Source organism: Pseudomonas sp. SED1 (assembly GCF_034044025.1).
Classification (GTDB): domain Bacteria; phylum Pseudomonadota; class Gammaproteobacteria; order Pseudomonadales; family Pseudomonadaceae; genus Aquipseudomonas.
The window spans coordinates 1-53,955 of sequence record NZ_JAXCIS010000001.1 but is presented as its reverse complement, the minus strand read 5'-3'; the positions used below and the strand labels follow the sequence as shown (position 1 = coordinate 53,955).

Below are 53,955 nucleotides of genomic sequence, written 5' to 3'. Positions count from 1 at the left end.
AGCAGCCCCAAAAAAAGCCGGGCGCTACGCACTCCAGCGGGAGCAAGCTCCCTCGCCACGACCAACTCTGACTCTAGCCTTCGCATTTGGCGAACGCTCGTTGCCAACTGACGGTTGGATTTCTACTGCCTGCGTCCTCTAGCCTTGGCCCACATTCCAAGAACAAGAGGTACACCCCATGACGGCTCCCCTGAGCGGTATCAAGGTGATCGAGATCGGCACCCTGATTGCCGCGCCGTTCGCCGCCCGGCTGATGGCCGAGTTTGGCGCCGAGGTGATCAAGGTCGAAGCCATGGGGCAGGGCGATCCGCTTCGCAAATGGCGAAAGCTGCACGAAGGCACGTCGCTGTGGTGGTACCTGCAATCGCGTAACAAGAAGTCCCTGGCCCTGGACCTCAAGTCCGCAGAAGGCCTGGACCTGGTCAAACAATTGCTGGGCGACGCCGACGTGCTGATCGAAAACCTGCGCCCCGGCGGCCTGGAAAAACTCGGCCTGGGCTGGGACGTGCTGCACGCCCTCAATCCCAAGCTGACCTTGGTGCGCATCTCGGGCTACGGCCAGACCGGCCCTTACCGCGACCGCCCGGGCTTCGGTGCCATCGGCGAGGCCATGGGCGGGATTCGCTACACCACCGGCAACCCGGACTCGCCACCGGCGCGGGTGGGCGTGAGCCTCGGTGATTCCCTGGCGTCACTGCACGGCGTGATCGGTGCGCTGATGTCGCTGTTGCGGGTCAAGACCGGCCAGGGCGATGGCCAGATTGTCGACGTGTCCCTGGCCGAAAGTGTGTTCAACCTGATGGAAAGCCTGGTACCGGAATACGACATGCTCGGCCATGTGCGCGAGCGCAGCGGCGGCGCCTTGCCCGGCATCGCACCCTCCAACACTTACCTGACCGCCGACGGCGCCTACGTGGTGATCGCCGGCAACAGCGACCCGATCTACAAGCGCCTGATGCTCGCCATTGGCCGCGCCGACCTGGCCGAAGCGCCGGAGTTTGCCCACAACGACGGCCGCGCGGCCAAGAGCGGCCTGCTCGACGCCGCCATCACCCACTGGACCAGCAGCCTGCCCATCGACCAGGTGCTCAGCGCCCTGGAAGCCGCCGAAGTACCGGCGGGGCGCATCTATTCAGTGGCCGACATCGTCGCCGACCCGCACTACCAGGCCCGGGACATGCTGCTCAGTGCCGACCTGCCCGGCGGCCTCACGGTGAAGATGCCCGGCATCGTGCCCAAGCTGTCGGAAACCCCCGGCGCCGTGAACTGGCAGGGCCCGAGTCTGGGCCAGCACACCGATGCAATCCTCGGCGACCTGGGCTTGAGCGGGGCCGATATTCAACGCCTGAAAACCTCGGGAGTGGTGCAATGAGAAACTATTCCGATGCCTTGATCGTGCAGGAAGTCTCGCCCCGGGATGGGCTGCAAATCGAGCCGACCTGGGTCGAGACTGTCGATAAGATCGCACTGATCGACCAGCTGTCCCTGGCGGGGTTTTCCCGGATCGAAGCCGGTTCGTTTGTTTCACCCAAGGCCATTCCCGCATTGCGTGATGGCGAACAGGTGTTCCAGGGCATCACCCGCCGCCCTGGGGTTATCTACGTGGCGTTGATCCCCAATCTCAAGGGCGCCCAGCGTGCCATCGAGTCTCGGGCCGATGAGTTGAACCTGGTGATGTCCGCCAGCCAGACCCACAACCTGGCGAATATGCGCATGCGCTGCGAAGCCTCGTTGGCAGCGTTCGGTGACATCGTGAGTTTCGCTGCCGACTATCCGGTGCGCCTCAACGGCAGCATCGCCACCACCTTTGGCTGCCCGTTCGAGGGCAAGATTGATGAAGACCGCGTGCTGCAGTTGGTCGATGCCTACCGCGAGCTGGGCATCCAGGGCATCAGCCTGGCGGACACCACCGGCATGGCCAATCCGCGTCAGGTCGAGCGCCTGGTCAAACGCGTTCTGGAACGTGTTCCGGCGAGCGACCTGACCCTGCATTTCCACAACACCCGCGGCCTGGGTTTGTGCAATGTACTGGCCGCCTACGAGGCCGGAGCGCGACGGTTTGATGCCGCATTGGGCGGCCTCGGCGGCTGCCCGTTTGCTCCCGGCGCGTCGGGCAATATCTGCACCGAAGACCTGGTCAACCTGTGCGACGAAGTCGGGATTCACACCGGCATCGACCTGCCGCACCTGCTGCACATGTCGCGGCAATTGCCGGCCCTGCTCGGCCATGAACTGCCGGGCCAGGTGGCCAAGGCCGGGCGCAATTGCGACCTGCATCCGCCACCGGCCTACATCGCCACCTTGTAAGCCGCCACCAGACAACAAAAACAATCGGACGCCTGTGAGCAGTCCGCTGGAGAGAAACAATGAGCCTTAATACGTTGGAGGCCGGCGTGCGCCCGGCCGCTGAGCACGATGCCGAAAAAGCCCTGGTCAGCAAGGTCGCCTGGCGCCTGATGCCGCTGATCATGGTCTGCTACCTGTTCGCGTTTTTTGACCGCATCAACATCAGCTTCGCCAAGTTCCAGCTGCAGGCTGACCTGAGTTTGAGCGACACCGCCTACGGCCTCGGCGCCGGGCTGTTTGTGGTCGGCTATGTAATCTTCGAAGTGCCGAGCAACATGATGCTGTACAAGGTCGGCGCCCGCCGCTGGATCGCGCGCATCATGATGTCGTGGGGGCTGGCGACGGCCGCCATGGTGTTCGTCACGGCGGAGTGGCAGTTCTACGGCCTGCGCTTCATCATCGGTGCGATGGAGGCCGGGTTTGCCCCAGGCGTGTTGTATTACCTGACGTTGTGGTTCCCGCAGCACTACCGTGGGCGCATCACGTCGATGCTGTTCCTGGCGTCGGCGTTTGCCGGGCTGGTGGGCGCGCCGTTCTCCGGGCTGGTGCTGGAACACCTCGACGGCGTCCTGCAGATGCGCGGCTGGCACTGGTTGTTCCTGCTCGGTGGCTTGCCTTGCGTTGGCCTGGGTTTCCTGGTGCTCAAGCTGCTCAAGGACCGCATCGAGGATGCCCACTGGTTGACCTCGGCGGAGAAGACGTTGCTGGCCAGCCGCATTGCCGTGCATGAACCCCACAAGAGCGGCGGCTCATTGCTGGCGGCTCTCAGGATTCCCGGCTTCCTGATGCTGGGCTTTATCTACTTCCTGATCCAGGTAGCGTCCTACGGCCTGAACTTCTGGGCGCCGCAGTTGATCCGCAGCGCGGGCACCCAGAGCCCGGTGATGATCGGCCTGCTGACGGCGATTCCCTACGTCTGCGGCGCCATCAGCATGGTGGTGATCGGGCGCTTGTCCGACGCTACCGGCGAGCGCCGCAAGTTCGTCAGTGGCCTGGTGGCGCTGGGCGCGGTGGGGTTCTTCTGTGCAGGAATCTTTGCGGACCACACCACGTTCTTGATCGTCGCTCTGAGCTTGCTGGGCGCGGGCATCATTGCCTCGATTCCGACCTTCTGGACCTTGCCGCCGAAGCTGTTGGCCGGTGCCGGGGCGGGCGCGGCGGGCGGGATTGCGGTGATCAACACCCTGGGCCAGTTTGGCGGCATCGTCAGCCCGGTGATGGTCGGCCGGATCAAGGACCTGACCGGCAGCACCACGCCGGCGCTGTATGTCATCGGCGTGTGTGCGCTGCTGGCGGCGGCGCTGTTGCTGTGGGGCTTGCCGCAGAAACTGCGCACCCTCGACAAACACTGATCAGCCCGCGGTTACCAGCGATCGGGTGGGCGTGGCGCTGAACTGAATCAGTGCCACGCCGCCGATCAACATCAACGCCCCGATCAAACGGGGCGCAGTGAGTTGACGCTCCACCAGCCCAAACAGGCCGAAGTGATCCAGCATCAACGAAGCGATGATCTGCCCGGCCATCGCCAGGGCGATAAACCCCGAAGCGCCGAGCTTGGGCATCAGGATCAGTGCCAGCGAGATAAAGCACACACCGAACGCACCGCCGCTCCACATCCACAGCGGCGCCTTGGTGATAAAGCCAAGGTTGGGCAGCGGCAGGCGTAGGGCCAGGATCACCGGCAGCAGCACGATAATGCTCACCAGCAGCGAGGCGAGGGTGGCCCACAACGGATGGCCCAGGCCGCGTCCCAGGTTGGCGTTGATCGCACTTTGAAACGGCACCACCGCCCCGGCGAACGCCGCCAACAGCAATAAACCTACCCAATGCATCGTCGTCATCATCAATCTCCCAGAGGTTTTGCTGGACTCTAGGCTATTCGTCGCGCAAATTTAAATTCCAAGTTCTTATGCAGAACATGCAGCTGATGAATGATCTTCGACGCATCGACCTTAACCTGCTGGTGATCCTCGACGCCTTGCTCAGCGAGCAGCACGTCACCCGTGCCGCCGAGCGCTTGCACTTGAGCCAGCCGGCGGTAAGCCACGCCCTGGCGCGGTTGCGGGATTTGCTCGGTGATCCGTTGCTGGTACGCCAGGGCAGCTCGTTGGTGCCCACCGCGCGCGCCCTGGAACTGGCAATGCCGCTGGCGGAGGCGTTGGCCCAGGTGCAGGCGTTGCTGGCGCCCAATCGCTTTGATCCGGCCTCGGCCAAACGTACTTTTCGGGTGGCGATGTCGGACTACGGCGCGGCGATTTTCTTGCCGGAGCTGGTGCGCACTTTGCGCCGGGAAGCGCCGGGGATTGATTTGCAGATTATCCAGGCCAGCCGCGAAGGCATGCTGGATGGCGTGCTCAATGGCGACATCGACCTGGCTGCCGGGGTGTTTCCCGACATGCCTGCCGAGCTGCGCAGCACGCCGTTATTTGAAGAGCATTACGTATGCCTGGTGGACCGTGACAGCCTGCCTGACAACGGCGTGCTTGACCTGCCCACCTACCTGGCGCGGCCCCACGTGTTGCTGGAAATGCGCGGCAGCGGCACTCCGGAAATCGAACGGGCGCTGACGGCGATTCGTGAGCGCCGGCACGTGGCTATCAGCTTGCCTCATTGGGGTGTTGCGCCGCAGTTGATCCAGGGCACGGACCTGATTCTTACCGTGTCGTCTCGCGGGCTGCTCAACATTGATCACGAACGGCTACTGGCCGTGCCGCCGCCGTTTCATATCCCGTCGTTTGCGTTTGTGCTGGCATGGCATTCGCGGCGCGGTGGAGACCCGGCGTTGCATTGGTTGAATGGACAGGTGCAGGGTGTATTGTCTGAGCGCGTTTGATAAACATAGTGTTTAAGGAAGAACTCCATGCTCTTAGGTCTCAATCACCTGACTCTCTCCGTCACCGACTTGAACCGCAGCATCCGTTTCTACAATGAGCTGCTGCAACTGCGCCTCGACGCGACCTGGGACAACGGCGCCTACCTGTCGCTGCCGGGGCTCTGGTTGTGCTTGTCCTTAGAGTCACTAAGTACACCCGCTGCCGGATACACCCACTATGCGTTCACCGTTGCTGCCGAGGACTTTGCCTCAGCGGTGGCCCGCCTGCGAGCCGTCGGTGTAGCCGAATGGCGCGACAACCGCAGTGAAGGCGCTTCGTTCTATTTCCTTGATCCCGACGGTCACAAGCTTGAGGTTCACGTTGGTGACTTGGCGTCACGCCTGCAAGCCTGTCGCGATAAGCCGTATGTAGGGATGAAGTTTTATCCTTAGCAGCAGAACAGGCAGAACGCTTCCAGCCCCGTGCGTTACCGGGCCTGTTTGGCAGCAAGGCCTGACGACCGTTCGTCGCACTGACAAGTTTTTTCTAAACCTTTATCGCCCTGAAAATTCAGATTCAGGGCGGGGCTCGTTTCCCCGCACCTGTTTATTACCTGGAGGAACCCATCATGAGCCGCATGGCTATCCGGTTACGCACCGCCAGTTTCGCGATGCTGCTGGGCCTCGGCGCCAGCAATGCTTTCGCCCAGTCGCCTGCCGATTTCATCGAGCAGGCTTCGGCCAAGGGCATGGCCGATATCGAGACCAGCCGCATGGCACACGCCAAGACTTCGTCCCAAGAGATCAAGGACTACACCATCGAAGTCATCAATGAACGCACCCTGGCCAATCAGCACCTGGCGGCCATCGCCAAGAAGCTCGATTTGCCGGTGGCCCCACGGGACAAGATCGTCGACAAGGCCGAATCGCTGATGCCCGAGCTCAAGGACGGCGATTCGTTTGACGCCGCCTACACCGCCCAGCAGATCAAGGCCAATGAAGACGCGATCGCCTTGTTCAAGCAGGAAGGCGCCGAGTCGGATATTCCGGAAATAAAGGCCCTGGTGGATGAGACCCTGCCCAAGTTGGAGGAGCGCCTGGAGAAAGCCCGGGCGCTGGCGTCGACTTACGGTAAAGGTCACCAAGGCGACGGTTGATTGCCTTGAGTCGTTCATAAAAAACGGCGGTTGGATAAGCTCCAACCGCCGTTTTTTTATGCCTGATTCAGGTCGGTCTTGGGCTGTTCGCGTTCAGTCGTTAGCGTGGTGACGGTGATGGTTTCGCTGTCGCCCATGGTCTTGTATTCCTTGCGCAATTTCTCAAGCTGCTTGCGATCAAGGCCATCGAGGCTCAGCACCGCGTTTTGCGCGTCCTTGGTGGCGCGCAGCAGTTCGTCGATCTTGATATGCAAAATGTCGTTGTCGCGGTTTTGCGTGTTCTGGATCAGGAACACCATCAGGAAAGTGATGATGGTGGTGGAGGTGTTGATGATCAGCTGCCACGTGTCGTTGTAGTGGAAATAAGGTCCGCTCAAACTCCACAGGAAGATCAACGCTACCGCCGCGTAGAACGTGCGGGCACTGCCGGCCCAACGGGACAGGGACTGTGAGATTGCGGAGAATTTCATGACCGTTTTCCTTAAAGGGTGGGTGATGAAAATACTGACCGCAGGCGTGCTCTGAAATTTCTTTTAACAAATGAGTTTTGAGCAGAATTGTATGTTTTTCCGTTGGCCCTTTAGGACGGGTCCTACGCTGCCTTGAAGCGCGGAGGGGAAGACTAGGCTTTTGTCCGGACTTGCCCCATGCATTCCACCGCAACCTGCGATTTGGTTACCCTTTATCACCATACCGAAGAGCATTTCTTAACGGCGCTCTGCCCGCTGCTTCACCGCTACAGTGCCTGCGTAAATGCGTATTTTGCCGACGAGCATTCCGTCCCCTGGAACCTGCTGATTGTCCTGGTGGGCAGTTCGGCACTGGAGCACTCAATGGACGCTCCGCTGGAGCTGATTCGCCGTACCCCACTGCCGACACGTGTCTTGATTCATGACGACAAGGTGGAGGGCCTGGGCGAAGTGCTGACAGGGATGGGCTTTGTTGCAACAGAGCGGACGACAGCCATGTTCCTGGAACTATCGACGTTTATCCCGGTGTCGGGAGACAGTCATCCGAACGTCCAGCTGACTCGGCACTTGAGCGAATGGGCCGGCCCGATTGGCCGGGCGTTCGGGATGTCGCAGGGCAGTGTCGGGCACTATCAGGCACGGCATCAGAGAGCCCTGGACAGCGATCAAGCCCTTTACCACTTCACACTGTCAGTCAGCGCCGGTGTGGTGTGTTCGTTGACGTTATCGATGTGCGATGGCGTGGCCCGGCTTAATGACATCGCGACTGAGATCGCCTGGCGGGGTAAAGGCTATGCCACCCAACTGATTCACGCGGCACTGGCTCATGCCCAGGCCCTGGGCGCCCGGCGCTGCTTTCTTGAGGCAACGTCACAGGGTTTCTCGCTTTATCGCAAGCAGGGTTTCAACCCGTTGTTCGAATATCAGGTGTTCATGCGTGAGGCCGTGGTTCAAGCGGAACCGGATGGCGTTTGTGCCTGAACGCCATCCTCAAGCTCCAAGAGGTATTGCTTGGCTTCAAGCCCGCCGGCGAAACCGGTCAAGCCGCCTGAAGCACCGATCACCCGATGGCACGGTGCGACAATCGAAATCGGATTGCGCCCATTGGCTGCGCCCACCGCACGCACTGCCTTGGGGTTACCGATCTGTGCGGCGATCTGGCTGTAGCTGCGGGTCTGTCCGAACGGGATGGTCAACAGCGCCTGCCAGACTTTCTTCTGGAAGTCGGTGCCGGCAAAGTCCAGTTCCAGCTCGAAACGGTTGCGGGTACCGGCGAAGTATTCTTTCAACTGCCGCTCGGTTTCCCGCAACACCGGGCTGTTGTTGGCCTCTTGCAGGACCCCCAGCCGAACACGGTTGGGGCGCTCTTTTTCCCAGAGGATGGCGGTGAGTTTTCCGTTACGGGCGACGAGAGTCAGTTGGCCGACGGGGGAGGGCATGTATTGGTATTCATAGGACATGGTCGGGCTCCTTGAGGGTGTACGGCTCTACTGTAGGCGGGCCGGTCCAGAGTGGAACTACGTTTCTTGCGGTCGAATTCACTGCCGTAAGTAGTCGTTCAGTAGAGGTATCCATCGCGTACTCAAGTGCTGTTATCGGTCCTGTTGCAATACCTTGAGCGCAGCAGACGCAAGAAAGCCCGAACGGCTTTTTTCTTCCGGATGATGCAGGACGTATTCGTCAATGCGGTTCAGCAGATAGCCGGGCAACGTGATGTTGAGTTTCTGTGCCTTGCCCAGGTACTTGGTGACATCAATATCCACCACCGCCCAAGTGCAGCCGGCATATTGCGGGTTAGCGGCATGGAGGGTGACTTTCTGTGCTGTAGGAATGGGCGCACCGTCTTCTGCGAGGATCTCGAAGTGGCCTTCGATCGCTTCGCGGGCCATGGCCATGGCGTCGTCCAGATCATCTCCAGCTGAGAAGCAACCGGGAATGTCCGGGACTTCCACACCCCAGGCATGGTCCTCGTCACCGGTTGAAATTGCGATTGGGTACAGCATGTTTGTCGTCCTCCACGAACGTGTTAGCTGAGCAGCGCTTGTTTCAAAATGCTCTTTGCGGTCTTGTCCAGCAGGTCCTTTTTAGGATGGGGAATCGTCACCAGCCCCGGCTTTGTCGGGTGCTTGAAATGGTGATGGCTGCCTCTGATTCGCACCAGATACCAGCCATCCGCAACGATGTGACCTATCAAATATCGGCTGTCCACATCACCTCCTTGTGGTGTGTGTTGGTGGTGACTATAACCACTGAAGATAAATTATCAACACTCTACCTACCAGCGGTCGACGACCGATGTTGCTGTAGGTGGCGTATGCAGTGTATGAGCGTGTGGGGACTGCGCCCGGCGGAGGTATTGCGAGGTTTTTCGGCAGAGCAATCAGGCTTGCTGACGAGCCTGTAGCAACTCATCAATCACGCTCAAAAATGCCCTAACCATCAAGCTGCTTACATCGTTGCGCGTCAGAACAAGTAAACGAGCATAGGCATCCTCGTCCACCAACGGCCGATACGTCACGCCCTTATTCATCAAACTCTGAGTGCATTCCGGCACCAGTGCCACACCTTGGCCCGCCGCCACCAGCGCAATGATCGAGGTGATTTGCCGCCCCGAAGGCCCGGCTCGCAGTGGCAAACCCTTATGCCGATAAAGCTGCTCGATGGACTGGTTGAGGCCCGAGCCGTATTCGGCTGGAAACAGAATCAGTGGATACACGCTCAGCTGCGCCAGGCTGACCTCGGCCTGGCTCGCCAACGGGCTGTCGCTGGACACCGCAGCGACCAGCCGCTCCTCCCCCAACGACAATGCTTGCACCTCAGTTTGACCTTCCCGGGGCAGTAACCGGCTGAGGCCAATATCCAGGCGCCCATCAGCCACCTGTGCGCCCAGGCTCCCGGAGGCGCATTCCACCAGTGTCAATTGCACATCGGGAAAGCGTTGGGCGAAGGCCTGAATCGCCTGGCTGAACAAATCCGACAGGGCTATGGAACTGACATAACCCAGCGCCAGTTGCCCGGCGGCACCTGCAGCCAGTTTGCCGGCAATGACCTCGGCGAGGTCGACCTGCTCCAGCACCGCCCGTGCGTAGGGCAGAAACGAGTGCCCTTGGGCGGTGAGCGAAACCGTGCGACTGGTGCGGTCGAACAGGCGAAACCCCAGTTCAGCCTCCAGCGCGGAAATCTGCCGGGTCAACGGTGGCTGGGCCAGGTGCAGGCGCAGGGCGGCGCGGCCGAAGTGCAATTCTTCGGCGACGGTCAGAAAGTAACGCAGCTTGCGTAGGTCGAGCATCCTGGCCCCGGGGTATTGATCGGTCCGAAATCGGTATTGGTCTCGGGTGTGCGGGTCATTCTATAAAGGCCTCTGATAATAAAACGAGAGGTTTCATGAAACCGCGCCTGCATTGTGCCCGTCTTGCCCTGTTCCTGTGTGGCTGCGCGGCGTTTCTCAACCTCTACGCCACCCAGAGCATTTTGCAGACGCTTGCCGCCAACTTTGAAGTGAGCGCCAAGGCCGCCGGTTGGAGCATTACCGTCACTACGTTGGCGGTGGCGCTGACGGCGCCGTTTGTCAGCCGCCTGACCGGGCGGTTTGAGCAACGCACCGTGATCTCGGTGGCCGCGCTGTTGCTGGCGCTGCCGGCGCTGATGACCGCCTATGCCAGCAGCTTTGCCGAGTTGCTGGTGTGGCGCTTTATCGAAGGGATGCTGATTCCGGTAGTGTTTGCCACCAGCGTGGCCTACATCGGCGATCGCTGGCGCGGCGGCACCGTGACCGAAGTCACCAGCCTCTACGTGGCAGGCACCGTGCTCGGCGGTTTTGCCGGGCGCTTCGTCAGCGGGGTGATGACCGAGTATGTCGGCTGGCGTGAAGCCTTTGAACTGTTGGCGGTGTTGAGCCTGATGGTGGGCGGGTTTATCCAGTTTCTGCTGCCGGACAATCCTCCCCGTGTTGCCCAACCTGCAACTACCTGGAGCGATGTGCTCAGCACTCCGCTGTTGGCAGCCTACGCTGTAGGATTTTGCGTGCTGTTCTCCCAAGTGGCGACCTTTACCTACGCCGGACTTTACCTCAGCCAAGCCCCCTTCGACCTCGGCCCGGCGGCGCTGGGCACCCTCTACCTGGTGTTCCTGCTGGCACTGGTGGTGATCCCCATCGCCGGGCGCCTGAGCAAATCCCGCCCGCAATCCGAGCTGCTGACCGCCGCTGCGGCACTCGGCGTCTGCGGCTCGGCGCTGACCTTATTGCCGTCCCTGTGGTGCATCGTACTGGGCCTGGCCCTCAGCTCCACCGGCGTATTCCTCGCCCAGGCCGCCGCCAGCGCCTTCACTACCGCCACCGCCCGCCACAACAAGGCCGGCGCCGTGGGCCTCTACCTGACCTGCTATTACCTGGGCGGCAGCTTCGGCGCCATCGCCCCCGCGCTGATCTGGGGACGCTGGGGCTGGACGGGATGCGTAGCGCTGATCATCGGTTTCCAGCTGTTGTCACTGCTGATTGCCCTGACGGGCTGGAAGCCCCTCCAACCTGAACTGAGCAAGACCTCATGAACGACGCCGTTGCCTTGCCCGTGCCCGAGACTTCCGCCCGTCGCCGCTCGTTGATCGCAGGGTGCAGCGCCCACGCCATTCATGATGGCCTGACCGATGTGATCTACGTGCTGCTGCCGATCTGGCAAGCGCAGTTCGGCATGACCTACGCCCAGATCGGCCTGCTGCGTGGGGCGTACTCCGGGATGATGGCAGTGTTCCAACTAATGGCCAGCCGCGCTGCCAAACGTTGGGGGCGCACGCCGATGCTGGTGGGTGGCACGGCGCTTGCCGGTTTTGCCTATCTGTTGGTGGGGCAGGCGACCGGGTTGGGCATGTTGTTGCTGGCGCTGCTATTGGGTGGGCTAGGGGCGAGTACTCAACACCCGCTGGCTTCCTCGATGATCACCGACAGCTATGAGAGAGGAGGCGGGGTCAAGGAGGCGCTGTCTCAATACAACTTCTCCGGGGACATCGGCAAAACCCTGGTTCCGGGGTTGGTGGGGTTGCTGCTGACGGTCATCAACTGGCGCGCCAGCGTTACGTTTTTGGGCCTGCTGGGGCTGGCGGCAGCGGGGTTGCTGTGGTGGCTGATACCCACGCAGGCAGCTTCATCCACTTCCGGAAAAGCCGCCAAGACCTTGATCGGAAGTGGCTCGGTCAGCGGCCTGCGTGCGCTGATCGTTACGGGCACACTCGACAGTGCCGTGCGCATGGGCTTTCTCACGTTTTTGCCCTTTCTTCTGCAAGCTAAAGGCGCTGGTACTGCGGGCATTGGCCTGGCGCTGACCATGCTGTTTATCGGCGGCGCCTTCGGCAAATTGCTTTGCGGCTACCTCGGCGCACGTATCGGCATGATGAAAACCGTATGGCTGACGGAGACCAGCACAGCGCTGTTGATCGTCGCGGCGGTGTACCTGCCGTTGAGCGGGTTGATGGTGATGTTGCCGGTGTTGGGGCTGGCGCTGAATGGCACGTCGTCGGTGCTTTACGGCGCGGTCCCGGACCTGGCCCGCGCGGGGAAACGAGAACAGGCATTTGCGGTGTTCTACACCGGCACCATCGGCGGCGGCGCACTGGCGCCGGTACTGTTTGGTGGCTTGGGGGACTCGATGGGCGTGCCGGTGGCGGTGATGGTGCTGGCGGGGATGTTGTTGCTGACGTTGCCGTTGGCGTGGGTGGTGCAGCGGGGAGTGGTGCTCGAGAAATAGCCGTCTGTTCTGATGGTGAATTCAGTCCCTTGTGGGAGCTGTCGAGCCTTGGCGAGGCTGCGATGGGATCGCTGCGGTGTACCTGGCAGACCGCGCCGCCTGCATCGCGGGCAAGCCCGGCTCCCACAGGGAGTGCATTCCAAATTTGGGAGCGACACCGCTCTAATGTGGGAGTTGTCGAGCTTTGGCGAGGCTGCGATGGCCTTGCCTGAGTGCCACTAAAAATCACTGCCCATCCAGAGGAATTAGTGCTTGCCGCAGAAGGGTGTTGATCACCGTTTGATTTCCGGTCCCAGAGCTTTCAGCGCGTTTGCGGATAGCTTCAATCACTGCTTCATCCAGCATGATCGTTATCTGCTCCTTGCCCACTTTGCTGGCGATGGCACCACGTTTGCCGGTGCTGAAATCGTATGCGTCTTTCATGGTTCAAACTTGGAAATATGGAAGGTTTCTGCTTTTTTGCGAGTCTCGGTCACGTAGCTGACCGCTCTGAGAAATTCCCCATTGTCGCCGTCAGCCAAAACCTGAGAAACGTACTCGTTGATGGCTTCGTCAGTGTCCAGCAGTGTCGTCATATCAAATGCCGTAAGTGTTTGGTTCATGATCAATTCTTCGTGGCTGGTTTCTCACCCGTTGGTGCGATGAGGTTCCGGAGAATGATCTGAGTGAGGTGGCTAGTTCAAATGCTAGCGGCTGCTTTCTTGTTGCCAGAGATTGCCGGCTTATTTGGGCGAGCAAGCAGTGATGAATCTTGCGGCTTTGCCTACACAACCATCAGAATCGTCCCGGTTGTACGCCTTGGGCGACCTCTTTAAGGTTCGTCAGCCGCTGCCCATCAGCGGTCGGGTTTAGTAGCCCTGTGAAGTTTTGGCGTACGGCTGTTCTGTCGGTCAGGCATTTTATTGCCTGTGCCTAATGGTAGCTGTGCGCAGGGCGTCTTCGGGCGCGCCGGTTCTGAAACTTCCCGGTCTACTAACCTGCGTACAGCTGCCACCCTAATTTCCGTAAGACTGGGTGGTGGTCCTTCTTGAGGATCAACAGATGTGTACTGAGTCGTATAATTCACCCGTAAGAATATTCAGCGTACGTCCCGAAATCGGTACCGATGCATTGCTCGCCAACGCCTACGAAACCATTGCTGGCGCTGGCGCAATGACCAACGAATTTGCCGATAACCTGCCAGACGAGCATCGCTGTCTGGCCTTGGCGATTCAGCAAATGATTGAGTTGGGGCTTTTGCTGGTAGAAGCCGTGCAGGACCGCGTGGATTGCGTTTCTTGAATTTGTAACAGGCTTTCCCTTCCAGGCCGCACATACCAAGGGAAGGGCAGCCGATTTTGATGTGTTGGGAGTCCGCACCGATGACCTGGAACAGCGAAACCAAAATAGCCCCGTTCATCCGAGAGGCAACGCTTGAAGACGTGAGTGCAATGGTTGAACTCGACGCTTTCGCGAAATCGAATGTCAGCCGTGGCGAGCTTATTCGCGAGGCCGTTGAGAGGCGTCAATGCCTGGTTGCAGTAGAGTCAGGCAGCGTCGTCGGTTATCTCGTACTTACCCACGATTTCTTCGGGAATGGCTTTGTTTCACTGGTGGTTATCTCTCCTGCACATCAGCGCAAAGGTATCGCGCTTCTGCTGCTTGTTGCCACCGAATCCGCGTGTAAAACGGACAAGCTCTTCACCTCAACGAACCGCTCAAACGTCGCTTCACAGCAACTCATGTCCAAGGCTGGATTCTTGCGCAGTGGCGTTATTGAGAATCTGGATGAGGATGATCCGGAGCTTGTCTATTTCAAGGTTATTCGGTGATCGGCAGCCCTCTCAAATTTCGAGCATAAAAAAACCGGCCACCAAGGACCGGTTTTTTTTTACACATCCCCCGTCAAAACCATCCTGACGCTGGACCAAAATCTGAGTGGAGCGGGTAGAGGGAATCGAACCCTCATCTAAAGCTTGGGAAGCTTTCGTTCTACCACTAAACTATACCCGCTCAGAGCGGCTGACTTTGTACCAGATGTGCTCGCGGATTTGAAGTTTTTCTTCGAAAATTCTGTGTTTTACGTGCCGACGGTCGGTCGTGGGCAGGCGGATCCCCTGGAAAATCCAGCCCACCCACAACCCCACCGCTCATACGGCAAACGCATGCTGTGGCTGTGGCGCGTGATACCGCAACCGGCTCGGTTGCTGCTCCGGCCTCAGAAAACCCATCAACGCCTCTCGGCTATCCCGGCACGCGGCCTTGTGCTCCATATCCAGAAAGTGCCCGGTCGCTTGAATCGTGCCGAAGCTGCTTTTCGCAATATGTTGCCCAAACAGCTTGGCATCCTGGGCACTGGTGTACTCGTCCCATTCACCGTTCAAAAACAATACCGGTATATCAATCTGCTTCGCCGCCTTGAGGTAGCACAGCCGGTCGCTGTTGAGCACGTGGCTGATGTGAAAGTGCATCTGCCCATACTCATGCTCGGCCAGGCTGCTCACGTGTTTGTAGTTGAAGCGTTTGAACAGCGACGGCAGGTGTTTGCCGATGGTGCTGTTGACCAGGTTGCCCACGCGGTCGCGGTCGAGGCTGCCGAGGTAGTCGACGCCGCGCTCCAGGTAGTCGCGCATCGGTGCGTTGATCACCGGGGAAAACGAGCTGATCACGGCCTTTTCCACACGGCGCGGGCGGTGGGCGAGGGCGACGAGGGTCGCGGCGCCGCCCCAGGAAAAGGACAGCACGTGTTCGGCGGCGAAGTGGTCGATGAGTTCCAGAAGGATCTGGCCCTCGACTTCTTTCGTCAGCATATGCTCGTGGCGGTTGTGGATTTTTGAGCGGCCGGCGTAGGGCTGATCGTACAAAACCACGTTGAACGTCGGATGCAGGCTTTTCACGGTCTGGGCGAAAGACGCAGTGGTGGCCATTGAGCCGTTGACCAGGATGATGGTCTTGGCAGCTGCGTCCGCGCGATAGAACTCCGTGTAAACCCGATACTGACCCTGTATATCCAGCACAGCGATTTCTGGCCTCATGTCGTAAGACTCCTGGCAAGCGGGTAATGCGCGCAGATCACTCTGCACGAGCTTTGTGACAGGTAGGCATACGCCTGGAAGTGAGGGCCCATGTCGATCCGGTGCTGGCTGGCCGACGGGTGTTGTTATGGCGGGCATTTTGCCGTGAGATGCCCGCAGATCAAGCGTGCGGACGGGCAAAGTGTTTCTTGTAGGTAGGGGTGACTCGCCAGTCAGTTTGCGGCTGGCTCGGTTGATTCAAGCATCAGGGATGCCAGTTCGCCAGTCGATGGCGTGGTTTTTTGCCATCATCGGCTGAACGGTCATCAGACCTGTTGGATTTCAGCGTCCGTAAGCGCCCGGTACTGGCCTGGGGCAAGGGCTGAGTCCAATTCCAAAGGCCCCATGCGCTCGCGGTGCAGGCGGGTCACTTTGTTGTCGAAGTGCCCGAACATGCGCTTCACCTGGTGATAACGCCCTTCAATGATGCTCAGGCGCGCCGTTCTGGGGCCCAGTACCTCAAGTTCTGCTGGTTGCGTGGTGAGGTCTTCAAACGCGAAGTACAGGCCGGCGGCAAAGGTGGCTGCGTATTCCGGGCCAATGTTTTGCTCGGTCTCGACGTAGTAGACCTTCGGCAATTTGGTTTGCGGCTGGGTCAGGCGGCGCGACCACTGGCCGTCGTTGGTGATCAGCAGCAGGCCGGTGGTGTTGAAATCCAGGCGGCCGGCGATGTGCAGCTCGTGCTTGTCCGGTTCGTCCAGCAGGTCAAGCACGGTGGGGTGTTGCGGGTCGGCGGTGGCGCTCACGCAACCCTGGGGTTTGTGCAGCATGAAGTAGCGCGCGGGTTTGCCCGCTTGCAGCACTTCGCCATCCAGCAGCACACGGCTGAACTCGCTCACCGGGTGATGCGGGTCGCTGACTGTCTGGCCGTCGACGGTGATCCGCCGCTCCACCAGCAACAGGCGTACTTGCTTGCGGTTGAAACGGGGCAGGTTGCTGAGGAAACGGTCGACACGCATTACGTGGGCTCGGCGCCGCGCAGTTGCTCGTCCACCTGGGCACAGCGCGGGCACAGGCAGGCTTTATTGCGCAGTTCCGGCGGCAAGGCTTCAAGCACCGCAGGGTCGATGCTGACGCTGTAGCACCAGCAGGCTTGGTCGGCAGTGCGTGGGTCGGCCAGGGCGCAATCGTTGCGGGCGCCGCAGGCGGGGCAGAGGGTTGGCGTGGTCATCGGTCGGTTCAGGCTGTATCGGACAAGGTCCCGGTGAAACCCGGTGTGCCTTGCACGATACAGCCCCGAGGCGTTATTGCAAATCACGCTCCAGCACGACCACCCGTTGCCCGGCGCCAATGCCGCTGCCCGGTTGCACAGGGATTTCCCTGACAGTGCCGGCAAACGGTGCGAGCACCGGGATTTCCATTTTCATCGACTCCAGGATCACCAGCACATCACCCGCCGCCACGTGTTCGCCAGCGCTCACCTGTACTTGCCAGAGATTGCCGGCGATGTGGCTGTCGATGCTGTATTCGTTGGCCTGCAACGGCGTGTCTTCGCCCAAGGGTGCTGCGAGTTCTTCGCTGTCGAAATGCGCCTGGCCGCTGGCGATCCAGCGTTCGCGTTCGGCGTTGAACGCGCGCTGCTGTTGCCCGCGAAACTCGCCAATGCTCTCGGCTTCCTGCGCGAGAAAGGCCTGGTAATCCGTCAGGTTCAACTGGCTGTGTTCGATGCTCAGTTCAAACCGCCCAAGGGGGAAATCCCGGCGGATCTGCACCAACTCATCCGCACTCACTGGGTAAAAGCGGATCTGGTCGAAGAAGCGCAGCAACCACGGTTTGCCATCGAACGCCGCGACTTCGCGGTAGCGGTTCCACATCTGCAAGGTGCGCCCGACGAACTGATAGCCGCCGGGGCCTTCCATGCCGTACACGCACAGGTAGGCGCCGCCGATGCCCACGGAGTTTTCGGCGGTCCAGGTGCGTGCCGGGTTGTACTTGGTGGTGACCAGGCGGTGGCGCGGGTCCAGCGGCGTGGCCACGGGCGCGCCGAGGTAGACGTCGCCCAGGCCCATCACCAGGTAGCTCGCGTCAAACACGGTGTGGCGCACTTCGTCGAGGTTGGCCAGGTCGTTGATGCGGCGGATGAACTCCAGGTTGCTTGGGCACCACGGGGCGTCCTTGCGCACGGTGGTCATGTATTTTTCGATGGCCAATTGGCAGGCGGGGTCGTCCCAGGAGAGTGGCAGGTGGACGATGCGCGACGGCACTTGCAGGTTTTGGCTGGCACAGACGGCGTGCCATTCGGTGGTGATCAACGCCAGGAGGTCGGCGAGGGGCAGTTGTTCGGGCTGGTAGTGGATTTGCAGGGAACGGATGCCGGGTGTCAGGTCGATGACGCCGTGCAGGGCTCGGGTTTCGAAGGCTTGCATCAGGGCGTGGGCGCGAAAGCGCAGGACCAGGTCGAGCTCCGGGGCGCCGATTTCCAGGAGCAGGTGGGTGTCGCCGGCGAGGCGGGCGACCAGGCGGGTGTCGGCTTGGCCGATGTCCAGAACAACAGGCGACTCAATCAAATGTGGGAGCGGGCTTGCTCGCGAAAGCATCGCCTCGGTTTGCCTGTCGGACCGAGTTGCCTGCATCGCGAGCAAGCCCGGCTCCCACACTTGATCCCATTTCAGGGCCAGGTTTCGGGCAGTCCTGATGTCGACCGGAGTGAAGCGGATTTTGTCACCCGCCTTGAGCTGGCCCAACTGCCACAAGTCCGCCTCGATCACCGTCACCGGGCACACAAACCCACCCAGGCTCGGGCCGTCGGGGCCGAGGATCACCGGCATATCCCCGGTAAAATCCACCGCGCCAATCGCATACGGATTGTCGTGAATGTTGGACGGATGCAGTCCCGCTTCACCCCCATCCGTACGCGCCCACAATGGCTTTGGCCCGATCAACCTCACGCCGGTGCGGCTGGAGTTGAAATGCACTTCCCACTGAGTGGCGAAGAACGTCTCGATGTACTCAGGCTTGAAGTATTCCGGCGCGCCGTGAGGGCCGTAGATCACCCGCAGTGTTCGCACCTCGGCAAGCGGTTCAGGCGCTAACGTGTTGCCGCAACTGACATCTTCCAACGGCAACAAATGCAACACGTCACCCGCCCGTAACGCCCGCCCGCCATGCCCGCCAAACTGTCCAAGGGTGAAGGTACTTTTGCTGCCCAGATAATCCGGAACCTGCAGCCCGCCGCGCAGGCAAAGGTAGCTGCGCGCGCCGGCGCCGGCGATGGTGCCCAGGCTCAAGGTCGCACCCGCCGGCACCAGCAGCGCAGTGTTCATCGGCACCGCTTCATCATTCAACCGCAGCGCAATGTCCGCCCCGGTCACCGCCACCACTGCCGCGCAATTGAAGCGCAGCATTGGCCCGCTCATGGTGATTTCCAGCGCGGCAGTACCTTCGGCATTGCCCAGCAAGCGGTTACCCAGACGCAGTGCGCGACTGTCCATCGGCCCTGACGGCGGCACGCCCACGGCCCAGTAACCGAGGCGCCCCGGATAGTCCTGGACACTGGTTAGTGTCCCGGCGCTGAGTACCTCAAACGTGTCTGCGCGGTAGACCAAATCCTCAAGGCAGCGCGTCCACGGCCGGCCACTGGCGAACGGCGCGGCGAGCAGGATCTGGCGCAAGTAATCGCGATTGGTTTCCACGCCGTACAGCTGGCTGCTGGTCAGGGCTTGATGCAGATCCAGGCGCGCCTGTTCGCGGGTCGGCGCCCAGGTGATGAGCTTGGCGATCATCGGGTCGAAGTAGGGCGGGATCTCGCAACCGGCCTCCACCCAGGTGTCGACACGCAGGCCTTCAGCGACCGGAAAATCCACGCAGGTCAGAAGCCCCGGGCTCGGCTGAAAATCCCGTCCCGGATCTTCGGCGTACAGGCGCGCCTGAATCGCGTGGCCGTGAGGCTTCAATTCCAGATCCCGCAGCGGCGGCATTTCGCCGGCGGCCAGTTGCACCATCCAGCGCACCAAGTCCACGCCCCACACTTGCTCGGTGACGCCGTGTTCCACCTGCAATCGGGTGTTCACTTCCAGAAAATAGAAGCGGCCGTCGGCGCTATCAAAGATAAATTCCACGGTGCCGGCGCTGCGATAATTCACGGCCTTGGTCAGGGTGATTGCGGCGTGGCACAGCTCATCCGCCATCCCGTCGGGCAAGTTCGGCGCAGGGGTTTCCTCGAGCACTTTCTGGTTGCGCCGCTGCACCGAACAATCGCGCACACCGAGAGCAATCACCTCGCCACACCCATCACCAAACACCTGTACTTCCAAGTGCCGGGCGTGCTGGATGTATTTTTCGATAAATACACCGGCGTCGCTGAAGTTGTTCTGGCCCAGGCGTTTGACCGCTTCGAAACAGTCGCGCAATTCATCGGCGTTGTTGCATACGCGCATGCCGATCCCGCCACCGCCCGCCGTGCTTTTAAGCATGATCGGATAGCCCACGGTTTCCCCGGCCAGTAACGCAGCGTCGAGGCTATTGAGCAGTTCGGTGCCTTCCAGCAGCGGGATGTTGTGCTGCCTGGCCAACGCGCGCGCGGTGTGCTTGAGGCCGAACACTCGCAGCTGCTCTGGCGTCGGGCCGACGAAGGCGATGCCCGCTGTTTCGCAGGCTTCGGCGAAGGCGGCGTTTTCCGAAAGAAAGCCATAACCGGGATGGATCGCGGTGGCGCCACAAGCCTTGGCCGTGGCGAGGATTTTCTCGACCGACAAATAGGTGCCGGCCGCCGCGCCTTCGCCCAGGCTGTAGGCCTCGTCGGCTTGCTGGATGTGCAGGCTGGCGGCATCGGCTTCGGAATACACCGCCACGCCCTTGACCGAAAGCTCACGCAAGGTGCGCAGGATGCGGCAGGCGATGGCGCCACGGTTGGCGATCAACAGTTTTTCGAACATGGCAAAACCCCGCAGGCCGATGCATGTCCGGCCTTGTCCTGGGATGCGGGCCGTCCCGCAAATGTGGATGGCGCTACGGTCGTCCGGAGCGCATGCAGTCAGTGTGGGAGGTCGAGTGTGGGAGCGGGCTTGCTCGCGAATGCGGTGGTTCAGTCAATACATCAGTCGCCTGATACGCCGCTTTCGCGAGCAAGCCCGCTCCCACACAAGCCCGCTCCCACATTTGATCCTTAGCGCTTTTTGAGGCACTGCCCGGCTCGCGCCTGGCACAGGGCGAACAACCACTGACGCAACCGCTTCATTTTCAGTTCCATACCAGTAACTCCGCCGGGGTGGGGTTGTAGCCGTTGCACGGGTTGTTCAGTTGCGGGCAGTTGGAGATCAGTACGATCACGTCCATCTCGGCCCGCAGGTCGACGTATTTGCCGGGGGCGGAAATACCGTCTTCAAACGTCAGCCCGCCATCGGCGGTCACCGGCACATTCATGAAGAAATTGATGTTCGGCCCAATGTCGCTTTTACCCAGCCGACCATCGTGGGCGCAGGCCCTCAGGTAGTTGTCGCGGCAGCTGTGCATGTAGCGTTTTTCCAGGGCGTAGCGCACGGTGTTGCTCTCTTGGGCGCAGGCGCCGCCGAGGGTGTCGTGGCGCCCGCAGGTGTCGTCGACGATGGTCAGCATCGGCTGGCCGAGGTTGGAATACAGCACGCTGCCGGTGCTCAGGTACACGCTGTTTTGCCGGCGCAAGGTGCGCTGCACGTCGTAGCGTTCCTTGGGGTTTTTCAGGCTGTAGAACAACGTGTCGACCGCCTGGTTGCCTTCAAGGTCAAGGATGCGCAGGGTCTGGCCGGCCTTGACTTCCATCAGCCAGGGTTCGCCGGCAGGGATGGTCGCGCGGTACACGGCCGCGTCCGGTTGGTTGGCGAGTGCGATAGACATGGCAGGTCCTCAGGCGAACAGACGGTCAGTATTGATAAAGCCGCGCTCGTTTTCCGGGCGCGAGGTGCGGCAGTGTTCGGCGACGCTGGGGTCGGCGTTCATCCAGCTGAGTTTCAGCGGCTGCGGCGCGTATTCGGGATTGGGGTCCATGGGGTGTTGCAGGGCGGTGAGCACCACCAGCGTGTCCATCGGTGCGTAGAGTTCGATGTAGTCGCCGGCCTTGGAATGGCCTTCGGCGAAGTGCAGCGTGCCGACATCATCCACGGTGATTTTGCTGAACAGGTTGAGGGTCATCAGCAGGTCGGACAGCCCCAGGCCCCACTTGCCTAACTCCACCAGCAGGTTGTCGGTGCCGTTGCGGTAGAAGCCGTTGCGCAGCTCTTGATAGCGGCCCTGGCCATATTTTTCCGCGACTTCGGAGGCGCATAACACGCCACCGATGCTGTCACTCCAGCCGCAGGTGTCGGCGGTGATTGCGGCCAGTACGCGGCCCATGTCCGAGTACAGGCAATGGCCGCTGGTGAGCTTGGCGGTGTGTTGGCATTTGAGGCTGTCGGGCAGGTTCAGGCGCTCGGTTTTTTCATTGGCGTTGAGCAGGGTCAGGCTGACGTTGGCCCCGCCGCGAATGTCGGTGAGGCGCAGCAGCTGGCCGCGCTTGAGCACAAAGGAGCGGTGGCCGCCGCCGGGGAGCATTTCCTCGGCGAAGGGTGGGAACAATTGAGTCGAGTCGGTCATTTGGAAGTGGCTCCAAGTTCGGCGGCGATCGCCTTGCGGCGCTCGCTGTTCAAAGGGATGTCGTAGGTGATGCGGGCGCCGTAAGCGCCGGGGGCGTGCGGGTCGAGGCGCACCTTGTCGAACACCAGCAAGCGGGTGCCGAGGCTGAAGCCTTCGCTCAGGTCGTGGGTGACCATGAACACCGTCAGCCTGGTTTCGCGCCACAGCTCCAGCAACAGCAAGTGCATGTCTTTGCGAATGCCCGGGTCGAGGGCGCCGAAGGGTTCGTCCAGCAGCAGCACGCGGGGCTTCATGATCAGCGCCTGGGCGATGGCCAGCCGCTGTTGCATGCCGCCGGAAAGCTGTGCCGGGTACTTGTCCAGGGCATGGCCCAAACCGACTTTGTGCAGCAGGGCCGCCGCCTGTTCCCGAGCGTGTTTTTTCGCAGTGCCAAACAGGCGCCCGAGCAACGGCGAGCGCGGCAGTTCAAGGCCCAGCGCAACGTTGTTCAGCACCGTCAGATGCGGGAACACCGAGTAGCGCTGGAACACCACGCCACGGCTGGCGTCGGGTTCGGCGGCCAGAGGTTTACCGTCCAGCAGGATCTCGCCATGGCTGGCGGTTTCCTGCCCCAGCAACAGGCGCAGGAAGGTCGATTTGCCGCAACCCGAGGTGCCGACCAACGTGCAGAATTCGCCTTCGGCCACGTGCAGGTTCAGGCGCTCCAACACCACCTGGTCGCCATAGCGCTGCCACACATTGTTGACGCTGATAAAACTCATGCCCGCGCTCCTTCGTACCAGGGGAACGCACGCCGGGTCAGGGCCTTGAGGCCCCAGTCCATCAGCCAGGCGAGCAGGGTGATCCACACCACGTAGGGCAGGATCACGTCCATCGCCAGGTAGCGGCGCACCAGGAAGATCCGGTAGCCCAAACCGTCGGTGGAGGCGATGGCTTCGGCCGCGATCAGGAACAGCCACGCCGAGCCCAGCATCAAGCGCAGGGAGATCAGCAAGCGCGGCAGCAACTGCGGCAGCACCACCCGCAGCATCAGGGTCCAGGTCGAGGCGCCGAGGGTCTGCGCTTTCACCAGTAACTCGACGGGAATTTCCCGCGCCCGCTGTTCCAGGTCCCGCGCCAGGGCCGGGGTGATGCCGATCACGATCAGCATCACTTTCGACAATTCCCCCAGCCCGAACACGATGAACAGGATCGGCAGGATCGCCAGCGGCGGCACCATCGACAGCACCGTCAGTAACGGCGACAACGGTGCGCCAAACAACGGCAAGGTCCCGGCAGCGATGCCCAGGCACAGGCCGGCGAGGGCGCTGATACCGAGGCCGATCGCCAGGCGACGCAGGCTTGAGGCGCTGTCTTGCCACAGCACATATTCACCGGTGCGCGCGTCGGCACTGAAGGCCAGGCGTTTCACCGCGTCGCCCATTTGTGCGGCGCTGGGCAGCAGCTTGTCGTTGGGGTTGTCTGCCAGGCGCTCGGCCGAGCCCACGAAGTAGGCGAACAGCAACAAAGCGAAGGGCAGCAGCACCAACAGCAGGCGACTGGAGCGTTCCGGGTGACGGTTGATCAGGCGCATGGCCGGGTCCTCTTACAGCGTGCCGTCGGCGGCCATCTGTACGTAGCTGGGGTCGAAATGCAGCTTGAGGTTGGCGGTGTCGCCGCAGGTCACGCCGTTGGCGAAGCTCATGCCCACGGCGTTGGTGTCTTTGGCACCTTCACCGAGCAGGCCGTGTTTAAACGAGAACTCGGCGACCTTGCCCATGGTGGCGGGCAACTGCGCACTGGTAGCGAAGGCCAGGGCTTCCTTGGGCGTAGCGAACAGCTTGGTGGTGTCCAGTTGCGACTGGAAGCCCTTGAGGTCGGTGCCGGAAGCCTTGGCCATGTGTTCCAGGGCGTCGGTGCTGGCGGCATTTTTTGCGTTCATCAGCGCGACCACTTCAAACCAGGCGCCGGTGAGTGCTTTGCCCAGCTTGGGGTTGTCTTTGAGGGTTTGGGTGTTGACCACCATCATGTCCATGATTTCGCCGGGCACTTTGCTGGAGTCGAACACTTCAGTGACGCCGGGCTTGGCTTTTATCTCCGAGAGCATCGGGTTCCAGGTGGTGACGGCCTTGACCTGGTCGGTGTTGAAGGCGGCGGCGATGTCGGCGTCGGATGTGTTGACCACTTTCAGGTCTTTTTCGGTGAGGCCGGCTGACTCCAGGGCGCGGGCCAGCAGGTAGTGGGACACGGAGAGTTCCACCAGGTTGACGTTCATGCCCTTGAGGTCGGCAACGGTCTTGCCTTCGCCCTTGATGACCACGCCATCGTTGCCGTTGGAGAAGTCGCTGACCACCAGCGCGGTGCTGTCCACGCCACCGGCGGCGGGGATGGTCAGGGCGTCCATGTTGGTCATGGTGCAGCCGTCGAACTGGCCGGCGGTGTACTGGTTGATGGACTCGACGTAGTCGTTGAGCTGCACCATGTCGATCTTGATGCCGTACTTCTTGGCCCACTTGTCGAGGATGCCTTGGCTGCCGGCGTACTCCCACGGCATCCAGCCGGCATAAATCGTCCAGCACACGCTGAAATGGTCTTTGGGGGCGGCTTGGGCGGAAAAGCTCACCACGGCGGCGAAGGCGGCGGCGAGCAGGGCGGGTAAACGTATCGAGGGCATGGATGCTTCTCCAGTTGATCAAGGGCGAGCAGGAGCAACGCGGCACCGTAAACGGTGGCTTGTCTCCCGGGCTTTTATCCCGCCGTGTAACCTCAACTGGAGGTCGCCAACTCTCGGACCAGCCACTCGCCTTAGCGAGCCGGAACCCTAGTCAGCCATTGCAAATTGTGGTGCCGCGAACCTGTGATGACTCTTGCACGGGAGAGGTAAAGCGAGAGTCGTGCCAAGTGGCATGGGCGTAGTAGCGGCGCGGGTTGGCGAGAGGAGGAGGGCGCAGGGCGCGCTGAAGGTGCGTTGTGCTGGTGCAAGGTTGCACTGCAATGAGGCGGTGAGCAGATGTATCAATCTATGTCTGAATCGCACCAGATTCCGATTTTGATGTCAGATATTTCGTCAGGCAGTGAAAGCTGTTTGCCGCCCCCCAGCGTCGCTGGGTGTGCTCTTCCGCGGTCCAGGAGGCCGCCATGTATCGTCGACTGCTTCTTATCGCTTTGTTCGGCTTGACCCTTTCTGCGTGCGCGCCTTATTACGGTGGCGGCCAGGCGTACTACGGTTCCGAGGTCTACACGGCGCCTGCGCCGTCGTATTACTACGGCGGCGGACCCTACTACCATTACCGTCAGGGTTACTACCCGCCACCGCAACGCTATTACCCGTCGCCGCGTTATTACCAGCCGGCGCCTCGCTATTACCCCGCGGGGCCGCGAGCCGGTTACCGGCCTTACCCAAACCAGGGTTGGGGCAACGGCCACTGGGGTAATGGTGGCGGACGTGGCCAGGGTGGCGGTCACGGTGGAGGCCGTGGCGGGCATCGCTGATCGTATTAATTGGAAAAACGGCGCTCAGGCGCCGTTTTTGCTGACCGCTGGTCGGTACTGTCATATTTGACAGCTATTCTATGGGCTGAGACTGTAGTTAATTGGGAGCGGACGCTATCTGGCGTGTCGTTTCCTGCATCGACTGACGGAGCCCATACCATGCGAGTCGGCCCGCTTTACTTGTTCTGTTTTGTTCTTTCAGGCTTCAGCACGTTGGCGGCGGCGCAAGGCTGTCCTTACCCGAGTGCCGTACGGTACGTTGATGGCCATTTTCAGGGAACTGACAAAGAGTCTCCATGGATAAGCCAGGCAATGAACGGCCAGGACCTTTTGGAAACCTTTGTGGGCGCGATTTTTATTCCGAGGGAGTCGGATGAGCGCAAGCATGGCTACCTGGAAAAGTGCGTGTACAAAACGGTGAGGGGCAATACGGTCGCCTTGAGGTACGGCCCGGCCAAGGGCGGGGGGACGATGTCACTGGCAGAAACCACGCACTGGCATCCGGGCACCGATGTTTTCGGGCAACCCACCTTCCAGTGCGACGACCGTCAGCCCGATAACTGCGCCTTCACTTTCGAGGCAGCAAAGCGCTGACGGCGCTCACTCAATAGTCAGACAAGTCCGCCAGCGGATGCCGCCCTTCCCACACCTTGTGGAAGTGCGCCTGCACCACGGCCTCGGGGATCAAGTTGATGTCCGGCCAATGCCAGTGGGGCCGTTGGTCCTTGTCGATCAACCGCGCCCGCACGCCTTCGCTGAATTCCGGGTGACGGCAGCAGTTCAGGCTCAAGGTGTATTCCATCTGGAACACCTGAGCCAGGGACAGGTGCCGCGCACGATGGATCTGCTCCCACACCAGTTGCGCGGTCAGCGGGCAGCCTTCGCTCAGGGTCTTGCCAGCGCGGCTGAACAGCGGGTCGGCGTGGTCGCGCAACTGGCTCAAGGCACGCCACGCGCAGCGCACATCGCCGACGTCCAGCCACTCGTCGATCTGCGCCCGGCGCGGCAGCCATTGGGCGTCAGGCAACTGACCGGTGGCTTCCTGGGCCAGGGCCTTGAGCAGGCTATTGAGCTGCATGTCGGTCTGTTCCTGCCAGTTCAGTTGCAGCAGGCCTTCGAGCAGCTCGTCTTGTTGCTCATCCAGCAGAAAACGGTCAGCCAGGCCCAGGTCCAGGGCGTCGCGGCCATTCATGTGGGCGCCGGTCAGGCCGAGGAACAAACCCAACTTGCCGGGCAGGCGGGACAGGAACCAACTGGCGCCCACGTCCGGGTACAGGCCGATGCTGATTTCCGGCATGGCCAGGCGGCTGCTCGGGGTGACGATGCGCACCGCGGCACTTTGCAGCAAGCCCATGCCGCCGCCCAGCACATAGCCGTGACCCCAGCAGATCAGCGGTTTCGGGTAGGTGTGCAGGCGGTAGTCGAGACGGTATTCAGCGGCGAAAAATTGCGCGGCCAGCGCCGGTACTTCCCCGGGATGTTCACGGCAGGCCTGGGCCAGGCTGCGTACTTCGCCGCCGGCGCAAAACGCCTTGGGGCCATTGCCGCGCAGCAGCACGCAGACGATTTGCGGGTCTTTGGCCCAGGCATCCAGGCGCTCGCTCAGGGCCAGGATCATCGGCAACGACAGGGCGTTGAGGGTTTTTTCCGCGTCCAGGCTGGCGATGCCAATGCGGGCGCCGTCGGTGCCAATCAGCTCTTCGAAGTGCAGGTTCATCATGACCTCAATCGAGAAAGTGAAGGTTCAGTATGATCGCTTCACGGGAAAGTGCCGGTTCTGCGTCAGATCAATTGACAAGCAGGGTGGGCTTTCCTAGGGTTCGCACCATTGTTTTTTCTGGATGCAACCATGACCACCGACGACCGTATCAAACTCGAACCCAGCTGGAAACACGCCCTGCGTGACGAGTTCGACCAGCCGTACATGGCCCAGCTCCGTGAATTCCTGCGCCAGGAGCACGCGGCCGGCAAGGAGATCTACCCGCCGGGCCCGATGATCTTCAACGCGCTCAACTCAACGCCGCTGGACAAGGTCAAGGTGGTGATCCTCGGTCAGGACCCGTACCACGGCCCTGGCCAGGCCCATGGCCTGTGCTTTTCGGTGCAACCGGGCGTGCCGGCGCCGCCGTCGCTGGTCAATATCTATAAAGAACTCAAGCGCGACCTGAACATCGACATCCCCAATCACGGCTACCTGCAAAGCTGGGCTGACCAGGGCGTGCTGATGATCAACACCACCATGACCGTGGAGCGCGCGAATGCCAACGCCCATGCGGGCAAGGGCTGGCAGTTCTTTACCGACCGGATTATCGAAATTGTCAGCGCGCACCAGCCGCATCTGGTGTTCTTGCTCTGGGGCGCCCATGCGCAGGGCAAGCAGAAGCTGATCGACGCCACCAAGCACCTGGTGCTGACGTCGGTGCATCCGTCGCCGCTGTCGGCGTATCGAGGGTTTATTGGCTGCGGGCATTTCAGCCGCACCAACAAGTTTCTTGAGCAGAATGGCGAAACGCCGATCGAGTGGCGATTGCCGCCGGTGTGACATAGATCCAATGTAGGAGCTGTCGAGCTTTAGCGAGGCTGCGAGACGGCGGCACAGTCAACATTAATGTTGCCTGACCCACCGCTATCGCAGCCTCGCTAAAGCTCGACAGCTCCCACATTTGAACGGGGTTATGGCTTCAAAGCTTTTCCGGTTGCCGGTTCCAGTGCCGAAACAACGGCTCCGCCAGAAACAACACAAACAACAAGCGCATCACCTGCATCGCCGTCACCAACGGCACCGACAGTTGCAGGGTTTCCGCCGTCAGGCTCATCTCGGCGATCCCGCCGGGCATCATGCCCAGTGTCAGTGAGCGCAGATCCAGATGCGTCAAGGCACTCAAACCCACCGCCGCCAGCGTCGCGATCAACATGGTCAATGCGGTACCGATCAAGGTACGCCCCATGAACAATGGCGCGCGCCGGAAGAACTGCCGGTTGAAGTGGCAGCCCAGGCCGCTGCCGATCAGCCACTGGCCGATCTGGCTACCTCCATCGGGCAGGCCGATGTGCAGGTCCCAGGTGATACTGACGGCGGCACTGACCAGCAGCGGTCCGAACAGCCACGGGTTTGGCTGACGCAAACGCTGCCAACCCCAAGCCACCAAAGCACCGACGGGAAACAGCACCGCCAGCCAGGCCCAATCGACGGTCGCGGGATGAAACTGCGGAGCACCTTCGCCGAGCAAGTACTTGAACGCCGCCGGCACACACAGCACCACCACCAACACCCGCAAACTCTGGCCCGCCGCGACACGGCTGAGCACCGCGCCATTGCGTGCGCCAAGGTTGACCATCTCCCCCGACCCACCCGGCATGCTCGAGAAAAACGCCGTGGCGCGGTCTTCACCGCTACGCCGCATCAACCACACCCCCACAATACTGGAGAGGCTGGTGACCAGCGCGCCGAAAAAGATCAGGCCGAAGTGGCTCATCACCTGCTCCATCACCACCGGGGTGAAGTGCAGGCCGATGCCGATGCCCACCACCCATTGGCCGCATTTGCGGCCGCCGGGAATTTCTGCCAACTGCCAGGGTGTGAGGCAGCGCACGAGGATGATCGCCAGCAACGAGCCGACCATGTAAGGCAGTGGCCAGCCGACCTGGCTGGCGAGGTACCCGCCCAGCAGACCGACCAGCGGTGTCGCCCACCAGTTTTTAAACGTGGCCTCAGACATCGGCCACGGCGCGACGCTGCAAGGCACGCTTGCGCCAGATGCGCAGGAGCGGGAACAACAGCATCAACGCGGTCAGGACCCAGACGCCGAAGGTGATCGGGCTCGACCAGAGGATCTGCAACTCACCGTTGGAAATCGACAGCGCACGACGCAGGTTCTGCTCCATCAAACCGCCGAGGATAAAGCCCAGCAGTACCGGCGACAGCGGGAAGTCCAGCTTGCGTAGGATATAGCCGAAGATGCCGATGCCGACCATCAGGAACAGGTCGAAAGTGGTGGCGTGAACCGCGTACACGCCGATCGCGGTAATGATGGCGATCACCGGCACCAGCGCCCAGTTCGGCACGGCGAGGATGCGGGTGAAGATGCGGATCATCGGGATGTTGAGGATCACCAGCATGATGTTGGCGACAAACAACGAGGCGATCAGGCCCCAGACGATGTCTGGTTGCTGTTGGAACAGCAGCGGGCCGGGGGTGATGTTGTAAAGCGACAGCGCGCCGATCATCACCGCCGTGGTGCCCGAACCAGGTACGCCGAGGGTCAGCATCGGCACCAGGGCGCCGCAGGCGGAAGCACCGATCGCGGTTTCCGGCGCTGCCAGGCCGCGCATGTCACCCTGGCCGAATTTACCGCTGGCACCGGCCAGGCGTTTTTCGGTCATGTAGGCCACCGCGGAAGCCAGTGTTGCACCCGCGCCCGGCAGTACACCCATGATGAAACCCAGCAGGCCGCAGCGAATATTCACGACGAATACCGAGGAAGCTTCCTTCAGGTTGAACATCATCCGTCCGGTGGCTTTCACGGCTTCTTGGCCGCGGTGGGTTTTTTCCAGCAGCAGCAGGATTTCGCTGATGGAGAACAGGCCCAGCACCAGCACCACGAATTGAATGCCGTCGGTCAGATGGATGTTATCGCCGGTGAAGCGGTACACACCGCTGTTGGCATCGATACCCACCGCAGACAGAAACAGGCCGATCAACGCCGCGACAAAGGTCTTCAGCGGTTTGTCACCGGCCATGCCGCCCAGGCAGACGATGGCAAACACCATCAGTACGAAATATTCCGCCGGGCCGAAGGCAATCGCCCATTTGGCCAGCAGCGGGGCGAATAGCACCATGCCGCAGGTGGCGATAAACGCACCGATGAACGAACTCCATGCCGAAAGTGACAAGGCCACGCCCGCCAGGCCTTTGCGGGCCATCGGGTAGCCGTCGAGGGTGGTCATCACGGTGGAGGCTTCACCCGGGATGTTCAGCAGGATCGAGCTGATGCGCCCGCCGTATTCGCAGCCCAGGTACACGGCGGCCAGCAGGATCAATGCCGACTCAGGCGGCAGCCCGAGGGCAAAGGCGATGGGGATCAACAGCGCCACGCCGTTGATCGGCCCGAGGCCCGGCAACAGGCCAACGACGGTGCCGATCAAGGTGCCGCACAGTGCGGTGATCAGGTTGTAAGGGGTCAGTGCAACGCCGAAGCCCTGGCCCAAATAGCTGAACGTATCCATATCAGTTCTCCAGAACTTCAAGCAGGCCGAGCGGCAGCGGTACATCCATGGCTTTGTCGAACAACAGGTAAAGACCGATGCTCATCAAGGTCACGATCACCACGCTGGGCTTCCAGCGGCCGCCATACAAGCGGGCCATCGGAATGCCGATCAGCATGCTGCTGAGGATGAAACCCAGGGATTCGAAGGTGCCGGCAAACACCAGCAACAGCGCGACGCACGCGCCGATCTTGATCAGGGTTTCGCGGTCCAGTGCCGGTTCTTCTTCAGTGTGCTTGGTGGGCTGTGGGCGAAACAGCATGTAGAGCAAACCCAGGCCCATCAGCCCGAGCATCAACAGCGGGTAGGCTCGAGGCCCTACCGGCTCGTAGGAAAACGACGCCTGATACGGCCAGGCCATCAGTGCGAGGCCGGCGCAGACCAACAACATCACTGAGGCGAAAATGCGTTGTAAGAGCATGGGGAACTCCTTGGAGACTCTTGTAGGCGCGAGCTTGCTCACGAAGAACGCCAGGACGTCGCGTTTATACAGGCGGCACGCGTCATCGTTGAAGTTTTTCGCGAGCAAGCCCGCTCCCACAGAGGGGCGATTACTGGATCAGGCCGAACTCTTTGGCCAGTACTTTGTAGTCGGCTACCTGTTTCTTCACGTAGGTGTCCAGCTCCGGGCCGGTCATGGCGAACGGGAACAGCTCGCGCTGGTCACGCAGCTTGGCGAACTCGTCGGAAGCCAGCAGTTTGTCGAAGGCGTCTTTCCACCAGGCGTAGTCTTCGTCGCTGACTTTTGGCCCGAGGTAGAAGCCGCGTACCACCGGCCAGACGATGTCGTAGCCTTGTTCCTTGGCGGTCGGAATGTTCTTCATTTCCGGCTCGTCCAGGCGCTCGTCGGAGAACACTGCCAGCAGGCGCATGTCGCCGCTGAGGATGTGCGGCATGGAGTCGGAGATGTCGGTGCTGCCTACCTGGATGTGGCCGCCGAGCAACGCGGTGGCGATTTCACCGCCGCCTTCCAGTGCCACATAACGCAGGTCACGCGGGTTGATCCCGGCGGCCTTGGCGATCAGTGCGGTTTGCATCCAGTCCTGGCTGCCGACGGTGCCGCCGGAACCGATGACTACGCTGCCCGGATCTTTCTTCAGGGCCTTGACCAGATCGTCGAGGTTTTTGTAGGGCGAATCGTTTTTCACCGCGATGGCACCGTAGCTGGTGCCAACGGCGGCCAGCCAGCGCACGGCGCTTTCATCGAAACGGCCAAACTTGCCCTGGGCCAGGTTCAGCAGCGAGCCGCTGGACCACGCCACCAACGTGCCGGCGTCGCCCGGGCGCTGGGCCACGACGGCGTTATAGGCCACCGCGCCCACGCCGCCAGGCATGTAGGTCACACGCATCGGCTTGCTCAGCAGCTTCTGGTTGACCAGCGCGCTTTGCGCCAGTTTGCAGGTCAGGTCAAAACCACCGCCCGGGGACGCCGGGGCGATGCATTCCGGGCGCTTGGGTTCGGCGGCCATCAATTGGCTGGCGAACAGCATGCAGCTGGCCGTCAGGGCAAATTTACGCAGTGAAAGGGTCATGTTCATCTCCATCGTTGTTGTTATGAGGTGGCGACTACCAAAGCGCGACGCTGTAGCTCACCAGCAAACGCACTTCATCCGCATCACGGGCCGAATAGTTGGAACGGTAGGTGGCATTACGCAGGCGCACGGCCACGTCCTTTAAGGTGCCGCTTTGCACCACGTAGCGAATCTCGCTGTTGCGTTCCCACTCCTTGCCGGTCTCGCCGTTTTTGAGCTTGATGTTGTCACCCGACAGGTAACGGCTCATGAAACTCAGGCCGGGAATCCCCAGCTTGGCGAAGTCGTAGTCGTAGCGTGCCTGCCAGGAGCGTTCTTCGGCGCCGGCAAAGTCGTTGATCTGCACGAAGTTGACAAGGTAAGGATCGCTACCGTCCACGTAGGGAAAGGCGCTATCGCCGGACATGTGCTGATAGCCGGCGCTGAGCTTATGGCCATTGAGGGCATAGCTGAAGAGACCGTTGAGGGAGGTGTTGTCGATCTTGCCGCCGCGGGCTGCGCCGGTGTCATCACTGACGGCCAGGCGCAGGTCGGCGCCGAAGGTACCGGGGCCCATTGGGCGCGAGGCGACCAGACCGAGGAAATGCTGGCGGTACACGTCGTCGAGTTGGGCAAAGTGATAGCTGCCGGTGATCTTGTCGGCGAACTTGTAGTCCACGCCGCCGAAATCGAAATGCTTGCCGGTGGCGCCGCTGAGAAAGCGGCTGTTCTTGTTGTTGAGGCCGATGTCTTCGTAGTTGGTGTCGTCGCGGTCCTTGGCCTTGTTAAGGCGGCCACCGGTGAACACCAGGTTCTTGAATTCCTTGGAACTCAGCAAGCCGCCCTCGAAGGTCTGCGGCAGGATGCGCCCGTCGTTGGGCTTGAGGATCGGCAGCTCGGGGATCAGCGCGCCGATCTTCAGCTCGGTGGCGGAGATCTTCACTTTGCCGGTCAGGCCGAGTTTGGAGTATTCGTTGGCGGCGCGGCCGTCATCGTGGGTCGGCAGCAGGCCGGTGCCGGTGCGGTCGGGGCTGGAGTCGAGCTTGACCCCAAGCATGCCCAGCGCATCCACGCCAAAGCCGACGGTGCCATCGGTGTAGCCCGACTGCAGGTTGAGCATGAAGCCCTGGGCCCACTCGTCGCGCTTGGATTGTTGCGCGCTGGTGCCGTCGCGAAAGTCGCGATTGAAGTACATGTTGCGGGTTTCGAGGGTGGCGCTGCTGTCGTCGAAAAAGGCGGCTTGGCCTACGGGCGAAAAGCCGGCAAAGGCGGCGGCACTGGCAAGGGCGGTCTGGGTGAGACGAGAAGAACGAGCGGGCGGCTGAGTGCGCAGCATCGTGGGTGTACTCCGTTTTATTGTTCTTATTTTGGCGAAAACGCTTCGAGGCGTTTTTCGGGCGCTACAGGTGAAATAGCTCGGCAGGCGAAACCCACCGTGGCTGGATGCTAAAGGGCGAAGCTTTCACTAACCTTTCAGTGGCCTTTCAATGTTTTCGGGCTTCACAGCGCAGGTGGCGCCTGTAAACTCCCCGGCAAAGCGTGGCGCCGACCACCCCCGAACGAGGTAAAACCCCATGCGTGTCCTTCTGGTTGAAGACCATTTGCAGCTAGCCGAAAGTGTCGCCCAGGCGCTCAAGAGCACGGGTTTGACCGTCGACGTGTTGCACGATGGTGTGGCCGCGGACCTGGCCTTGAGCAGCGAGGAATACGCGGTGGCAATCCTCGATGTAGGCCTGCCGCGCATGGACGGCTTCGAGGTATTGGCACGGTTGCGGGCGCGTGGGAAAAATCTGCCTGTACTGATGTTGACCGCCCGCAGTGACGTGAAAGACCGGGTGCACGGCCTCAACCTGGGGGCGGATGACTACCTGGCCAAGCCATTCGAACTGACGGAACTGGAAGCCCGAGTCAAAGCCCTGCTGCGCCGTAGCGTGCTGGGCGGTGAGCGCCAGCAGGCGTGTGGCGTGCTGATTTACGACCTGGACACGCGGCGCTTCACCTTGGGCGGTGAGCTGCTGACCCTGACCTCCCGCGAGCAGGCGGTGCTTGAGGCGCTCATTGCACGTCCGGGCCGGGTGATGAGCAAGGAGCAACTGGCGTCCCAGGTGTTCGGCCTGGATGAAGAGGCCAGCCCCGACGCCATCGAAATCTACGTGCACCGCCTGCGCAAGAAACTCGATGGACAGCCGGTGGCCATCGTCACCTTCCGTGGCCTGGGGTACTTGCTGGAAGCCCGCGATGCATAAGCCCAGTAGCCTGCGCTGGCGCCTGCTGTGGAACCTCGCGCTGTTGCTGGTGGTATTGATGCTCGCCAGCGGCTTGAGCGCTTACTGGAATGGGCGCGAGGCGGCGGACACGGCTTACGACCGCACGCTTTTGGCCTCGGCGCGGACCATTGCGGCCGGCGTGTCTCATCGCGACGGGACCTTGAGTGCCGACGTGCCGTACGTGGCCCTGGATACGTTCGCCTATGACAGCGCCGGGCGAATCTACTACCAGGTCAACGATATTCACCAGAAGCTGATTTCCGGTTACGAAAACCTTCCGGGCCCTCCGCCGGGTACGCCGCGCACTGATGACTATCCGGCGCTGGCGCGCTTTTATAACGCCAAGTACCAGGGCCAGAACGTGCGGGTGGTCAGCTTGCTCAAGGCGGTGTCCGAGCCGAACATGAACGGCATGGCGGAAATCCGCGTGGCCGAAACCGACGAGGCGCGGGTCGCGATGGCCCGCAGCCTGATGGCCGATACCTTGCTGCGCTTAGGGATGCTGGCCATCGGTGCGTTGTTTTTGGTGTTCTTTGCGGTGAGTGCGGCGTTGCGGCCGCTGGAGCGTCTGCGCACGGCGGTAGAGGAGCGTCAGCCGGATGATCTGCGGCCGTTGCCCTTGGTGGAGGTGCAGCATGAGCTGGGCCCGCTGGTGCGTGCGCTCAACCATTTCACCGAACGCTTGCGCGGGCAGTTCGAGCGCCAGGCGCAGTTTATTGCCGATGCCGCCCATGAGCTGCGTACCCCGCTGGCGGCCCTCAAAGCCCGGCTGGAACTCGGCCTGCGCGCCGAAGACCCGGCCACCTGGCGCACCACCCTGGAAACCGCTGCCCAGGGCACCGATCGCCTGACTCATCTGGCCAATCAACTGCTCTCACTGGCCCGCATCGAAAACGGTGCCCGGGCGATTGCCGAAGGCGGGGCGCAGTTGCTGGACTTGAGCCAGTTGGCCCGCGAATTGGGTATGGCCATGGCACCGCTGGCCCATGCGCGTGGCGTGGCCCTGGCGCTGGAAGCGGATGAGCCGGTGTGGCTGCGAGGCGAGCCGACCTTGTTGAACGAGTTGTTGAGCAACCTGGTGGACAACGCTTTGGCTCACACGCCACCGGGCGGCAACGTGATCCTGCGGGTAACGGCGCCAGCGGTACTTGAGGTGGAAGACGACGGCCCGGGTATCCCGCTGGATGAGCGGGACCGAGTGTTCGAGCGGTTCTATCGGCGCAGCCAACAGGGCTTGGGTTCGGGCTTGGGGCTGGCGATTGTCGGTGAGATCTGCCGGGCACATCTGGCGCAGATCAGCTTGCATGACGGCGAGTTGGCGGGGTTGAAGGTGCGGGTCAGTTTTATTGCGGGGTAATCAGTAAAACATCGACCGCGCTTCATCCAGCTCGGTGCGCAGGGCTTCGCTGTAGGGGTCGAGGCGCAGTTTCTTGATAGCAGGCACCGTCGATACCGGCACGCTGGCGAGCGGATGGTCGGTGTTGCGGTGGCAATACAGCACGGCGACCTGCACCAGGTCGATGTAGTCCAGGCGCTCGGAGTCGCGCTCCAGGTCGAGGTATTGCCCTGGCAGGTTCACCAGCATTTCCGGGAAATCCCAGCGTCGCAGCAGTTTGTCCCCCAGCAGCGGGTGAATGCTTTCAATCACGTGGTTGAGGCTGACGGGGTCGGCCAGCAGTTCATAGTGATCTTCGGCGTAGGTCAGGATCGGCAGCACGCCAATCTGGTGCACCAAGCCTCCGAGGGCCGCCTGATCAGGCTTCAACTGGCTGTGGTTGCGGCACAGCGCGTAGCTCACGCCGGCCACTTCCAGGCTGCGTCGCCACACATCACGCATCTTCTGTTCGACTACATCGGAGCGGGCGTGAAAGATCTGTTCCATCACCAGCCCGATCGACAGGTTACTGCTGTAGTTGGTGCCCAGCCGGGTGATGGCGGTGTGCAGGTCGGTGACTTCCTGGGTCGCGCGCAACAGCGGGCTGTTGACCACTTTGATCAGCCGCGCCGACAAGGCGGTATCGCGGCCGATCACTTTGCTCAGATGGCTGATGCTGATGTCCGGGTCTTCGGCGGCCTGACGAATCTTCAGGGCCACTTCCGGTAGCGTTGGCAGAACCAGGTCATCGTTATCGATGGCCACAACCAAAGCCTGTTGGACTTTTTCCGCCAGCTTGTTCATTCATGATCTCTAGGGTGTTGCAAAAAGGTACGACGATCAGCGCTGGATCTCGCGATCACGGTCCAGCTGGTAGGGGAGGTCGAGCAACTGCAGGCCCGGGCCTTCCAGTGTGCCTACATGCACATCGCCACTCTCTGCTGCTTCGGCTTGCAGCACCGCTAGAAGTTCAATCGCCTCGCCGGCCCGGGCGGCAATCACCACCTCGCCGATGGCGCTGTTGTGAGTCGGGGAAAACAGGGGGGTGCCAGGCTCCGGCAATTCGCTGGCATTCAAGCTCAGGCGGTACAGGCGACGCTTGAGCTTGCCCAGGTACTGCATGCGCGCGACGATTTCCTGGCCGGTGTAGCAGCCTTTCTTGAAGCTGACGCCGCCGACGGCTTGCAGGTTGAGCATCTGCGGGATGAACAGTTCGCGGGTCTGAGGCATGACCTGGCCGATGCCGGCACGGATCTGGCCCAGCAGCCATTGGTTCAGTTCACCTTCGTTCAATTGCGCGGCGAGTGAGCTGTGCAGGGTTTCGGCTTGAGCGGCAGGGGCCCAGAGTTCGGCGCGGCCCGGCGATACGCGGATGACGATCAGATCGTCGCTTCGCACCACGCTGTCGGTCTCGGCGGGTAGCTCGAGGCCGAGGCTGGCCAGTACCTGATCCGCATCCGACACACCGAAGCGCACCCAGGCAGCGCTTTCGTCGGTGAGTTTGGATTTGGAGAACACGGCGTACTTCTTCAGGTCCGCCAGTTGCGGCTCCAGCAACTCGGTGGCCATCGCCAGCAGCACGCCATCGCCTTGCAGCAGGATGCGGAAGCTCGACTGCATGCGCCCTTTTTGGGTGCAGCGCGCGCCCAGGCTGGCCTGGGTGTCACTCAGGTAGTTGAGGTTGCAGGTCAGTTGTCCCTGGAGGAACTTGGCAGCGTCGGAACCGCGGACGGCGAGAACGCCTTCGTGGGACAGGGAGCAGAAGAAAGCAGAGTCAGCCATGGGTCATCGCAGGTTAAAAAGTCATGAGTGCATCATAGAGGGGCGCCCGGCAAATGGATAGTTTCGGTATGGCCGACCAAAGCCGACTGTTCCAGGCAGCGTCGGCCTGTATACTTGCGCTCTATTTGAGGAGCGCTCCATGGTCGAAGATGTAGAACTCAATCGCCTCTACTGGCACAGTCGCCGCGGCATGCTTGAGCTGGACGTGTTGCTGGTACCGTTCGTCAGGGAGGTCTATCCGCACCTCAACGACGTCGACCGCGACTGCTACCGCAAGCTGCTGGAATGCGAAGATCAGGACATGTTCGGCTGGTTCATGGAACGCGCCGAATCGGAAGACCCGGAGCTGCAGCGCATGGTTCGGATGATTCTGGATCGTGTCCAGCCCAAGTAATACGTTCGAATGCCGCTGGCATGCCTCCGGGCAGTTGCTGGCGGTTTATCTTTTCGCCCAGGCATTCGCAGTGGGTGCGTTGTGGCTTCTCGATGTGTCCCCGTGGGTTGCAGCCGTTGGCGCCTTGGTGTGCCTGGTTCATGCCGGTTGGGTGCTGCCGCGTCATATCCTGTTGACTCACCGTTCGTCGATTCGTGGCCTGCGTCGCGATCAGGATGGCTGGCACCTGTGGAGCGCTGCACGAGGCTGGCACAGCGTGCAACTGCGCCCCGACAGCCTGGCGTTGCCGTTGATCGTGGTACTGCGCTTTCGGGTGCAGGGTGACTGGCGGGTGCGTTCGATATGTGTGCCGCAGGATTCGCAGGCCACCGATGTGCATCGGCGCCTGCGGGTACGCTTGAAGTTCAGCCGCCGTAGGTGGTTGGCACCAGAATAGTGTCGCGCGCTTCGGGCAGCATCTGCGGGTAGTCGAGTGTGTAATGCAGGCCCCGGCTCTCCTTGCGTTCCATAGCCGAGCGGATCATCAGTTCCGCCACCTGGGCCAGGTTGCGCAGCTCGATCAGGTCGCGGCTGACTTTATAGTTGCTGTAGAACTCGTCGATCTCATCCAGCAGCAGCCGAACCCGGTGTTGCGCCCGCGCCAGGCGCTTGTTGGTGCGCACGATGCCCACGTAGTCCCACATGAAGCGCCGTAACTCGTCCCAGTTGTGGGCGATGATCACGTCTTCGTCCGAATCGGTGACCTGGCTGGCATCCCAGCGGGGCAGGGCGGCCGGCACCGGGATGCGTGGCAGCTGTTCAAGGATGTCGGCGGCGGCGGAGCGGGCGTATACGAAACATTCCAGCAGCGAGTTGCTGGCCATGCGGTTGGCACCGTGCAGGCCGGTGAAGCTGGTTTCGCCGATGGCGTACAGGCCGGGTACGTCGGTGCGCCCGTGTTGGTCGACCATCACGCCGCCGCAGGTGTAGTGCGCCGCTGGCACGACCGGGATCGGGCCTTTGGTGATGTCGATGTTGAACGCCAGGCAGCGCTCGTAGACGGTCGGGAAGTGAGTCTTGATGAAAGCTTCGGGCTTGTGGCTGATGTCCAGGTAGACGCAGTCGATGCCCAGGCGCTTCATTTCATGGTCGATGGCCCGGGCGACGATGTCTCGCGGGGCAAGCTCGGCCCGTGGGTCGAAGCGCTGCATGAAGCGTTCGCCGTTGGGCAGTTTCAGATGCGCGCCTTCGCCCCGCAGGGCTTCGGTGATCAGGAAACTCTTGGCTTGCGGGTGATACAGGCAGGTGGGGTGGAACTGGTTGAATTCCAGGTTCGCCACCCGGCAGCCGGAACGCCAGGCCATGGCGATGCCATCACCGCAGGCGCCGTCGGGGTTGCTGGTATAGAGGTAGACCTTTGCTGCGCCGCCCGAGGCGAGAATCGTGAAGCGCGCGCCGTAGGTGTCGACTTCGCCACTGGCACGGTTGAGCACGTAGGCGCCGAGGCAGCGTTCGCCCGACAGGCCCAGGCGTTTTTCGGTGATCAGGTCAACGGCGACTCGCTGCTCCAGCAGTTCAATGTTGGGGCGTTGTCGGGCCTGGTCGAGCAAAGTCTTGAAGATCGCGGCGCCGGTGGCGTCGGCGGCATGGATGATGCGCCGATGGCTGTGGCCGCCTTCGCGGGTCAGGTGGAACTCGAAGCCGCCGTCGTCGGTGCCGGAATGTTCATCGCGGGTGAAGGGCACGCCCTGGTCGATCAGCCATTGGATGGCTTCGCGGCTGTGCTCGACGGTGAATCGCACCGCCTCTTCATTGCACAGGCCGCCACCGGCATTCAGGGTGTCTTCGACGTGGGATTGCACGGTGTCGGTGTCATCCAGCACCGCTGCGACGCCGCCTTGGGCCCAGAATGTCGAACCGTTTGCCAGGTCACCCTTGCTCAGAACGGCTATGCGCAGGTGGCTCGGCAGGGTCAATGCAAGGCTCAAGCCCGCGGCGCCGCTGCCAATCACCAGGACATCGTGTTGAAACTGTTGGCTCATTTGAAGGATTCCGCAAAAAGCGATCCGAAGGGGGCGCAAACAGGACGCCTGGATCGGCGAATCAAAGGGTCACACGGCCCACTAGTATATAGCGGGGGGGAGCGGCACAATAGCCGGGCATTCGTGGCATTGTGAGACTACGGTCAACGAACTGCACGGCTTTCGTGAAACTGACAGCGATTGGGATGGGAACTTTTTGCATAAGCCCAGACTCAATAGCAGGATGCCCGAAAGCTGGGAACACGCTGGATTTGCTGATCGGCGCCTGTGTCAGGTGCGTCAGGAAACTGGCGACAGATTATTCGCGCAGCCGGCATAGCCCGCGCTGCGTTTTTCGTGTGTGCCAAATCAGTGCGTACCGGAAACTTGCTTGGAGGGGGAGAACTTTTGCGAAAAGCCCGAGTCTATGTTTGCAAGCCTGATCGATTAGTTATGCAAGCCTCCTTCAAGTACAACGAGGAGTGTTCATGCTAACCCAGGAAGAGGATCAGCAGCTGGTTGAGCGCGTTCAACGCGGCGACAAGCGGGCATTTGATCTGCTAGTGCTGAAATACCAGCACAAAATTCTCGGGTTGATCGTGCGGTTTGTGCACGACACCCATGAAGCGCAGGACGTTGCACAGGAAGCCTTTATCAAGGCGTACCGTGCACTCGGTAATTTTCGCGGTGATAGTGCGTTTTATACGTGGCTTTATCGCATCGCCATTAACACGGCGAAGAACTATCTGGTTTCTCGCGGTCGCCGCCCACCGGATAGTGATGTTAGTTCGGAAGATGCTGAATTTTATGATGGTGATCACGGCCTCAAAGATCTCGAGTCGCCGGAGCGTGCATTGCTGCGCGACGAGATTGAAGGAACCGTCCATCGCACTATTCAACAACTGCCAGAAGATTTGCGTACCGCATTAACTTTACGTGAATTCGATGGTCTGAGTTACGAAGACATTGCGAGCGTCATGCAATGTCCGGTGGGTACCGTACGTTCCCGGATTTTCCGGGCTCGGGAAGCCATCGATAAAGCCCTGCAGCCGTTGTTGCAGGAAAACTGAGACAGCGGCGACAGCCAAGAGAGGAACCGCCATGAGTCGTGATGCCCTGCAGGAATCGCTGTCCGCAGTGATGGATAACGAAGCGGATGAACTGGAACTTCGTCGAGTGCTTAATGCATTTGATGATGCCGAAACCCGTGATACCTGGTCTCGTTACCAAGTCGCTCGGGCGGTGATGCACAAGGATCTTCTAATCCCTCGTCTGGATATTGCTGCGGCCGTTTCTGCTGCGCTGGCTGATGAAGCCGTTCCGGCAAAAGCTGCTCGCGGTCCTTGGCGTAGCCTGGGTCGTCTTGCAGTCGCTGCTTCGGTGACCGTCGCTGTACTGGCAGGTGTTCGCCTGTATAACCAGGACGAAATCGCCGGTGCCGAACTGGCCCAGCAGACCCAGCAACCGGTCATGGCCGGTCCACAGGTCAAGGGTCCAGCTGTGCTGGCCGGCTATAAGGAAAGCTCCGATACCACCGGGCCTATGGCCAACGGTGTACTTCAAGGGCAATCCGGCTGGCAAGATCAGCGTCTTCCAGGCTACCTGCGCCAACACGCACAGGAATCGGCCTTGAAAGGCACTGAAAGCGCCCTGCCATACGCTCGTGCTGCAAGCTTGGAAAACCGCTAGTCCGCCAAGGAGCTTTATGCGCGCCATACCGCTCCTTGCGCTTTTGCTCAGTGGCTGGTTTGTAGTCCCCGCCCATGCCGACGAAGCCCAAGACTGGCTGACGCGTCTTGGGCGGGCGGAGCAGCAGCAAAGCTTTCAGGGCACGTTCATCTACGAGCGTAATGGTAGTTTTTCTACCCATGACATCTGGCATCGTGTCCAGAATGGTCAGGTCCGTGAGCGGCTTTTGCAGCTCGATGGTTCCGCTCAGGAAGTCCTGCGCGTTGATGGCCGTACCCAATGCGTGAGTGGCACGCTGGTTGCCGGGCTTGGGGGCTCCCCCAACGCCGCAGCACGCGCCCTTGATCCGCAAAAACTCAAAGCTTTCTACGACCTTGCCGTCATCGGCAAATCGCGCGTGGCTGGTCGAAATGCGGTAATCGTCTCAATTACGCCTCGTGATCCATACCGTTATGGTTTTGAGTTGCATCTGGACCGCGAAACCGCCTTGCCGCTGAAGTCCTTGTTGCTTAACGATCAGGGTCAGTTGCTGGAGCGATTCCAGTTTACCGACCTCAGTACGTCGGTGCCTGACGATCGCGAGTTGCAGCCCAGTGGCGAATGTACGCCGGTCTCGGTAACCAGCGCCAAGGCTTCGGAAGTCGAACTCCCTCAGGATTGGCGTCTCGATTGGTTGCCGCCAGGCTTCCAGTTGGTCAACCGCAGTGCCCATAAAGACTCTCATACCAAGGTAATTGTCAGCAGTTTGATGTATGACGACGGCCTGGCGCGTTTTTCGGTATTCCTGGAGCCGCTCAACGGCGCGGCCGTGACCGAGACCCGTACCCAACTTGGTCCTACCGTCGCAGTTTCACGGCGTCTGAATACCCCGGAGGGTGAAGTAATGGTGACTGTCGTCGGTGAAATTCCGATCGGCACTGCCGAGCGAATTGCGTTGTCTCTCCGCAGCGGCACCACGCCCGCCAAGCCGTGAGTTGTTAATCCTATGTTCATCCTGATATTTCAATGTTGCGCAGGAGATAGTCGATGCCTGCCTCTGTCGAGAGACATGAAATGTCTGGATCATTTTTTTCACTTGCTAATATCCCCTATGTTTTTTATAGGTCAGGGCTTAACGGCCTTGGCCTTGTTTTGTTCGCGGAACAAAAATGTCGGTCGCAGTTTTCGACGTTTATTGAACCCTGTCGCTCAACCCTGCTCGTCGTAACGGGAGCTGTATGTCGATACCACGTTTGAAGTCTTACCTTTCCATAGTCGCCACGGTGCTGGTGCTGGGTCAGGCCGTTACCGCGCAAGCGGCCGAGCTGCCTGATTTCACCCAACTGGTGGAGCAGGCGTCGCCTGCCGTGGTGAACATCAGCACTACGCAGAAGCTGCCGGATCGCAAAGTCTCCAACCAGCAGATGCCTGACCTTGAAGGCCTGCCGCCGATGCTGCGGGAGTTCTTTGAACGTGGCATGCCCCAGCCGCGCACGCCGCGTGGCGGTGGTGGTCAGCGTGAGGCACAGTCCCTGGGCTCGGGTTTCATCATCTCGCCTGACGGCTACATCCTCACCAATAACCACGTGATTGCTGACGCCGACGAGATTCTGGTGCGCCTGGCTGATCGCAGTGAGTTGAAAGCCAAGCTGGTGGGCACGGATCCACGTTCCGACGTGGCCCTGCTGAAAATCGAAGGCAAGGACCTTCCGGTGCTGAAACTGGGCAAATCCCAGGACCTGAAAGCCGGGCAATGGGTAGTCGCCATCGGTTCGCCGTTTGGTTTTGACCACACCGTGACCCAAGGTATCGTCAGCGCCATCGGCCGCAGCCTGCCGAACGAAAACTACGTGCCGTTCATCCAGACCGACGTGCCGATCAACCCGGGCAACTCCGGTGGTCCGCTGTTCAACCTGGCGGGCGAAGTGGTCGGCATCAACTCGCAGATCTACACCCGCTCCGGTGGTTTCATGGGCGTGTCGTTCGCGATTCCAATCGACGTGGCCATGGATGTTTCCAACCAGCTGAAAACCGGTGGCAAAGTCAGCCGCGGCTGGCTGGGCGTAGTGATCCAGGAAGTGAACAAGGACCTGGCTGAATCCTTCGGCCTCGACAAGCCGGCAGGTGCCTTGGTCGCGCAGATCCAGGACGATGGCCCTGCAGCCAAAGGTGGCCTGCAAGTCGGCGACGTGATCCTGAGCATGAACGGCCAGCCGATCGTCATGTCCGCAGACTTGCCACACCTGGTGGGCGCACTCAAGGCCGGCAGCAAAGCCAAACTGGAAGTGATCCGTGATGGCAAGCGCCAGAACGTTGAACTGACCGTCGGCGCGATTCCGGAAGAAGGCGCGGCGCTTGATGCGCTGGGCAACAGTAAGCCGGGTGCCGAACGCAGCAGCAACCGCCTGGGCATTGCCGTAGCCGAGTTGACCGACGAGCAAAAGAAGAGCTTCGACCTCAAGAGCGGTGTAGTGATCAAGGAAGTCCAGGACGGTCCTGCCTCCCTGATCGGCCTGCAACCGGGTGATGTCATCACTCACCTGAACAACCAGGCCATCAACTCCACCAAAGAGTTCACCGACATCGCCAAGGCGCTGCCGAAGAACCGCTCGGTTTCGATGCGTGTCCTGCGTCAAGGCCGTGCCAGCTTCATTACCTTCAAGTTGGCCGAGTAATCCGCTAGCCCAATAAAAAGCCCCGCTCTCGAGCATCGAGAGCGGGGCTTTTTTGTGGCCGTAAGGTTTAGCTCATCATGCCTTTGACCAGGCGTTCCTGTTCAATCAGCTCACGCTGGCGTGCATCGATGCGCGAGGAGAGCGGGAAGTTGCTGCCTGCACGACGCTTGGCGAAATCCAATTGCTGGATGGCCTGCTGGAAATCACCCACCAGCGCGAAATACTCGGCGCGGGCCTGATGCAGGCCAATGATATTGCCCGACAAACCACGGGTTTCTGCGACCTGATACCAGACATCCGGGTCGTCCGAGCGTGATTTAAGCAGACCTTCAAGGGCTTTTTCCGCTTCAGCGGTGCGGTTCTGCTTGAGCAGCAGATCCACCCGCACCTGATTCAGCGGATAGTTGCCAGGATATTGCGTCAACATCCGGTCTGTACGCTGTTGTGCGTCCGGCAGGCGGTTGTTGGTCATGTCCAGCTCGATCTGCGCCAGGTTGTAGGTAATGTCGTTGGGCGCCTTGGCCAGCAGCAGCTTGAGGTTTTCCCGGGCGAGGTTGAACTGGGCACCTTTGATCTGGGCGATGGCGAGGCCATAACGTGCCACATCGTTTTTCGGGTTTTCATCCAGCTGGGCCTGGAAGCGTTTGGCTGCCAGTCCGGGAGTATCTTCGTAATACAGCTGCACGCGAGCGCGGATCAGCTGATAGCGCAGGCTGTCCTCAATACCGCCTTGCTTGGCTTGCTCTGCACGGTTGCGGGTGTCGGCGATCCGCGATTCGGTCACCGGGTGAGTCAGCAGGAATTCTGGCGGCTTGGCGTCGAAACGGTACTGGCGCATCAGGCGTTCAAACATGGTCGGCATGGAGCGCGGGTCGTAGCCAGCTTTCTCCAGGTTGAGAATGCCGATGCGGTCAGCCTCTTGCTCGTTTTGCCGGGAAAAGCGGCGTTGCTCCTGGATCGCGGCGGCCTGGCTGCCGGCAATCGCCGCAATGCCGGCATCACCTGCGCCAGCGGCAGCGGCGATGATGCCGCCGAGCAGTGCAGCCATCATCGGGATCTGCATGCGTTGCTGCGCTTCCACGCCTCGGGCGAAGTGGCGTTGGGACAAGTGAGCCAATTCGTGGGCCAATACCGAGGCATATTCGCCTTCGGTCTGGGCGTTGAGGAACAGGCCGCCGTTGACCCCGACGATGCCGCCCGGTGCAGCAAAGGCGTTCAACTGCGGGCTGTTGATCAGAATGAATTCCAGGCGCCGGTCGTTGACCTGGCTGGTCTCCACCAGTTTGTAAACGCTGGTTTCGACGTAGTCCTTGAGCTGAGGGTCGTTGAGTTGCGAGACCTGGCCGCGCAGGTAGGCCAGCCAGGCCCGGCCCAAATCGTATTCCTGTTTTGGCGAGACAATGGCAGAACTGGCGTCGCCAAGTGACGGCAGGTCGTCGGCGAAGCCTGGAGAGGCCAGCAGGCAAGCCAGCGTCAGCAGGGTAGGGCGCAAAAAAGTCATGCACAAAGCCTTTCGACAAAGACCTTACTGTAGCCGGACACTGAGCTTCGGACCAGATATTCTAAGCGCCCCCGATGCCCACCCGGAGCAAAACCATGACCGACGCTGTAGCCTTCGATGCCGAACTGGATGCCAGTGGCCTTAACTGCCCGCTGCCATTGCTCAAGGCCAAGCTGGAACTCAACCGGCTGGCCAGCGGCGCGGTGCTCAAGGTGATCGCCACGGACGCGGGCTCCCAGCGGGATTTCCGTACGTTTGCCAAGCTGGCTGGCCACAGCTTGCTGCATGAAGAAGACGAAGCAGGCGTCTATCGTTACTGGTTGCGCAAGGCCTGAATCGCTTGAATGTGCTGTCCTTATCGCCTGAGGTTTATTGATGTTCAAAGTGTTACGTGACTGGATTCAGCGCTACTTCTCCGACGAAGAAGCCGTGGTGCTGGCCGTCCTGCTGTTTCTCGCCTTTACCGCCGTGCTCACCCTGGGTGGCATGTTGGCGCCAGTATTGGCGGGGATGGTGCTGGCGTACCTGATGCAAGGCCTGGTCTCCATCCTGGAGCGTTTACGCTTGCCGGGTGGGGCGGCGGTGGGCTTGGTGTTCGCCTTGTTCATGGGGCTGCTGCTGGTGTTTATCGTGATCGTGGTGCCTTTGTTGTGGCATCAGTTGATCACCTTGTTCAACGAACTGCCGGGAATGCTCGCCAAGTGGCAGTCGCTGTTGTTGCTGTTGCCCGAGCGCTATCCGCACTTGGTGTCGGACGAGCAGGTACTCCAGGCGATTGAAGTAGCCCGCGGTGAAATCGGAAAGTTCGGGCAATGGGCGCTGACCTTTTCCCTTTCGAGTTTGCCGCTGTTGGTCAACATCATGATCTACCTGGTACTGGTGCCGATTCTGGTGTTCTTCTTTCTCAAAGACCGCGAGATGATCGGTCGTTGGGTGCGTGGCTACCTGCCGCGTGAACGGGCGCTGATTACCCGGGTCGCCGAAGAAATGAACCGGCAGATTGCCAATTACATCCGTGGCAAGGTCATCGAGATCTTTATCTGCGGTGGCGTTACGTACATCGGCTTTGTCGCGCTGGGACTGAACTACGCAGCCCTGCTGGCGCTGCTGGTGGGTGTTTCAGTGGTGGTGCCATACGTCGGCGCGGTGGTGGTGACGGTGCCGGTGATGTTGATCGCGTTGTTCCAGTGGGGCTGGAGTGATCAGTTCATCTACCTGATGGCGGTGTACGGCATCATCCAGGTGCTGGATGGCAACGTGCTGGTGCCGCTGCTGTTCTCCGAGGCGGTGAACCTGCATCCGGTGGCGATCATCTGTGCGGTGTTGTTGTTTGGCGGGTTATGGGGATTCTGGGGGGTGTTCTTTGCGATTCCCCTGGCGACGCTGTTCAAGGCGGTGCTGGATGCCTGGCCCCGGCAGGAACCGGTGGTGGCGCCGTTGTTGTAACTGTAGGAGCGAACTTGCTCGCGAAGAGTTCATAGGCAGCGCGCCCATTCAGGTAGGGCGCGTTATCGTTAACGACCTTCGCGAGCAAGCTCGCTCCTGCAGGTTCGGTGTCAGGCTTTATTCAGCGCCTGCGCCGCTGCCAGCACGGCATCCACATGCCCTGGCACTTTCACACCACGCCATTCCTGACGCAGCACGCCATTCTTGTCGATCAGGAAGGTGCTGCGATCAACACCCAGGTATTCCTTGCCATACAGCTTCTTCAGCTTGATCACATCAAACAGCTGGCAAACCGCTTCGTCCTTGTCGCTGATCAGCTCAAAGGGGAATTCCTGCTTGGCCTTGAAGTTCTCGTGGGACTTCACGCTGTCCCGTGACACGCCAAACACTTCGGTGTTGGCCGCCTTGAATGCCGCGTGCTGGTCACGAAAGCCCTGGCCTTCGGTGGTGCAGCCCGGGGTGCTGTCTTTCGGGTAGAAGTAGATCACCACTTGCTTGCCCTTGAGCCCTGCAAGGCTGAAGGTCTGCCCGCTGGTGGCCTGGGCTTCGAAGTCGGCTACCGGTTTGTCGATGACTACTGCCATGAAAACTTCCTTACATTGGGTTCTGTGGGCGCCAAGGCTCGATCAGTGCGTCGAGGTTCAGGGCATCGGCGAAATCCAGGAACTGGTCGCGCAGCCAACTGATCTGCACGCCGGCCGGCAAGGTCACGGTAAAGGTGGCGTTGAGCATGGTGCCGCCGGTCTGTGGGGCCTGATAGGTGTCGCAGGTCAGGTTTTCCAGCTCGACGTTATGGTCGATAAAGAACTGGCACAGCTCGTTGACGATGTCCGAGCGGTAGGCCGAACTGACATAGGCGACATAAGGCAGAGCCTGGGGGCGGTTCTCCAGGGCAGCGCTACGGACCACGTTGACGGTGAAATCGTGCTTCTTGGCCAAACCCGGCAAGCCGGTTTCAAGGCGGGCCAGGGCATCCCAGGTCCCGGAAATCTGCAGGACCAGCGCGCTGCACTCGCCATGGCGGGTCAGGCGGGAGGTCACGACGGCGCAGCGGTTTTCATGGCTGGCGCGGCACAGGACGTTAGTCAGCTCCATGGGGTTGGCGCCAAGGGCACTGATGACAAGGAATTGTTCGCGGACTGTGGGGGTGGACATGCAGCCTTCCTAAAGCGATGAGCGGTCGATACGATGAAAGCGGTATCAATCAAAGGATGAAGGGTAGCGAAAACCATCGCCAAGGGCTAGGAGGTGGCGTTTTCATTACGTAATCAGCTTCATCAAACCCAGCTTTGGCCGAATGATGGCGTTGCTGCGAACTAAGTTGATCCAGAACGCATCCTCAGGCGGTACTTCGCTTGTACAAGCATCTTGGCGCCAGTACCATTACCGCTCTCTTTTTCCGGCAGGAGCGGTTGCATGATTGCGGGCAGTATGGTGGCACTGGTCACACCCATGGATGCACAAGGTAATCTCGACTGGGACAGCCTGGGCAAACTGGTGGACTTCCACCTGCAAGAGGGCACCAACGCCATCGTGGCGGTCGGCACCACGGGTGAATCGGCCACACTTGATGTGGAAGAACACATCGAAGTGATCGAGTTCGTGGTCAAGCGCGTTGCAGGGCGTATTGCTGTCATCGCCGGCACGGGCGCCAATTCGACCCGCGAAGCGATCGAATTGACCAAGAACGCCAAGAAAGCCGGCGCCGATGCCTGCCTGCTGGTGACCCCGTACTACAACAAGCCGACCCAGGAAGGCCTGTACCTGCACTTCCGCGCTATTGCCGAAGCGGTCGACATCCCGCAGATCCTCTACAACGTGCCTGGCCGTACCGCCTGCGACATGAAGGCCGAGACCGTGATCCGCCTGTCCACCGTACCGAACATCATCGGTATCAAGGAAGCCACCGGTGACCTGCAACGCGCCAAGGACATCCTGGCCGGCGTCAGCAGCGACTTCCTGGTGTATTCCGGTGACGATGCCACTGCCGTCGAACTTATCCTGCTGGGCGGCAAAGGCAATATCTCGGTGACTGCCAACGTCGCACCGCGCGCCATGAGCGAGCTGTGCGCCGCGGCCATTGCCGGTGATGCGGTCAAGGCCCGGGCGATCCACGAACAATTGGCACCGCTCAACAAAAACCTGTTTATCGAATCCAACCCTATCCCCGTGAAATGGGCGCTGCATGAGATGGGCTTGATGCCGGACGGTATCCGTCTGCCGCTCACCTGGCTCAGCGAAGCCTGTCACGAACCGCTGCGACAGGCCCTGCGCCAGTCCGGCGTCCTGGTTTAATTGAGGAAGCACTACGCATGAAGCGATTGGCCGGACTTTCCGCACTTGCCTTGATTATCTCCAGCACCAGTGGCTGCGGTTGGATCTGGGGCCCGGAAGGCTACTTCCGCGACCGCGGTAGCGATTACCTGGAAGCCCAACAAACCGCCCCGATGAAATTGCCGTCGGACGTCAATGTCGCCAAGCGCCTTGACCCGTTGCTGCCGATTCCGCGCAACGTGGCCGACGACACCTTCAAGGGTGAGTACGAAGTACCGCGTCCACAGCCGCTGTCGGCCGTGGCCGATGCCAGCGACTACAGCCTGCAGAAGAGCGGCGATACCCGTTGGGTCATGGCCCAGCGTCCGCCTGCCGAAGTCTGGCCGGTGGCCGTGCAGTTCTTCCAGGACAACGGTTTCCGCATCGATGAGCAACGCCCGCAGACCGGTGAATTCACCACCGCGTGGCAGCACACCAGCGAACTGTCGGCGTCCATGGCCAAGCGCCTGCAAGCCGGCGGCGTAGCCAATGACAGCGAAGCCCGCATCCGCGTGCGCATCGAGCCAGGCGTGCAGCGCAACACCAGTGAAGTCTATGTGGTAAGCGCCGAGCGTCCTGCCGGCAGCACCGCCAACGTCGACTTCACCCCACGTTCGGTCAACACCGGCGTGGACGCTGCCCTGGTCGACGAAATGCTCGCCAGCATGAGCCGAATCTCCGAGAAGGGCGGTTCCGTCTCCCTGCTCGCCGCCGGTAGCTTCGACACACCTAGCCGCGTCAGCCTCAGCGAAGACGGCAGCGGTAACGTCGTGCTCAACCTGGGTGAAGACCTGGATCGCGCCTGGTCGAGTGTCGGTCGCGCGCTGGAACACGGCGAATGGCGCGTTGAAGACATCAACCGCAGCCTGGGCCTGTACTACATCAACTTGGCTGAAAAAGCCGAGAAGAAAGACGAAGAGCCAGGTTTCTTCAGCAAGCTGTTCGGCAGCAAGCCGACCAAGGAAGAAGTCGAGACTCGCGCCGAGCGTTACCAGGTTCGTTTGAGCAAGGTAGGCGAAAGCGTGCAAGTCACCGTCGAGAAAAACATCAACACCGTGGCGCCGGCAGAAGTGGCGCGCAAAGTGTTGGGCGTGATTCAGGACAACCTGGGCTGATCCGATGCGTTTTGCCGTTCTCGGCAGCGGTAGCCAAGGGAACGGCACGCTTGTAGCCCACGACGACACGTACGTCCTGGTGGATTGTGGTTTCTCCCTGCGGGAAACCGAGCGGCGCCTGCTGCGCCTGGGGGTTCACCCTGCGCAGCTAAGCGCGATTCTGGTGACCCACGAACATGCCGACCACGTGCATGGCGTGGGTTTGCTGTCTCGGCGCTACAATCTTCCGGTGTACCTGAGTCGCGGTACCTTGCGCGGGATGCGCAAACCGATTGAACCCGCAGGTTTGCTGGCTGGTGGCGAGCAATTGCAGATCGGCGCCTTGAGCATCGCTGTGATTGAAGTGGCCCACGATGCCCAGGAGCCGACGCAATACGTATTCAGTGACGGTGAACGGCGCTTCGGCCTGCTCACCGACCTGGGTTCCTACTGCGCCAAGGTGCTGGACGGTTATCGCGACCTCGATGCATTGATGATCGAGTCGAACCACTGCCGTGACCTGCTTGCGCGGGGTCACTACCCGGCCTTTCTAAAGCGGCGGGTTGGCGGGCAGTTTGGACATTTGAACAACCACCAGGCGGCGTACCTGGTGTATGAGTTGGGCTGGCAAGACCTGCAACACCTGGTCCTGGCCCACCTGAGCAGCAAGAACAACCTGCCGCAGCTGGCCCGGCAATGTTTTGTCGACACTCTTGGGTGCGACCCGGACTGGCTGCAACTGGCCGATCAAGATTCAGGGCTCGACTGGCGGCACATCGCCTAGCCCACCTACTTAGCAAGCGGAGCCCATCATGGAAAAACGTGAAGAACTCTACCGCGGCAAAGCCAAATCGGTTTACAAGACCGACGACGCCAACCGCTTGATCCTGCTGTTTCGCAACGACACCTCGGCGTTCGACGGCAAGCGCATCGAACAGCTCGACCGCAAAGGCATGGTGAACAACAAGTTCAACGCCTTCATCATGCAGAAGCTCGAAGCGGCCGGCATTCCGACCCAATTCGACAAACTGCTGGGCGATAACGAATGCCTGGTGAAAAAGCTCGACATGATCCCGGTCGAGTGCGTCGTGCGTAACTACGCGGCCGGCAGCCTGGTGAAGCGTTTGGGCGTGGAAGAGGGGCTCAAGCTCAACCCTTACACCTTCGAACTGTTCCTCAAGGACGACGCCAAGGGCGACCCGTTCATCAACGAATCCCACGTAGTGGCATTCGGTTGGGGCACTGCTGAGCAACTGGCTCGCATGAAAGAACTGTCGCTGAAGGTCAACGACGTCCTGAGCAAACTGTTCGACGACGCCGGCCTGCTGCTGGTGGACTTCAAACTGGAATTCGGTGTGTTCCACGACGGCTCCATCGTCCTGGGCGACGAATTCAGCCCGGACGGCTGCCGCCTCTGGGACAAAGACACCCGCAAGAAGATGGACAAAGACCGCTTCCGCCAGGGCCTCGGTGACGTCATCGAAGCCTACGAAGAAGTCGCCAACCGTCTCGGCGTACCGCTGTAATCGACGCAAGCATCTGATAGCACGGAAAAAAATCGCTTTGGCGCTTTGCTTCCAGGAAACAGGCTGTTATGATGCGCGCCGTTGGAGAGATGCCAGAGTGGCCGAATGGGACGGATTCGAAATCCGTTGTACCTTCACCGGTACCTAGGGTTCGAATCCCTATCTCTCCGCCATTATTGAAAAATGAAAAACCCCCGATAACTTCAATGTTGTCGGGGGTTTTTTGCTTTCAGTCAGAAACTGCATAATGAATTCTGCTACGGTCTTCGTTAATTGGCGCTTCGGACATCAGTCATGAATTTTAAAAAAGTACTGGCGCGTTTGCAGGCTGAAGTTCCCGAGCTATTGGCTGTGTATGTGTTCGGTAGCCAAGTGTCTGGTGAGGCTGGTAGTGAGAGTGATCTGGATGTTGCGGTACTTTCTGCGGGAACGGTCGAGCCTTTGTTGCTATGGCAGCTCTCCGGGGAGTTGGCCGATATAGTTGGAGTTCCAGTCGACTTGCTTGATTTGCGCGCAGCCTCAACAGTAATGCAATACCAAGTATTGACCACTGGGCGTCGGCTCTGGTCCGGGAATGTCCAGGCGGGTCTATTCGAGAGCTACGTCCTGAGCGAAAAAACCGCGCTGGACACGGCAAGGGCTGAGTTGTTGGCGGATATCCAGAAGGAGGGGAAAGTTTATGGTCGATGATGTTCTCATCAATAAAGCAGCCAGCATTGAACGGTGCGTTGCTCGCGCCCGTCAGGAATACGATAAAGATCCCACCAGCTTCGCCACAGATTTCACACGCCAGGATGCGGCGATTTTGAATATTCAGCGTGCCTGTGAGGCAGCGCTGGACATGGGCCAACACTTGATTCGTCGTGAGCGCCTGGGGGTTCCACAAGGGGCTCGTGACGTGTTTGAGTTGTTGTGTCAGGGCGGTTGGGTCAATCCTGCGTTGCTGACCAACCTGAAGAACATGGTCGGGTTCCGTAACATTGCTGTTCACGAGTACCAGACGCTTCAGTTGCCGATTACCGTAGCGATCATCACAAAACACCTGGGTGAATTTCTAGCATTTAGTTCGCATATTTTGACCAAGGATGCTGGGTTGGAAAATAAACAGGTCTAATCTGTAAATTTTCCCCTCCCTCTGAATAAGTTTTCCTGCTGCGGTGTTCACCACACAGACCACCCAGGAAACGCCCATGAACAGCCCCGCCGACCGCTACGACCGCCTGACCCGCACCTTCCACTGGCTAACCGCCGCGTTGGTGATCTTCATGTTCGCCAGCGCCCACATCTGGGAAAACCTGGAAAAAGGCACGCCACTGCGCAAAGGCCTGCAATCCGTCCATATCTCCCTCGGCATCGCCATGGCAGTGCTGATCGCGGCACGTATCCTCTGGCGGCTGTTCGGTGGTAATCACCCAAAGGCCGACAACCACCCTGCGCTTAACCTGGCCGCCAAGATCGCCCACGGCTGTCTATACCTGTTACTACTGACGCAAGTGACCCTGGGCTTCCTGTTCCGCTGGGCCCAGGGCGAGCCGTTCAACTTTT

Annotated in this window: 58 protein-coding genes, 2 tRNA genes, 2 pseudogenes and 1 riboswitch; of the genes and pseudogenes, 32 read left to right on the top strand and 30 right to left on the bottom strand. The window is 60.6% G+C overall.

Annotated elements, in window-relative coordinates; all coding sequences use genetic code 11:
• The first annotated feature begins 178 nt into the window (after positions 1-178).
• Genes SNL23_RS00310 through SNL23_RS00300 form a run of 3 tightly spaced genes read left to right on the top strand, consistent with a single transcriptional unit; the run spans position 179 to position 3,698 of the window.
• Entirely contained in the window at positions 179-1,372 is a 1,194-nt protein-coding gene (locus SNL23_RS00310; RefSeq protein ID WP_318301289.1) for a CaiB/BaiF CoA transferase family protein, read from the top strand.
• Positions 1,369-2,307 carry a hydroxymethylglutaryl-CoA lyase gene (locus tag SNL23_RS00305; protein WP_318301288.1) on the top strand — a complete coding sequence of 313 codons (939 nt, stop codon included), beginning with the start codon at positions 1,369-1,371 and terminating at the stop codon, positions 2,305-2,307. Before SNL23_RS00310 ends, SNL23_RS00305 begins: the two co-directional genes overlap by 4 nt.
• Positions 2,308-2,366: 59 nt before the next feature.
• Positions 2,367-3,698: an MFS transporter gene (locus SNL23_RS00300; RefSeq protein ID WP_076015972.1), complete on the top strand. Its 1,332-nt coding sequence runs from the start codon at positions 2,367-2,369 to the stop codon at positions 3,696-3,698.
• Here SNL23_RS00300 and SNL23_RS00295 read toward each other — a convergent pair whose 3' ends face one another.
• Positions 3,699-4,187 (bottom strand): DMT family transporter, encoded by a 489-nt coding sequence (locus SNL23_RS00295; RefSeq protein WP_167662773.1) that lies wholly within the window; start codon positions 4,185-4,187, stop codon positions 3,699-3,701.
• 77 nt (positions 4,188-4,264) lie between these two features.
• Here SNL23_RS00295 and SNL23_RS00290 point away from each other — a divergent pair, with 77 nt between their 5' ends.
• The 3 genes from SNL23_RS00290 to SNL23_RS00280 all read left to right on the top strand — a co-directional run bounded on the left by SNL23_RS00290 (position 4,265) and on the right by SNL23_RS00280 (position 6,315).
• On the top strand, positions 4,265-5,179 hold the full coding sequence (locus SNL23_RS00290; RefSeq protein ID WP_412104129.1) for a LysR family transcriptional regulator: 915 nt from the start codon (positions 4,265-4,267) through the stop codon (positions 5,177-5,179).
• A 27-nt stretch (positions 5,180-5,206) separates the two neighbouring features.
• Entirely contained in the window at positions 5,207-5,611 is a 405-nt protein-coding gene (fos, locus tag SNL23_RS00285) for a fosfomycin resistance glutathione transferase (RefSeq protein ID WP_076015969.1), read from the top strand.
• A 176-nt stretch (positions 5,612-5,787) separates the two neighbouring features.
• Positions 5,788-6,315, top strand: a complete 528-nt coding sequence (locus SNL23_RS00280; protein WP_003212082.1) for a DUF4142 domain-containing protein — start codon at positions 5,788-5,790, stop codon at positions 6,313-6,315.
• Positions 6,316-6,371: 56 nt separating this feature from the next.
• On the opposite strand, the gene SNL23_RS00275 is transcribed toward SNL23_RS00280, so the two are convergent.
• A complete protein-coding gene (locus SNL23_RS00275; protein ID WP_318301286.1) occupies positions 6,372-6,785 on the bottom strand; it encodes a low affinity iron permease family protein in 414 nt (137 codons plus the stop codon).
• A gap of 177 nt (positions 6,786-6,962) precedes the next feature.
• Between SNL23_RS00275 and SNL23_RS00270 the strand changes: the two genes are divergently transcribed.
• On the top strand, positions 6,963-7,766 hold the full coding sequence (locus tag SNL23_RS00270; RefSeq protein WP_076015967.1) for a GNAT family N-acetyltransferase: 804 nt from the start codon (positions 6,963-6,965) through the stop codon (positions 7,764-7,766).
• On the opposite strand, the gene SNL23_RS00265 is transcribed toward SNL23_RS00270, so the two are convergent.
• From SNL23_RS00265 to SNL23_RS00250, 4 genes are all read right to left on the bottom strand, one after another.
• A complete protein-coding gene (locus tag SNL23_RS00265) occupies positions 7,736-8,245 on the bottom strand; it encodes a methylated-DNA--[protein]-cysteine S-methyltransferase (RefSeq protein WP_076015966.1) in 510 nt (169 codons plus the stop codon). The two genes, SNL23_RS00270 and SNL23_RS00265, sit on opposite strands and share 31 nt — an antisense overlap.
• 132 nt (positions 8,246-8,377) lie before the next feature.
• The gene (locus tag SNL23_RS00260; protein ID WP_003212074.1) at positions 8,378-8,788 is read right to left on the bottom strand and encodes a type II toxin-antitoxin system HicB family antitoxin; all 411 of its coding nucleotides are present in this window, start codon (positions 8,786-8,788) and stop codon (positions 8,378-8,380) included.
• A gap of 23 nt (positions 8,789-8,811) precedes the next feature.
• The gene (locus SNL23_RS00255) at positions 8,812-8,994 is read right to left on the bottom strand and encodes a type II toxin-antitoxin system HicA family toxin (RefSeq protein ID WP_003189411.1); all 183 of its coding nucleotides are present in this window, start codon (positions 8,992-8,994) and stop codon (positions 8,812-8,814) included.
• A gap of 171 nt (positions 8,995-9,165) precedes the next feature.
• Positions 9,166-10,074, bottom strand: coding sequence for a LysR family transcriptional regulator (locus SNL23_RS00250; protein WP_318301285.1), 909 nt, complete (start codon positions 10,072-10,074; stop codon positions 9,166-9,168).
• A 95-nt stretch (positions 10,075-10,169) separates the two neighbouring features.
• On the opposite strand from SNL23_RS00250, the gene SNL23_RS00245 reads away from it, so the two are divergent.
• The gene (locus SNL23_RS00245) at positions 10,170-11,333 is read left to right on the top strand and encodes an MFS transporter (protein WP_318301284.1); all 1,164 of its coding nucleotides are present in this window, start codon (positions 10,170-10,172) and stop codon (positions 11,331-11,333) included.
• Complete coding sequence (locus tag SNL23_RS00240; RefSeq protein ID WP_318301283.1) at positions 11,330-12,523, top strand: MFS transporter; 1,194 nt, start codon at positions 11,330-11,332, stop codon at positions 12,521-12,523. The genes SNL23_RS00245 and SNL23_RS00240 overlap by 4 nt, the downstream gene beginning before the upstream one ends.
• A 234-nt stretch (positions 12,524-12,757) precedes the next feature.
• On the opposite strand, the pseudogene SNL23_RS00235 reads toward SNL23_RS00240, so the two are convergent.
• A pseudogene (locus SNL23_RS00235) lies at positions 12,758-12,946 on the bottom strand (BrnA antitoxin family protein); the annotation flags it as partial.
• 38 nt (positions 12,947-12,984) lie between these two features.
• Positions 12,985-13,125: pseudogene (locus SNL23_RS00230) on the bottom strand (addiction module antidote protein); the annotation flags it as partial.
• A 439-nt stretch (positions 13,126-13,564) separates the two neighbouring features.
• Between SNL23_RS00230 and SNL23_RS00225 the strand changes: the two are divergent.
• Both SNL23_RS00225 and SNL23_RS00220 read left to right on the top strand, forming a co-directional pair.
• Entirely contained in the window at positions 13,565-13,804 is a 240-nt protein-coding gene (locus SNL23_RS00225; RefSeq protein ID WP_167662767.1) for a DUF6124 family protein, read from the top strand.
• A gap of 80 nt (positions 13,805-13,884) precedes the next feature.
• Positions 13,885-14,334, top strand: a complete 450-nt coding sequence (locus SNL23_RS00220) for a GNAT family N-acetyltransferase (RefSeq protein ID WP_318301282.1) — start codon at positions 13,885-13,887, stop codon at positions 14,332-14,334.
• A 107-nt stretch (positions 14,335-14,441) separates the two neighbouring features.
• On the opposite strand, the gene SNL23_RS00215 is transcribed toward SNL23_RS00220, so the two are convergent.
• The 10 genes from SNL23_RS00215 to SNL23_RS00170 form a co-directional block, all read right to left on the bottom strand.
• Positions 14,442-14,515: transfer RNA gene (locus tag SNL23_RS00215), tRNA-Gly, on the bottom strand.
• A gap of 137 nt (positions 14,516-14,652) precedes the next feature.
• Positions 14,653-15,537: an alpha/beta fold hydrolase gene (locus SNL23_RS00210; protein WP_318301281.1), complete on the bottom strand. Its 885-nt coding sequence runs from the start codon at positions 15,535-15,537 to the stop codon at positions 14,653-14,655.
• Between the two features lie 305 nt (positions 15,538-15,842).
• Positions 15,843-16,535: a pseudouridine synthase gene (locus SNL23_RS00205; protein WP_318301280.1), complete on the bottom strand. Its 693-nt coding sequence runs from the start codon at positions 16,533-16,535 to the stop codon at positions 15,843-15,845.
• Positions 16,535-16,747, bottom strand: coding sequence for a cysteine-rich CWC family protein (locus SNL23_RS00200; RefSeq protein WP_076015955.1), 213 nt, complete (start codon positions 16,745-16,747; stop codon positions 16,535-16,537). The genes SNL23_RS00205 and SNL23_RS00200 overlap by 1 nt, the downstream gene beginning before the upstream one ends.
• A 73-nt stretch (positions 16,748-16,820) precedes the next feature.
• Positions 16,821-20,450 (bottom strand): urea carboxylase, encoded by a 3,630-nt coding sequence (gene uca, locus SNL23_RS00195; protein ID WP_318301279.1) that lies wholly within the window; start codon positions 20,448-20,450, stop codon positions 16,821-16,823.
• Between the two features lie 304 nt (positions 20,451-20,754).
• Entirely contained in the window at positions 20,755-21,387 is a 633-nt protein-coding gene (locus SNL23_RS00190; RefSeq protein WP_318301278.1) for an urea amidolyase associated protein UAAP2, read from the bottom strand.
• A 9-nt stretch (positions 21,388-21,396) separates the two neighbouring features.
• Positions 21,397-22,122: an urea amidolyase associated protein UAAP1 gene (locus SNL23_RS00185; protein ID WP_318301277.1), complete on the bottom strand. Its 726-nt coding sequence runs from the start codon at positions 22,120-22,122 to the stop codon at positions 21,397-21,399.
• On the bottom strand, positions 22,119-22,883 hold the full coding sequence (locus tag SNL23_RS00180; RefSeq protein WP_076015951.1) for an ABC transporter ATP-binding protein: 765 nt from the start codon (positions 22,881-22,883) through the stop codon (positions 22,119-22,121). The genes SNL23_RS00185 and SNL23_RS00180 overlap by 4 nt, the downstream gene beginning before the upstream one ends.
• Positions 22,880-23,695: an ABC transporter permease gene (locus SNL23_RS00175; RefSeq protein ID WP_017479272.1), complete on the bottom strand. Its 816-nt coding sequence runs from the start codon at positions 23,693-23,695 to the stop codon at positions 22,880-22,882. Before SNL23_RS00175 ends, SNL23_RS00180 begins: the two co-directional genes overlap by 4 nt.
• Before the next feature lie 12 nt (positions 23,696-23,707).
• The gene (locus SNL23_RS00170; RefSeq protein WP_318301276.1) at positions 23,708-24,775 is read right to left on the bottom strand and encodes a putative urea ABC transporter substrate-binding protein; all 1,068 of its coding nucleotides are present in this window, start codon (positions 24,773-24,775) and stop codon (positions 23,708-23,710) included.
• Between the two features lie 61 nt (positions 24,776-24,836).
• Positions 24,837-24,937, bottom strand: a riboswitch (guanidine-I (ykkC/yxkD leader).
• Between the two features lie 302 nt (positions 24,938-25,239).
• Between SNL23_RS00170 and SNL23_RS00165 the strand changes: the two genes are divergently transcribed.
• Together SNL23_RS00165 and SNL23_RS00160 are read left to right on the top strand one after the other, a co-directional pair.
• Positions 25,240-25,593: a hypothetical protein gene (locus SNL23_RS00165; RefSeq protein ID WP_167662763.1), complete on the top strand. Its 354-nt coding sequence runs from the start codon at positions 25,240-25,242 to the stop codon at positions 25,591-25,593.
• Positions 25,594-25,752: 159 nt separating this feature from the next.
• Positions 25,753-26,187, top strand: coding sequence for a DUF3757 domain-containing protein (locus SNL23_RS00160; RefSeq protein ID WP_076015948.1), 435 nt, complete (start codon positions 25,753-25,755; stop codon positions 26,185-26,187).
• Between the two features lie 10 nt (positions 26,188-26,197).
• On the opposite strand, the gene SNL23_RS00155 is transcribed toward SNL23_RS00160, so the two are convergent.
• Positions 26,198-27,310: an enoyl-CoA hydratase/isomerase family protein gene (locus SNL23_RS00155; RefSeq protein WP_318301275.1), complete on the bottom strand. Its 1,113-nt coding sequence runs from the start codon at positions 27,308-27,310 to the stop codon at positions 26,198-26,200.
• A gap of 132 nt (positions 27,311-27,442) precedes the next feature.
• Between SNL23_RS00155 and ung the strand changes: the two genes are divergently transcribed.
• Positions 27,443-28,135, top strand: coding sequence for a uracil-DNA glycosylase (gene ung / locus SNL23_RS00150; protein ID WP_167662762.1), 693 nt, complete (start codon positions 27,443-27,445; stop codon positions 28,133-28,135).
• Positions 28,136-28,274: 139 nt separating this feature from the next.
• On the opposite strand, the gene SNL23_RS00145 is transcribed toward ung, so the two are convergent.
• The 5 genes from SNL23_RS00145 to SNL23_RS00125 form a co-directional block, all read right to left on the bottom strand.
• The gene (locus SNL23_RS00145; protein ID WP_076015945.1) at positions 28,275-29,312 is read right to left on the bottom strand and encodes an AbrB family transcriptional regulator; all 1,038 of its coding nucleotides are present in this window, start codon (positions 29,310-29,312) and stop codon (positions 28,275-28,277) included.
• Entirely contained in the window at positions 29,305-30,819 is a 1,515-nt protein-coding gene (locus SNL23_RS00140; protein ID WP_318301274.1) for a tripartite tricarboxylate transporter permease, read from the bottom strand. Before SNL23_RS00140 ends, SNL23_RS00145 begins: the two co-directional genes overlap by 8 nt.
• A gap of 1 nt (position 30,820) precedes the next feature.
• Complete coding sequence (locus SNL23_RS00135; protein ID WP_076015943.1) at positions 30,821-31,279, bottom strand: tripartite tricarboxylate transporter TctB family protein; 459 nt, start codon at positions 31,277-31,279, stop codon at positions 30,821-30,823.
• A gap of 130 nt (positions 31,280-31,409) precedes the next feature.
• A complete protein-coding gene (locus SNL23_RS00130; RefSeq protein ID WP_167662759.1) occupies positions 31,410-32,396 on the bottom strand; it encodes a Bug family tripartite tricarboxylate transporter substrate binding protein in 987 nt (328 codons plus the stop codon).
• Positions 32,397-32,424: 28 nt separating this feature from the next.
• Positions 32,425-33,705 carry an OprD family porin gene (locus SNL23_RS00125; RefSeq protein WP_318301273.1) on the bottom strand — a complete coding sequence of 427 codons (1,281 nt, stop codon included), beginning with the start codon at positions 33,703-33,705 and terminating at the stop codon, positions 32,425-32,427.
• 238 nt (positions 33,706-33,943) lie between these two features.
• On the opposite strand from SNL23_RS00125, the gene SNL23_RS00120 reads away from it, so the two are divergent.
• Together SNL23_RS00120 and SNL23_RS00115 are read left to right on the top strand one after the other, a co-directional pair.
• A complete protein-coding gene (locus SNL23_RS00120) occupies positions 33,944-34,615 on the top strand; it encodes a response regulator (protein ID WP_003212008.1) in 672 nt (223 codons plus the stop codon).
• The gene (locus tag SNL23_RS00115; RefSeq protein ID WP_076015940.1) at positions 34,608-35,993 is read left to right on the top strand and encodes a sensor histidine kinase; all 1,386 of its coding nucleotides are present in this window, start codon (positions 34,608-34,610) and stop codon (positions 35,991-35,993) included. The genes SNL23_RS00120 and SNL23_RS00115 overlap by 8 nt, the downstream gene beginning before the upstream one ends.
• Here the strand turns inward: SNL23_RS00115 and SNL23_RS00110 are convergent, their stop codons facing one another.
• The gene (locus SNL23_RS00110) at positions 35,994-36,815 is read right to left on the bottom strand and encodes an HDOD domain-containing protein (RefSeq protein WP_076015939.1); all 822 of its coding nucleotides are present in this window, start codon (positions 36,813-36,815) and stop codon (positions 35,994-35,996) included.
• Between the two features lie 36 nt (positions 36,816-36,851).
• Positions 36,852-37,793 carry a CAF17-like 4Fe-4S cluster assembly/insertion protein YgfZ gene (ygfZ, locus tag SNL23_RS00105; RefSeq protein ID WP_318301272.1) on the bottom strand — a complete coding sequence of 314 codons (942 nt, stop codon included), beginning with the start codon at positions 37,791-37,793 and terminating at the stop codon, positions 36,852-36,854.
• Between the two features lie 139 nt (positions 37,794-37,932).
• On the opposite strand from ygfZ, the gene SNL23_RS00100 reads away from it, so the two are divergent.
• Positions 37,933-38,187: an FAD assembly factor SdhE gene (locus tag SNL23_RS00100; RefSeq protein ID WP_003212000.1), complete on the top strand. Its 255-nt coding sequence runs from the start codon at positions 37,933-37,935 to the stop codon at positions 38,185-38,187.
• Positions 38,171-38,623: a protein YgfX gene (locus SNL23_RS00095; RefSeq protein WP_318301271.1), complete on the top strand. Its 453-nt coding sequence runs from the start codon at positions 38,171-38,173 to the stop codon at positions 38,621-38,623. Before SNL23_RS00100 ends, SNL23_RS00095 begins: the two co-directional genes overlap by 17 nt.
• Here the strand turns inward: SNL23_RS00095 and nadB are convergent.
• The gene (gene nadB, locus SNL23_RS00090; protein WP_063032633.1) at positions 38,592-40,208 is read right to left on the bottom strand and encodes an L-aspartate oxidase; all 1,617 of its coding nucleotides are present in this window, start codon (positions 40,206-40,208) and stop codon (positions 38,592-38,594) included. The two genes, SNL23_RS00095 and nadB, sit on opposite strands and share 32 nt — an antisense overlap.
• Before the next feature lie 467 nt (positions 40,209-40,675).
• Here nadB and rpoE point away from each other — a divergent pair, with 467 nt between their 5' ends.
• The 4 genes from rpoE to SNL23_RS00070 all read left to right on the top strand — a co-directional run bounded on the left by rpoE (position 40,676) and on the right by SNL23_RS00070 (position 44,530).
• Entirely contained in the window at positions 40,676-41,257 is a 582-nt protein-coding gene (rpoE, locus tag SNL23_RS00085) for an RNA polymerase sigma factor RpoE (protein WP_003172477.1), read from the top strand.
• 31 nt (positions 41,258-41,288) lie between these two features.
• A complete protein-coding gene (locus SNL23_RS00080; RefSeq protein WP_003172479.1) occupies positions 41,289-41,876 on the top strand; it encodes a sigma-E factor negative regulatory protein in 588 nt (195 codons plus the stop codon).
• Between the two features lie 16 nt (positions 41,877-41,892).
• Positions 41,893-42,849, top strand: a complete 957-nt coding sequence (locus SNL23_RS00075) for a MucB/RseB C-terminal domain-containing protein (protein ID WP_318301270.1) — start codon at positions 41,893-41,895, stop codon at positions 42,847-42,849.
• A gap of 244 nt (positions 42,850-43,093) precedes the next feature.
• Complete coding sequence (locus SNL23_RS00070) at positions 43,094-44,530, top strand: DegQ family serine endoprotease (RefSeq protein WP_076015935.1); 1,437 nt, start codon at positions 43,094-43,096, stop codon at positions 44,528-44,530.
• A gap of 67 nt (positions 44,531-44,597) precedes the next feature.
• Here the strand turns inward: SNL23_RS00070 and SNL23_RS00065 are convergent, their stop codons facing one another.
• Positions 44,598-46,031 (bottom strand): M48 family metalloprotease, encoded by a 1,434-nt coding sequence (locus SNL23_RS00065; RefSeq protein ID WP_318301269.1) that lies wholly within the window; start codon positions 46,029-46,031, stop codon positions 44,598-44,600.
• A 95-nt stretch (positions 46,032-46,126) separates the two neighbouring features.
• Here SNL23_RS00065 and SNL23_RS00060 point away from each other — a divergent pair, with 95 nt between their 5' ends.
• Both SNL23_RS00060 and SNL23_RS00055 read left to right on the top strand, forming a co-directional pair.
• Complete coding sequence (locus tag SNL23_RS00060; RefSeq protein ID WP_076015933.1) at positions 46,127-46,366, top strand: sulfurtransferase TusA family protein; 240 nt, start codon at positions 46,127-46,129, stop codon at positions 46,364-46,366.
• Positions 46,367-46,406: 40 nt separating this feature from the next.
• On the top strand, positions 46,407-47,477 hold the full coding sequence (locus SNL23_RS00055; protein WP_003211986.1) for an AI-2E family transporter: 1,071 nt from the start codon (positions 46,407-46,409) through the stop codon (positions 47,475-47,477).
• Positions 47,478-47,587: 110 nt separating this feature from the next.
• Here the strand turns inward: SNL23_RS00055 and SNL23_RS00050 are convergent, their stop codons facing one another.
• Entirely contained in the window at positions 47,588-48,061 is a 474-nt protein-coding gene (locus SNL23_RS00050) for a peroxiredoxin (protein ID WP_076015932.1), read from the bottom strand.
• Positions 48,062-48,071: 10 nt separating this feature from the next.
• Positions 48,072-48,632, bottom strand: a complete 561-nt coding sequence (locus SNL23_RS00045) for a glycine cleavage system protein R (protein ID WP_003172487.1) — start codon at positions 48,630-48,632, stop codon at positions 48,072-48,074.
• A gap of 261 nt (positions 48,633-48,893) precedes the next feature.
• On the opposite strand from SNL23_RS00045, the gene dapA reads away from it, so the two are divergent.
• The 8 genes from dapA to SNL23_RS00005 form a co-directional block, all read left to right on the top strand.
• Positions 48,894-49,772: a 4-hydroxy-tetrahydrodipicolinate synthase gene (dapA, locus tag SNL23_RS00040; protein WP_076015930.1), complete on the top strand. Its 879-nt coding sequence runs from the start codon at positions 48,894-48,896 to the stop codon at positions 49,770-49,772.
• 17 nt (positions 49,773-49,789) lie between these two features.
• Positions 49,790-50,905 (top strand): outer membrane protein assembly factor BamC, encoded by a 1,116-nt coding sequence (bamC, locus tag SNL23_RS00035; protein WP_076015929.1) that lies wholly within the window; start codon positions 49,790-49,792, stop codon positions 50,903-50,905.
• Positions 50,906-50,909: 4 nt separating this feature from the next.
• A complete protein-coding gene (locus SNL23_RS00030) occupies positions 50,910-51,668 on the top strand; it encodes an MBL fold metallo-hydrolase (protein ID WP_318301268.1) in 759 nt (252 codons plus the stop codon).
• Between the two features lie 28 nt (positions 51,669-51,696).
• A complete protein-coding gene (gene purC / locus SNL23_RS00025; protein ID WP_003211975.1) occupies positions 51,697-52,410 on the top strand; it encodes a phosphoribosylaminoimidazolesuccinocarboxamide synthase in 714 nt (237 codons plus the stop codon).
• Positions 52,411-52,493: 83 nt separating this feature from the next.
• A tRNA-Ser gene (locus SNL23_RS00020) sits at positions 52,494-52,583 on the top strand.
• A 121-nt stretch (positions 52,584-52,704) separates the two neighbouring features.
• On the top strand, positions 52,705-53,100 hold the full coding sequence (mntA, locus tag SNL23_RS00015) for a type VII toxin-antitoxin system MntA family adenylyltransferase antitoxin (RefSeq protein WP_167662752.1): 396 nt from the start codon (positions 52,705-52,707) through the stop codon (positions 53,098-53,100).
• Positions 53,090-53,524 carry a type VII toxin-antitoxin system HepT family RNase toxin gene (hepT, locus tag SNL23_RS00010; RefSeq protein ID WP_076015926.1) on the top strand — a complete coding sequence of 145 codons (435 nt, stop codon included), beginning with the start codon at positions 53,090-53,092 and terminating at the stop codon, positions 53,522-53,524. The genes mntA and hepT overlap by 11 nt, the downstream gene beginning before the upstream one ends.
• A 76-nt stretch (positions 53,525-53,600) precedes the next feature.
• Positions 53,601-53,955, top strand: a 355-nt coding sequence (locus tag SNL23_RS00005; RefSeq protein WP_318301267.1) for a cytochrome b, incomplete at its 3' end; no start/stop codon positions are given.

Coding starts and splice junctions, on each gene's coding strand:
- SNL23_RS00310 (WP_318301289.1), top strand. CDS start 179: ATGACGGCTCCCCTGAGCGGTATCAAGGTGATCGAGATCGGCACCCTG.
- SNL23_RS00305 (WP_318301288.1), top strand. CDS start 1,369: ATGAGAAACTATTCCGATGCCTTGATCGTGCAGGAAGTCTCGCCCCGG.
- SNL23_RS00300 (WP_076015972.1), top strand. CDS start 2,367: ATGAGCCTTAATACGTTGGAGGCCGGCGTGCGCCCGGCCGCTGAGCAC.
- SNL23_RS00295 (WP_167662773.1), bottom strand. CDS start 4,187: ATGACGACGATGCATTGGGTAGGTTTATTGCTGTTGGCGGCGTTCGCC.
- SNL23_RS00290 (WP_412104129.1), top strand. CDS start 4,265: ATGCAGCTGATGAATGATCTTCGACGCATCGACCTTAACCTGCTGGTG.
- fos (WP_076015969.1), top strand. CDS start 5,207: ATGCTCTTAGGTCTCAATCACCTGACTCTCTCCGTCACCGACTTGAAC.
- SNL23_RS00280 (WP_003212082.1), top strand. CDS start 5,788: ATGAGCCGCATGGCTATCCGGTTACGCACCGCCAGTTTCGCGATGCTG.
- SNL23_RS00275 (WP_318301286.1), bottom strand. CDS start 6,785: ATGAAATTCTCCGCAATCTCACAGTCCCTGTCCCGTTGGGCCGGCAGT.
- SNL23_RS00270 (WP_076015967.1), top strand. CDS start 6,963: ATGCATTCCACCGCAACCTGCGATTTGGTTACCCTTTATCACCATACC.
- SNL23_RS00265 (WP_076015966.1), bottom strand. CDS start 8,245: ATGTCCTATGAATACCAATACATGCCCTCCCCCGTCGGCCAACTGACT.
- SNL23_RS00260 (WP_003212074.1), bottom strand. CDS start 8,788: ATGCTGTACCCAATCGCAATTTCAACCGGTGACGAGGACCATGCCTGG.
- SNL23_RS00250 (WP_318301285.1), bottom strand. CDS start 10,074: ATGCTCGACCTACGCAAGCTGCGTTACTTTCTGACCGTCGCCGAAGAA.
- SNL23_RS00245 (WP_318301284.1), top strand. CDS start 10,170: ATGAAACCGCGCCTGCATTGTGCCCGTCTTGCCCTGTTCCTGTGTGGC.
- SNL23_RS00240 (WP_318301283.1), top strand. CDS start 11,330: ATGAACGACGCCGTTGCCTTGCCCGTGCCCGAGACTTCCGCCCGTCGC.
- SNL23_RS00225 (WP_167662767.1), top strand. CDS start 13,565: ATGTGTACTGAGTCGTATAATTCACCCGTAAGAATATTCAGCGTACGT.
- SNL23_RS00220 (WP_318301282.1), top strand. CDS start 13,885: ATGACCTGGAACAGCGAAACCAAAATAGCCCCGTTCATCCGAGAGGCA.
- SNL23_RS00210 (WP_318301281.1), bottom strand. CDS start 15,537: ATGAGGCCAGAAATCGCTGTGCTGGATATACAGGGTCAGTATCGGGTT.
- SNL23_RS00205 (WP_318301280.1), bottom strand. CDS start 16,535: ATGCGTGTCGACCGTTTCCTCAGCAACCTGCCCCGTTTCAACCGCAAG.
- SNL23_RS00200 (WP_076015955.1), bottom strand. CDS start 16,747: ATGACCACGCCAACCCTCTGCCCCGCCTGCGGCGCCCGCAACGATTGC.
- uca (WP_318301279.1), bottom strand. CDS start 20,450: ATGTTCGAAAAACTGTTGATCGCCAACCGTGGCGCCATCGCCTGCCGC.
- SNL23_RS00190 (WP_318301278.1), bottom strand. CDS start 21,387: ATGTCTATCGCACTCGCCAACCAACCGGACGCGGCCGTGTACCGCGCG.
- SNL23_RS00185 (WP_318301277.1), bottom strand. CDS start 22,122: ATGACCGACTCGACTCAATTGTTCCCACCCTTCGCCGAGGAAATGCTC.
- SNL23_RS00180 (WP_076015951.1), bottom strand. CDS start 22,883: ATGAGTTTTATCAGCGTCAACAATGTGTGGCAGCGCTATGGCGACCAG.
- SNL23_RS00175 (WP_017479272.1), bottom strand. CDS start 23,695: ATGCGCCTGATCAACCGTCACCCGGAACGCTCCAGTCGCCTGCTGTTG.
- SNL23_RS00170 (WP_318301276.1), bottom strand. CDS start 24,775: ATGCCCTCGATACGTTTACCCGCCCTGCTCGCCGCCGCCTTCGCCGCC.
- SNL23_RS00165 (WP_167662763.1), top strand. CDS start 25,240: ATGTATCGTCGACTGCTTCTTATCGCTTTGTTCGGCTTGACCCTTTCT.
- SNL23_RS00160 (WP_076015948.1), top strand. CDS start 25,753: ATGCGAGTCGGCCCGCTTTACTTGTTCTGTTTTGTTCTTTCAGGCTTC.
- SNL23_RS00155 (WP_318301275.1), bottom strand. CDS start 27,310: ATGAACCTGCACTTCGAAGAGCTGATTGGCACCGACGGCGCCCGCATT.
- ung (WP_167662762.1), top strand. CDS start 27,443: ATGACCACCGACGACCGTATCAAACTCGAACCCAGCTGGAAACACGCC.
- SNL23_RS00145 (WP_076015945.1), bottom strand. CDS start 29,312: ATGTCTGAGGCCACGTTTAAAAACTGGTGGGCGACACCGCTGGTCGGT.
- SNL23_RS00140 (WP_318301274.1), bottom strand. CDS start 30,819: ATGGATACGTTCAGCTATTTGGGCCAGGGCTTCGGCGTTGCACTGACC.
- SNL23_RS00135 (WP_076015943.1), bottom strand. CDS start 31,279: ATGCTCTTACAACGCATTTTCGCCTCAGTGATGTTGTTGGTCTGCGCC.
- SNL23_RS00130 (WP_167662759.1), bottom strand. CDS start 32,396: ATGAACATGACCCTTTCACTGCGTAAATTTGCCCTGACGGCCAGCTGC.
- SNL23_RS00125 (WP_318301273.1), bottom strand. CDS start 33,705: ATGCTGCGCACTCAGCCGCCCGCTCGTTCTTCTCGTCTCACCCAGACC.
- SNL23_RS00120 (WP_003212008.1), top strand. CDS start 33,944: ATGCGTGTCCTTCTGGTTGAAGACCATTTGCAGCTAGCCGAAAGTGTC.
- SNL23_RS00115 (WP_076015940.1), top strand. CDS start 34,608: ATGCATAAGCCCAGTAGCCTGCGCTGGCGCCTGCTGTGGAACCTCGCG.
- SNL23_RS00110 (WP_076015939.1), bottom strand. CDS start 36,815: ATGAACAAGCTGGCGGAAAAAGTCCAACAGGCTTTGGTTGTGGCCATC.
- ygfZ (WP_318301272.1), bottom strand. CDS start 37,793: ATGGCTGACTCTGCTTTCTTCTGCTCCCTGTCCCACGAAGGCGTTCTC.
- SNL23_RS00100 (WP_003212000.1), top strand. CDS start 37,933: ATGGTCGAAGATGTAGAACTCAATCGCCTCTACTGGCACAGTCGCCGC.
- nadB (WP_063032633.1), bottom strand. CDS start 40,208: ATGAGCCAACAGTTTCAACACGATGTCCTGGTGATTGGCAGCGGCGCC.
- rpoE (WP_003172477.1), top strand. CDS start 40,676: ATGCTAACCCAGGAAGAGGATCAGCAGCTGGTTGAGCGCGTTCAACGC.
- SNL23_RS00080 (WP_003172479.1), top strand. CDS start 41,289: ATGAGTCGTGATGCCCTGCAGGAATCGCTGTCCGCAGTGATGGATAAC.
- SNL23_RS00075 (WP_318301270.1), top strand. CDS start 41,893: ATGCGCGCCATACCGCTCCTTGCGCTTTTGCTCAGTGGCTGGTTTGTA.
- SNL23_RS00070 (WP_076015935.1), top strand. CDS start 43,094: ATGTCGATACCACGTTTGAAGTCTTACCTTTCCATAGTCGCCACGGTG.
- SNL23_RS00065 (WP_318301269.1), bottom strand. CDS start 46,031: ATGACTTTTTTGCGCCCTACCCTGCTGACGCTGGCTTGCCTGCTGGCC.
- SNL23_RS00060 (WP_076015933.1), top strand. CDS start 46,127: ATGACCGACGCTGTAGCCTTCGATGCCGAACTGGATGCCAGTGGCCTT.
- SNL23_RS00055 (WP_003211986.1), top strand. CDS start 46,407: ATGTTCAAAGTGTTACGTGACTGGATTCAGCGCTACTTCTCCGACGAA.
- SNL23_RS00050 (WP_076015932.1), bottom strand. CDS start 48,061: ATGGCAGTAGTCATCGACAAACCGGTAGCCGACTTCGAAGCCCAGGCC.
- SNL23_RS00045 (WP_003172487.1), bottom strand. CDS start 48,632: ATGTCCACCCCCACAGTCCGCGAACAATTCCTTGTCATCAGTGCCCTT.
- dapA (WP_076015930.1), top strand. CDS start 48,894: ATGATTGCGGGCAGTATGGTGGCACTGGTCACACCCATGGATGCACAA.
- bamC (WP_076015929.1), top strand. CDS start 49,790: ATGAAGCGATTGGCCGGACTTTCCGCACTTGCCTTGATTATCTCCAGC.
- SNL23_RS00030 (WP_318301268.1), top strand. CDS start 50,910: ATGCGTTTTGCCGTTCTCGGCAGCGGTAGCCAAGGGAACGGCACGCTT.
- purC (WP_003211975.1), top strand. CDS start 51,697: ATGGAAAAACGTGAAGAACTCTACCGCGGCAAAGCCAAATCGGTTTAC.
- mntA (WP_167662752.1), top strand. CDS start 52,705: ATGAATTTTAAAAAAGTACTGGCGCGTTTGCAGGCTGAAGTTCCCGAG.
- hepT (WP_076015926.1), top strand. CDS start 53,090: ATGGTCGATGATGTTCTCATCAATAAAGCAGCCAGCATTGAACGGTGC.